The 57,671-nt window shown below is 51.3% G+C and carries 52 protein-coding genes and 2 rRNA genes (2 of these 54 only partly in view); 34 read left to right on the top strand and 20 right to left on the bottom strand.

Translation table 11 applies throughout. From position 1 onward, the window contains the following. The 11 genes from J9253_RS17520 to J9253_RS17470 all read left to right on the top strand — a co-directional run. On the top strand, positions 1 to 483 hold the 3' end of the coding sequence (locus J9253_RS17520) for a SulP family inorganic anion transporter (protein ID WP_210222157.1). It extends 1,293 nt beyond the left edge of the window; the window shows 483 of its 1,776 coding nt (coding positions 1,294-1,776); the start codon falls outside the window, past its left edge; its stop codon occupies positions 481 to 483. Beyond that, positions 476 to 2,155 carry a proton-conducting transporter transmembrane domain-containing protein gene (locus J9253_RS17515; RefSeq protein ID WP_210222156.1) on the top strand — a complete coding sequence of 560 codons (1,680 nt, stop codon included), beginning with the start codon at positions 476 to 478 and terminating at the stop codon, positions 2,153 to 2,155. The genes J9253_RS17520 and J9253_RS17515 overlap by 8 nt, the downstream gene beginning before the upstream one ends. A gap of 1 nt (position 2,156) precedes the next feature. Then, positions 2,157 to 2,912: a hypothetical protein gene (locus tag J9253_RS17510; protein WP_210222155.1), complete on the top strand. Its 756-nt coding sequence runs from the start codon at positions 2,157 to 2,159 to the stop codon at positions 2,910 to 2,912. Beyond that, positions 2,909 to 6,043 (top strand): DUF2309 domain-containing protein, encoded by a 3,135-nt coding sequence (locus J9253_RS17505; protein WP_210222154.1) that lies wholly within the window; start codon positions 2,909 to 2,911, stop codon positions 6,041 to 6,043. The genes J9253_RS17510 and J9253_RS17505 overlap by 4 nt, the downstream gene beginning before the upstream one ends. Next, positions 6,040 to 6,372: a P-II family nitrogen regulator gene (locus J9253_RS17500; protein WP_210222153.1), complete on the top strand. Its 333-nt coding sequence runs from the start codon at positions 6,040 to 6,042 to the stop codon at positions 6,370 to 6,372. Before J9253_RS17505 ends, J9253_RS17500 begins: the two co-directional genes overlap by 4 nt. Positions 6,373 to 6,485: 113 nt before the next feature. After that, a complete protein-coding gene (locus tag J9253_RS17495) occupies positions 6,486 to 7,568 on the top strand; it encodes a 4Fe-4S dicluster domain-containing protein (RefSeq protein WP_228291418.1) in 1,083 nt (360 codons plus the stop codon). Next, positions 7,565 to 8,398 carry an FAD/NAD(P)-binding protein gene (locus J9253_RS17490; RefSeq protein ID WP_210222152.1) on the top strand — a complete coding sequence of 278 codons (834 nt, stop codon included), beginning with the start codon at positions 7,565 to 7,567 and terminating at the stop codon, positions 8,396 to 8,398. Before J9253_RS17495 ends, J9253_RS17490 begins: the two co-directional genes overlap by 4 nt. Before the next feature lies 1 nt (position 8,399). Then, complete coding sequence (locus tag J9253_RS17485) at positions 8,400 to 9,071, top strand: NADH-quinone oxidoreductase subunit B family protein (protein ID WP_210222151.1); 672 nt, start codon at positions 8,400 to 8,402, stop codon at positions 9,069 to 9,071. Beyond that, on the top strand, positions 9,055 to 10,350 hold the full coding sequence (locus J9253_RS17480; RefSeq protein ID WP_210222150.1) for a Ni/Fe hydrogenase subunit alpha: 1,296 nt from the start codon (positions 9,055 to 9,057) through the stop codon (positions 10,348 to 10,350). Before J9253_RS17485 ends, J9253_RS17480 begins: the two co-directional genes overlap by 17 nt. After that, positions 10,347 to 10,727: a hydrogenase maturation protease gene (locus J9253_RS17475; protein ID WP_210222149.1), complete on the top strand. Its 381-nt coding sequence runs from the start codon at positions 10,347 to 10,349 to the stop codon at positions 10,725 to 10,727. The genes J9253_RS17480 and J9253_RS17475 overlap by 4 nt, the downstream gene beginning before the upstream one ends. A gap of 77 nt (positions 10,728 to 10,804) precedes the next feature. Further along, positions 10,805 to 11,650 (top strand): ATP-binding protein, encoded by an 846-nt coding sequence (locus J9253_RS17470; protein WP_407701798.1) that lies wholly within the window; start codon positions 10,805 to 10,807, stop codon positions 11,648 to 11,650. 24 nt (positions 11,651 to 11,674) lie between these two features. On the opposite strand, the gene J9253_RS17465 is transcribed toward J9253_RS17470, so the two are convergent. Next, positions 11,675 to 12,748: a Fic family protein gene (locus J9253_RS17465; RefSeq protein WP_210222148.1), complete on the bottom strand. Its 1,074-nt coding sequence runs from the start codon at positions 12,746 to 12,748 to the stop codon at positions 11,675 to 11,677. A 272-nt stretch (positions 12,749 to 13,020) separates the two neighbouring features. Between J9253_RS17465 and J9253_RS17460 the strand changes: the two genes are divergently transcribed. Genes J9253_RS17460 through J9253_RS17425 form a run of 8 tightly spaced genes read left to right on the top strand, consistent with a single transcriptional unit; the run spans position 13,021 to position 24,934 of the window. Next, entirely contained in the window at positions 13,021 to 13,236 is a 216-nt protein-coding gene (locus J9253_RS17460) for a hypothetical protein (protein WP_210222147.1), read from the top strand. Beyond that, positions 13,233 to 14,165: a DUF4007 family protein gene (locus J9253_RS17455; RefSeq protein WP_210222146.1), complete on the top strand. Its 933-nt coding sequence runs from the start codon at positions 13,233 to 13,235 to the stop codon at positions 14,163 to 14,165. Before J9253_RS17460 ends, J9253_RS17455 begins: the two co-directional genes overlap by 4 nt. Further along, the gene (locus J9253_RS17450; RefSeq protein WP_210222145.1) at positions 14,162 to 17,638 is read left to right on the top strand and encodes a hypothetical protein; all 3,477 of its coding nucleotides are present in this window, start codon (positions 14,162 to 14,164) and stop codon (positions 17,636 to 17,638) included. Before J9253_RS17455 ends, J9253_RS17450 begins: the two co-directional genes overlap by 4 nt. Then, positions 17,631 to 18,458, top strand: coding sequence for a phosphoadenosine phosphosulfate reductase family protein (locus J9253_RS17445; RefSeq protein ID WP_210222144.1), 828 nt, complete (start codon positions 17,631 to 17,633; stop codon positions 18,456 to 18,458). Before J9253_RS17450 ends, J9253_RS17445 begins: the two co-directional genes overlap by 8 nt. Positions 18,459 to 18,481: 23 nt before the next feature. Continuing rightward, positions 18,482 to 20,818 (top strand): DUF262 domain-containing protein, encoded by a 2,337-nt coding sequence (locus tag J9253_RS17440; protein WP_210222143.1) that lies wholly within the window; start codon positions 18,482 to 18,484, stop codon positions 20,816 to 20,818. Between the two features lie 25 nt (positions 20,819 to 20,843). After that, entirely contained in the window at positions 20,844 to 22,457 is a 1,614-nt protein-coding gene (locus J9253_RS17435) for a DEAD/DEAH box helicase (protein WP_210222142.1), read from the top strand. Positions 22,458 to 22,459: 2 nt separating this feature from the next. Beyond that, the gene (locus J9253_RS17430; protein WP_210222141.1) at positions 22,460 to 24,262 is read left to right on the top strand and encodes an ATP-binding protein; all 1,803 of its coding nucleotides are present in this window, start codon (positions 22,460 to 22,462) and stop codon (positions 24,260 to 24,262) included. Positions 24,263 to 24,277: 15 nt separating this feature from the next. Further along, positions 24,278 to 24,934 (top strand): hypothetical protein, encoded by a 657-nt coding sequence (locus J9253_RS17425; RefSeq protein ID WP_210222140.1) that lies wholly within the window; start codon positions 24,278 to 24,280, stop codon positions 24,932 to 24,934. Positions 24,935 to 25,160: 226 nt separating this feature from the next. Here the strand turns inward: J9253_RS17425 and J9253_RS21025 are convergent, their stop codons facing one another. After that, positions 25,161 to 25,403: a hypothetical protein gene (locus J9253_RS21025; protein WP_228291604.1), complete on the bottom strand. Its 243-nt coding sequence runs from the start codon at positions 25,401 to 25,403 to the stop codon at positions 25,161 to 25,163. On the opposite strand from J9253_RS21025, the gene J9253_RS17420 reads away from it, so the two are divergent. Further along, positions 25,341 to 27,503: a DNA phosphorothioation-associated putative methyltransferase gene (locus tag J9253_RS17420; RefSeq protein ID WP_228291593.1), complete on the top strand. Its 2,163-nt coding sequence runs from the start codon at positions 25,341 to 25,343 to the stop codon at positions 27,501 to 27,503. The two genes, J9253_RS21025 and J9253_RS17420, sit on opposite strands and share 63 nt — an antisense overlap. A 98-nt stretch (positions 27,504 to 27,601) precedes the next feature. Here J9253_RS17420 and J9253_RS17415 read toward each other — a convergent pair whose 3' ends face one another. After that, positions 27,602 to 29,692: an AsmA family protein gene (locus J9253_RS17415; protein ID WP_210222138.1), complete on the bottom strand. Its 2,091-nt coding sequence runs from the start codon at positions 29,690 to 29,692 to the stop codon at positions 27,602 to 27,604. Positions 29,693 to 29,738: 46 nt separating this feature from the next. Continuing rightward, entirely contained in the window at positions 29,739 to 30,233 is a 495-nt protein-coding gene (locus tag J9253_RS17410; RefSeq protein WP_210222137.1) for a hypothetical protein, read from the bottom strand. 125 nt (positions 30,234 to 30,358) lie between these two features. Between J9253_RS17410 and J9253_RS17405 the strand changes: the two genes are divergently transcribed. After that, on the top strand, positions 30,359 to 30,838 hold the full coding sequence (locus tag J9253_RS17405; protein WP_210222136.1) for a c-type cytochrome: 480 nt from the start codon (positions 30,359 to 30,361) through the stop codon (positions 30,836 to 30,838). A gap of 36 nt (positions 30,839 to 30,874) precedes the next feature. On the opposite strand, the gene J9253_RS17400 is transcribed toward J9253_RS17405, so the two are convergent. The 3 genes from J9253_RS17400 to J9253_RS17390 are packed head-to-tail and all read right to left on the bottom strand — an operon-like array spanning position 30,875 to position 32,371. Beyond that, entirely contained in the window at positions 30,875 to 31,267 is a 393-nt protein-coding gene (locus tag J9253_RS17400) for an RNA-binding S4 domain-containing protein (protein WP_210222135.1), read from the bottom strand. Further along, positions 31,243 to 31,710, bottom strand: a complete 468-nt coding sequence (locus J9253_RS17395) for a YcgN family cysteine cluster protein (protein WP_210222134.1) — start codon at positions 31,708 to 31,710, stop codon at positions 31,243 to 31,245. Before J9253_RS17395 ends, J9253_RS17400 begins: the two co-directional genes overlap by 25 nt. Next, complete coding sequence (locus tag J9253_RS17390; protein WP_156946905.1) at positions 31,700 to 32,371, bottom strand: hypothetical protein; 672 nt, start codon at positions 32,369 to 32,371, stop codon at positions 31,700 to 31,702. Before J9253_RS17390 ends, J9253_RS17395 begins: the two co-directional genes overlap by 11 nt. A 121-nt stretch (positions 32,372 to 32,492) precedes the next feature. Between J9253_RS17390 and J9253_RS17385 the strand changes: the two genes are divergently transcribed. Both J9253_RS17385 and J9253_RS17380 read left to right on the top strand, forming a co-directional pair. After that, the gene (locus J9253_RS17385) at positions 32,493 to 33,788 is read left to right on the top strand and encodes a type II toxin-antitoxin system HipA family toxin (RefSeq protein WP_210222133.1); all 1,296 of its coding nucleotides are present in this window, start codon (positions 32,493 to 32,495) and stop codon (positions 33,786 to 33,788) included. Next, positions 33,788 to 34,111 (top strand): helix-turn-helix transcriptional regulator, encoded by a 324-nt coding sequence (locus J9253_RS17380; protein WP_051543502.1) that lies wholly within the window; start codon positions 33,788 to 33,790, stop codon positions 34,109 to 34,111. Before J9253_RS17385 ends, J9253_RS17380 begins: the two co-directional genes overlap by 1 nt. Here the strand turns inward: J9253_RS17380 and J9253_RS17375 are convergent. Continuing rightward, entirely contained in the window at positions 34,053 to 34,958 is a 906-nt protein-coding gene (locus J9253_RS17375; RefSeq protein WP_210222132.1) for a LysR substrate-binding domain-containing protein, read from the bottom strand. The genes J9253_RS17380 and J9253_RS17375 overlap by 59 nt on opposite strands. A gap of 104 nt (positions 34,959 to 35,062) precedes the next feature. On the opposite strand from J9253_RS17375, the gene J9253_RS17370 reads away from it, so the two are divergent. Next, a complete protein-coding gene (locus J9253_RS17370; protein ID WP_028490062.1) occupies positions 35,063 to 35,947 on the top strand; it encodes a bifunctional sulfate adenylyltransferase/adenylylsulfate kinase in 885 nt (294 codons plus the stop codon). A gap of 69 nt (positions 35,948 to 36,016) precedes the next feature. Here J9253_RS17370 and J9253_RS17365 read toward each other — a convergent pair whose 3' ends face one another. The 3 genes from J9253_RS17365 to exbB are packed head-to-tail and all read right to left on the bottom strand — an operon-like array spanning position 36,017 to position 37,625. Continuing rightward, entirely contained in the window at positions 36,017 to 36,817 is an 801-nt protein-coding gene (locus J9253_RS17365) for an energy transducer TonB (RefSeq protein WP_210222131.1), read from the bottom strand. Further along, complete coding sequence (gene exbD, locus J9253_RS17360) at positions 36,814 to 37,194, bottom strand: TonB system transport protein ExbD (RefSeq protein ID WP_210222130.1); 381 nt, start codon at positions 37,192 to 37,194, stop codon at positions 36,814 to 36,816. The genes J9253_RS17365 and exbD overlap by 4 nt, the downstream gene beginning before the upstream one ends. Continuing rightward, positions 37,191 to 37,625: a TonB-system energizer ExbB gene (exbB, locus tag J9253_RS17355; protein WP_028490059.1), complete on the bottom strand. Its 435-nt coding sequence runs from the start codon at positions 37,623 to 37,625 to the stop codon at positions 37,191 to 37,193. Before exbB ends, exbD begins: the two co-directional genes overlap by 4 nt. Before the next feature lie 170 nt (positions 37,626 to 37,795). On the opposite strand from exbB, the gene J9253_RS17350 reads away from it, so the two are divergent. After that, entirely contained in the window at positions 37,796 to 39,499 is a 1,704-nt protein-coding gene (locus tag J9253_RS17350; protein WP_210222129.1) for an AAA family ATPase, read from the top strand. A gap of 14 nt (positions 39,500 to 39,513) precedes the next feature. On the opposite strand, the gene J9253_RS17345 is transcribed toward J9253_RS17350, so the two are convergent. Beyond that, positions 39,514 to 39,975: a rhodanese-like domain-containing protein gene (locus J9253_RS17345; protein ID WP_210222128.1), complete on the bottom strand. Its 462-nt coding sequence runs from the start codon at positions 39,973 to 39,975 to the stop codon at positions 39,514 to 39,516. 38 nt (positions 39,976 to 40,013) lie between these two features. Beyond that, positions 40,014 to 40,388, bottom strand: a complete 375-nt coding sequence (locus J9253_RS17340) for a hypothetical protein (protein WP_210222127.1) — start codon at positions 40,386 to 40,388, stop codon at positions 40,014 to 40,016. Positions 40,389 to 40,547: 159 nt separating this feature from the next. Between J9253_RS17340 and J9253_RS17335 the strand changes: the two genes are divergently transcribed. Continuing rightward, complete coding sequence (locus J9253_RS17335; RefSeq protein ID WP_210222126.1) at positions 40,548 to 40,742, top strand: YgaP family membrane protein; 195 nt, start codon at positions 40,548 to 40,550, stop codon at positions 40,740 to 40,742. Between the two features lies 1 nt (position 40,743). Here the strand turns inward: J9253_RS17335 and J9253_RS17330 are convergent, their stop codons facing one another. Further along, positions 40,744 to 42,306 (bottom strand): sensor histidine kinase, encoded by a 1,563-nt coding sequence (locus J9253_RS17330; protein ID WP_210222125.1) that lies wholly within the window; start codon positions 42,304 to 42,306, stop codon positions 40,744 to 40,746. Between the two features lie 139 nt (positions 42,307 to 42,445). Between J9253_RS17330 and J9253_RS17325 the strand changes: the two genes are divergently transcribed. Continuing rightward, positions 42,446 to 44,623, top strand: coding sequence for a malate synthase G (locus J9253_RS17325; protein ID WP_210222124.1), 2,178 nt, complete (start codon positions 42,446 to 42,448; stop codon positions 44,621 to 44,623). A gap of 78 nt (positions 44,624 to 44,701) precedes the next feature. Here J9253_RS17325 and recQ read toward each other — a convergent pair whose 3' ends face one another. Beyond that, the gene (recQ, locus tag J9253_RS17320; protein ID WP_210222123.1) at positions 44,702 to 46,528 is read right to left on the bottom strand and encodes a DNA helicase RecQ; all 1,827 of its coding nucleotides are present in this window, start codon (positions 46,526 to 46,528) and stop codon (positions 44,702 to 44,704) included. Between the two features lie 100 nt (positions 46,529 to 46,628). On the opposite strand from recQ, the gene hemW reads away from it, so the two are divergent. Together hemW and J9253_RS17310 are read left to right on the top strand one after the other, a co-directional pair. Then, a complete protein-coding gene (gene hemW / locus J9253_RS17315; protein WP_228291416.1) occupies positions 46,629 to 47,777 on the top strand; it encodes a radical SAM family heme chaperone HemW in 1,149 nt (382 codons plus the stop codon). A gap of 2 nt (positions 47,778 to 47,779) precedes the next feature. Beyond that, the gene (locus J9253_RS17310; protein WP_210222121.1) at positions 47,780 to 47,977 is read left to right on the top strand and encodes a CPXCG motif-containing cysteine-rich protein; all 198 of its coding nucleotides are present in this window, start codon (positions 47,780 to 47,782) and stop codon (positions 47,975 to 47,977) included. Here J9253_RS17310 and J9253_RS17305 read toward each other — a convergent pair. The 3 genes from J9253_RS17305 to J9253_RS17295 are packed head-to-tail and all read right to left on the bottom strand — an operon-like array spanning position 47,974 to position 51,022. Continuing rightward, the gene (locus J9253_RS17305; protein ID WP_210222120.1) at positions 47,974 to 48,666 is read right to left on the bottom strand and encodes a phosphatase PAP2 family protein; all 693 of its coding nucleotides are present in this window, start codon (positions 48,664 to 48,666) and stop codon (positions 47,974 to 47,976) included. The two genes, J9253_RS17310 and J9253_RS17305, sit on opposite strands and share 4 nt — an antisense overlap. Then, positions 48,663 to 50,090 (bottom strand): ArnT family glycosyltransferase, encoded by a 1,428-nt coding sequence (locus tag J9253_RS17300; RefSeq protein WP_210222119.1) that lies wholly within the window; start codon positions 50,088 to 50,090, stop codon positions 48,663 to 48,665. Before J9253_RS17300 ends, J9253_RS17305 begins: the two co-directional genes overlap by 4 nt. A 2-nt stretch (positions 50,091 to 50,092) precedes the next feature. Then, the gene (locus tag J9253_RS17295; RefSeq protein ID WP_210222118.1) at positions 50,093 to 51,022 is read right to left on the bottom strand and encodes a lysylphosphatidylglycerol synthase transmembrane domain-containing protein; all 930 of its coding nucleotides are present in this window, start codon (positions 51,020 to 51,022) and stop codon (positions 50,093 to 50,095) included. A gap of 58 nt (positions 51,023 to 51,080) precedes the next feature. Between J9253_RS17295 and J9253_RS17290 the strand changes: the two genes are divergently transcribed. From J9253_RS17290 to lptG, 5 genes are read left to right on the top strand one after another with little or no spacing between them, the layout of a single operon-like run. Further along, positions 51,081 to 52,079 (top strand): glycosyltransferase family 2 protein, encoded by a 999-nt coding sequence (locus J9253_RS17290; protein WP_210222117.1) that lies wholly within the window; start codon positions 51,081 to 51,083, stop codon positions 52,077 to 52,079. Continuing rightward, complete coding sequence (locus J9253_RS17285; protein WP_210222116.1) at positions 52,079 to 53,635, top strand: ArnT family glycosyltransferase; 1,557 nt, start codon at positions 52,079 to 52,081, stop codon at positions 53,633 to 53,635. Before J9253_RS17290 ends, J9253_RS17285 begins: the two co-directional genes overlap by 1 nt. Then, positions 53,632 to 54,387 (top strand): phosphatase PAP2 family protein, encoded by a 756-nt coding sequence (locus J9253_RS17280; RefSeq protein ID WP_210222115.1) that lies wholly within the window; start codon positions 53,632 to 53,634, stop codon positions 54,385 to 54,387. Before J9253_RS17285 ends, J9253_RS17280 begins: the two co-directional genes overlap by 4 nt. 6 nt (positions 54,388 to 54,393) lie before the next feature. Further along, the gene (gene lptF, locus J9253_RS17275; RefSeq protein WP_210222114.1) at positions 54,394 to 55,461 is read left to right on the top strand and encodes an LPS export ABC transporter permease LptF; all 1,068 of its coding nucleotides are present in this window, start codon (positions 54,394 to 54,396) and stop codon (positions 55,459 to 55,461) included. Then, on the top strand, positions 55,458 to 56,525 hold the full coding sequence (lptG, locus tag J9253_RS17270) for an LPS export ABC transporter permease LptG (protein WP_210222113.1): 1,068 nt from the start codon (positions 55,458 to 55,460) through the stop codon (positions 56,523 to 56,525). The genes lptF and lptG overlap by 4 nt, the downstream gene beginning before the upstream one ends. Positions 56,526 to 56,745: 220 nt before the next feature. Here lptG and rrf read toward each other — a convergent pair. Both rrf and J9253_RS17260 read right to left on the bottom strand, forming a co-directional pair. Continuing rightward, a 5S ribosomal RNA gene (gene rrf, locus J9253_RS17265) occupies positions 56,746 to 56,861 on the bottom strand. Positions 56,862 to 56,987: 126 nt separating this feature from the next. Further along, positions 56,988 to 57,671: ribosomal RNA gene (locus J9253_RS17260) — 23S ribosomal RNA — on the bottom strand (it continues 2,144 nt past the right edge of the window).

Raw genomic sequence — 57,671 nt, 5'->3', positions numbered from 1 at the left:
CGCCCGAATTTCGTCGAACTGGCACGCGATCAGGCCGATGGCATTTTACGCGATGCCGAGTTGCACAAGCTTCCAACCAGTGAAACCGTCGCCATTTACGGCTTTGACGGCGACCTGTACTTCGCCAATGCCGGTTATCTTGAAGGCAAGCTGTTGAATAGCATTGCACGTAAACCTGCGCTCAAAGTGGTGATTCTCGATCTGGAAGGGGTCGGGCAAATCGATGCCAGCGGCGAGAGTATGCTGGAAAAGCTGGTCGACGGCTTACAAGCCAACGGCGTGGAAATGTACATCGCCAGAAGCAAAGCGCAAGTTTATAACGCCTTTGAACGCTCCGGTCTGGTGCAACATATCGGTACACAACACTTTTTCAAGGAACGCAAAGATGCCTTGCAGTACGCCAAGCAGGTCTTTGCCGATGCGGTGGACATCGCTCCCTTGCAACTTCCCGCATTAAACAGGGCTGGGGGTATTGATGGATAAGCTTGTTTTACTGCTACCCGCACTGCCGTTACTGGCGGCGCTGCTGACCCGTTTGTTGTCGGGGGTATTGGGGCGCAGCGTGGTACGAATCGGTCTGGCGGGCAGTGTACTGACGCTGCTGCTGGCTGCTTTCCTGCTGTGGCTGAAACTGGACGGTCAAGCGCCCGCCCTGCATTCGCTGGGTACTGGCTGGGGCAGTTTGCTGTTCGACCCGCTGAGCCTGTTGATGGCGTTTGTGATTGCGGTGATCAGCCTGATTGTGCGGGTGTATTCGGTGCGTTACATGGTGGAAGAAGCCGGTTATGTGCGCTTTTTCATCCTGCTGGATTTAATGGTCGCAGCCTTGCTAATGATGGTGGCAGCGGGCGACCTGATTACCCTGCTGGTGGCTTGGCAGTTGATCGGGGTATTGCTGTATTTTCTGCTGGGGCAGGACATGCGCAGCGTTGCGGCGCACCGCTACGGGTTCTGGACGCTGATCACCTACCGCTTCGGGGATTTGCCCCTGCTGATGGCGGCAGTGCTGCTGTTCCATACCTTCGGCACTTGGTCGTTGCCGGAGATTTTCGCGCAGGTGAAAGCACACCCGGATGCGACGACCTTCATGGGTTTACCACTGGTTGAAGTGGTCGCGGCACTGATTGCGCTGGCAGCGTTTGCGCGTTCCGCCCAGTTCCTGCTGCATACTTGGCTGCCGTATACGATGGAAGGGCCAACCCCGGTGTCGGCGCTGATGCACGCGGGGATCGTGAATGCTGGGGGCTTCCTGATTAACCGTTTTGCGCCGGTGTTTGTGCATACCAGCGAGGTGTTGCACTGGGTTTTCTTGGTGGGTCTGCTGACCTCGCTGATGGGTTCGGTGCTGATGCTGACCCAGAACGACATCAAGAAATCGCTGGGCTATTCGACCATGGGGCAAATGGGTTTCATGATCATGGAATGCGGGGTGGGCGCGTTTTCGCTGGCGATTTTCCACTTGATCGCGCACGGGCTGTTCAAGGGCACGCTGTTCCTGAATGCGGGCGGTGTCATCGGCGAAGCGCGTAAGCACGATGGCGTACCCAAGGATGATCTGTACACCTTCATCATCGAAAAACAGCCGCAGGGCAACCGTTACCCGTGGGTGCTGATGGCGGCGCTCACCCTGCTAGTGCCACTCGGGGTGCTCGGCTTGTCGCATCTGGTGGTAGACCCGGATGTGTTCCACAAGCAGGGCGCGGTGGTGTTGCTGTTCTTTGGCTGGGTCACGGGGGTGCAGTTGCTGTTTGCCACTTACAATATGCGTTCGGAAAACCCGTGGCGGCTGGTGACGCTGATTGTGTTCTCGTTTACCGTGGTGGTGATTGGTTACACCTTAATCAGCCATGCGTTTACCCAGTTCCTTTACCCGGAAGCCGGTTTCATCGGCAAGCTGTATGACGCAGCGCATATCGACCTGACTTGGTTTAACGCGCTGATTGTGCTGGTGGCGCTGGTGATTGTGCTCGGTTGGCTCAGTGCCTATTACGCCGATCGCCATGCGGCGCAGGGGAAAAGCTTTGGCACGCGCCTGTGGATGAGTTTTTACGCCCTGCTGATGCGGGAGTTTTATGTAGCGGACTTGTATGCAGCCCTGACACGCGGGTTACTGGCGGGTTCAGCTCGCGTCAATAGCTGGTTGCGATGGGGGTAACATGTCTGTATTCACGCTCTTACTGATCGGTCTATTCCTGCCGCTGTTTCCCTTCAGCATCGTGTTCAACCACCTGCTGGAACGGCTCCGTCACCCGTTGTTGAGGGTCGGCTTATTGTTGTTGTGGCCGCAATTGGGGGTGGCGCTGTTCTTGTGGGCGGGTGATGAGGCTGTACCGTCATGGGTGCTGGCGTGGGCGGCGTTAACTGCCCTGCTGTACGCTTTCCGTTTGCTGACCCAGCGGGATGTGAATGGCTGGGTCGGGTTTCTGGCTACTTCGGCGTGGAGTTTGCTGTGGTTTGCCTTGCCGGGCGCTGGTCAGCACGCGGCGCTGGTAATGGATGCGTTGGGTTTCAGTATTCCGCTGGCCTTGCTGGCACTGCTGGCGGTGGCGTTGGAACAGCGTTTCGGCGCGGCCTATACCCATTTGTACGGCGGGCTGGCGGGCATTATGCCACGTTTTGCCGGGCTGCTGGTCTTCAGTACGCTGGCGGCGACCGCTACCCCGATTTTCCCGGCATTTTTCATCATGCTGAAAACGCTGACCCTGAGTAGCCCGCTGAGCGCTGTCGTTGTGCTGCTGACTTGGCTGATCTGGAGCTGGGCGGGGGTGCGGCTGTTACAAGGTTTACTGGTTGGCGCTGCGCCGCAGAACCAGCAGGTCAGTGATTTGCCGCGTGGCCTCAGTTGGGCGTTTGCCCTGACCCTGACGGTGTTGGTGGTCGCGGGTCTGTTTTTGACGGGAGACATCGCATGAGCAACTTTCTGGGAATGAGCCTGAAAATCCGTTCCATGATTCACATGGCGGCGGAACCGATACCGTTTTTCTGGCCGATGCGCACCTTCATTCACCACAACCCGCTGCACGGGCTGGAGCATCTGCCGTTCCCGGAAGCGCTGGAACAAGGCAGCAAGCTGTTTCACGGGCGCAGTTATTTGCCGCGCAGCACCTATCAGGGCTACCTGCGGGAGGGCAAGATCGACCGGGGTGTGCTGGCGGCGGAAATCGGGGCATTTCTGGCCGGGCGCGAAAATACCACCGGGCTGGCGCTCCAGCACTGGTTGATGGCTTTGCTGACGGAAACACGCCAGCCGCTTAGCCCCGCCGTAACCCTCGCGGATGCTACTGACATCCATGCCCTGCTCAGGAACGGTGAAGAGGGCGGATGTGATACGCCCCTACAAAACGATCACTCTCTTCACGAACTGACGGAACAACTACGCCAGCGGCTGCTGGTCGACTGCCCGGTCTATGAAGCCGTCGACGCCCTGTACGGCACGCAACTCGGCGAGGAACTGGATACCTTGCTGATCAAAAGCTGCCTCGACTTTTTTGACGAAGGCCAGTCCGCTTGGGGAATGCCGGGGCGCGAACAGGGCTTTTTCCACGCTTGGCGGGAACTGGCGCTGCACAATATTCCGCTGTTGCAACGCACCCGGCAGATACGGCGCATTCTGGGCGAAGCCGATACGGTGGAAGGCATCATCGCCTACGCGCTGGGGCAACTGGGCATTCCCGAAGACGACTGGATGGGGTATTTCACCCGCGAGCTGGCGCGTCTGCACGGCTGGGTCGGTTTCATCCGCTGGCGTTCCAGCGCCAAACGTTATCACTGGAACCAGAAATACCCCGGCGACCTGATCGACTTCATGGCAATTCGCCTGACGCTGGCGCTGGCCTTGCTGAATTCGGGCAAGCTGCAACGCCGCCTGAATACCCGCCAAGCCCTAAGCGAGATGATTGCGGAGCGCCCACAGGAAACTTGGCTGCGTCTGGAACTGTACAGCGGGCAGATTATGCCAGCACTGGCGAACACCGTGGAACGCGCCCTGTTACGCAGCCATCCGGGCGAAATTGCCGGGGTTTTCGCCGCTTACGTCCGTCAAAAACGCCAGCACGATGCCCGCCAGCAAGCCACCCGTTTGCAAGAATTGGCGCAACTGGCCGGTGATGACGGCAAACTGCCCGCGCTGACGCTGGAAGCCGTGCAAGCCTTGCTGGATACCTTGTCAGCCTGCGAACAGCTCGAAGGCATGATGTGGCTGCGGGCGATGGAAGCCCAAGCCATCCACCGCCTGCTCGATGGCATTAGCCTGCGCCCGCCTGCCGATGCCAGCAAACGCCCTTTCGCACAGGCGCTGTTCTGCATCGACACCCGTTCCGAACGTATCCGCCGCCATCTGGAAAGCGTGGGCGATTACCAGACCTTCGGGATTGCCGGATTCTTCGGCGTGCCGGTCAGTTTCATGGAGCTGGGCAAAGGCAGCGAATTGCACCTGTGCCCGGTGATCCTCACCCCGCAGAATTTGGTGCTGGAAATTTCCGCCGCCGGGGTGCAGGACGACCCCGCCATGACCGCGCTGGAACATGCCGTGCATGAGCTGAAGGAATCCGTGCTTACCCCGTTTGTGACGGTGGAAGCCATCGGCCTGCTGTTCGGCTTCGACATGATTGGCAAAACCCTCGCCCCCAGAAGCTACCACAACTGGCGCAAGCACCTGCACGCCGAACACCCGCAGACCCATTTGCTGCTGGACAAACTCAGCCGCACCCAAGCCGATTCCATCATGCGGGCGGCGCAGCGGGCAGTCATCGTCAAAGCAATTGAGCTGGAACTCGGGCTGCCCCCGGAAAAAGCCACCGATGCGGTCATTCGTGAATTGCGCGAAGCCGCCCTCGGCAACCAGTCCGAACTGAGCGAATGCTTGCAACATCTGGCGCTGGGGGAAGGCAAGCTGCGCACTTTCATCAAGCGCCTGCAAACTGATTACCGCATTAATACCTCCTCCGCCCAGTGGCAACTGGAACGGCTGGGGCGCATCGGTTTCACCCTTGACGAGCAAACCAATTATGTCGGCACGGCACTGCGGGCGATTGGCCTGACGCAGAATTTCTCGCGCTTTGTGCTGCTGGTTGGGCATGGCAGCACCTCTGCCAACAACCCCTATGAATCGGCGCTGGATTGTGGTGCGTGTGGCGGTAATCACGGGCTGATCAGTGGTCGGGTGCTGGCGCAAATGGCCAACAAGCCACAGGTACGCCGCCGTTTGCAGGAACAGGGCATCGACATCCCTGACGATAGCTGGTTCGTGCCTGCCCTGCACAATACCACCACCGATGACGTGCAACTCATCGACCTGGAACTGGTACCTTCCGCGCACCTGATGTATCTGGATCGTTTGCGTAAAGGGCTGAGCGCCGCTTCCCGCCTGTGTATTCAGGAACGCATCCCCACGCTGGGGCTGGAATTTTACACCGGCTGCAAACCGGCCTCAGCGTTTTCCTGCGCCCAGCGCAATGCGGTGGACTGGTCGCAGGTACGCCCGGAATGGGGCTTGTCACGTAACGCCTATTTCATTATTGGGCAGCGTCAACTGACCGATGCCTTCCCGCTGGATGGGCGGGCTTTCCTGCATTCCTATGATTACCGCGTTGACCCCAAACGGCGCTTGCTGGAAAACATCCTCACCGGCCCTTTAGTGGTCGGGCAATGGATCAATATGGAGCACTACTTCTCCACCGTCGATAACGACCGCTTCGGCAGCGGCAGCAAGGTTAATCACAATGTGGCAGGCCGCTTTGGGGTCATGACCGGCAATATCAGCGACCTGCGTACCGGCTTGCCCGCGCAGACGGTGCTGAAAGACGGCAAGCCCTATCACGAACCGCTGCGCCTGATTACCCTGATTGAAGCACCGTTTGACCATGCGAAACAGGCCGTTGAACGGGTCATTTCGGTCAAACGTCTGGTGAAAAACGCTTGGATCAGGCTGCTGGTCATCGACCCTGAAACCCACACCGTACACCTGTTTGAGGAGGGCGGCTGGCAAACCCTGCAACCACTTGCCGCCCCCGCCCCCGCCCTGTTAGAGGAAGCCCTGGCATGAACGACATCACACTAAGCCCGCTGAAAAAGCTCGAAATCATCCTGGAAGGCGAATATCAGGAATTTGCCACCGACCTGCTCGACCACGCCGGGGTGAAGGGTTACACCATCATCAACAACCTGTCCGGCAAGGGGCGGCAGGGTTTCCACGAAGGCCACCTAATGTTTAACGAGGAAGACCTGTTGATCATGATCGTCGCGGCGGTACCGCCGGAGCTGGTGGAGCCGATACTGGGCGGGTTTACCCCGTTTTTCAGCAGGCATTCCGGGGTGGTGTTTGTATCCGATATTCAGGTGATGCGCATGGTGAAATTCAAGGGCGCTGAATAACCGGCGAGGCGCTTTGCTTACGTTAACCCTTGGGACAACTTGACCTGTGACAATGACAAAAGACCTCGATAGCGACTAAACTAAGTCTGTTATAAGCGAGGAGCAACGTTACTATGGTCATGCATCATTTCCTTGCGCGGACAGACTTCCACGCTTTGCTGGACATGCTGGTGGTAGAAGGCTATGCCTGCATCGGCCCACAAGTACGGCAGGGTTCCATCGTCTTCGATCGTCTGCATGATGTTTCACAGCTTCCCACAGGCTGGCAAGATACCCAGCAACCCGGTCATTACCGCCTGCACCAAACTGGCTCACCTTACTGGTTCGACTGGGCGAACGGCGCTGCCGCCATCAAGCCGCACACTTTCGCGCCGCAGGAAAACCTGTGGAAAGTGGTGCGCGACGAATCCGGCAGGCTGCATTTCAAGACCATTCTGCCCAAGCCGCAGAAAATCGCCATCCTTGGCGTGCGTGCCTGTGACTTGGCGGCACTGGCCTTGCAAGATCAGCATTTCCTGCACGGTGAATACCCCGACCCGTATTACCAGCAACGCCGTGACAACCTGCTGCTGATCGGGGTGAATTGCACCCATGCCGCCGCCACCTGTTTCTGTGTATCCACTGGCGATGGCCCGGCCATCCGCAGCGGTTACGACCTGCTCCTCAGCGAAATCGACGACGGCTTTGTGCTGGAAATCGGCTCGGCACGCGGCGAACACCTCGCCAAACAACTCCCCCTGCACGCAGCCAGCGCCACACAGCAAGCCACCGCCCAACAACGGATGCAAGCCGCCACCCAACAATCCCGCACCTTGCCGGAAAAGCCACCGCTGTACGACCTGCTCCAGCACCCGCACTGGGAAGACGTTGGCGCACGCTGTATCGCTTGCGGCAACTGCACCAGCGTTTGCCCCACCTGTTTCTGCCATCAGGAAGTGGAACACCCAGCGCTGGATGGCAATAGCAGCACCCACCAACGCTTGTGGAATTCCTGCTTTGACCCCAGCCACAGCCATATTCACGGCGGGGCGGTACGGCGTACCCCCAAGGATTACTACCGCCAATGGCTGACGCACAAACTGGCAGGCTGGCATGAACAGTTCGGACGCAGCGGCTGCACGGGTTGCGGGCGCTGCATTAGCTGGTGTCCGGTCGGGATTGATTTGACAGCAGAAGTGGGGAGTTTAACCGCATGAATAACGCTTACTTGCCACACGAGGCTGAAATCGTCGCACGCATTCAGGAAGCGCCGGATATTTTCACCCTGCGCTTGCAATTTACCGACCCGGAGCTGCAAGCTAATTACAGCTTTGCGCCGGGGCAATTCAATATGCTTTACCTGCATGGCGTGGGTGAAGTGCCGATCTCGATCGTGTCCGACCCGGAAAATGCCAACCTGTACGACCACACCATCCGCGTGGTCGGGCGCGTTACCCAAGCGATGGCGGCACTGCAACAGGGTGATTACATTGGTGTGCGTGGCTCCTACGGGCGAGGCTGGCCAATGGCGGAAGCCGAAGGCCGCGACGTGGTGCTGATCACGGGTGGACTAGGCTGTGCACCCGTAGTATCGGTGATCAATTACGTGTTGCAACGCCGTGAACGTTTTGGGCGACTGGTCATTATGCAAGGCGTGAAACATTCCAACGACCTGATCTGGCGCGAACAATACGCCGCGTGGAGCAAGCTGCCCGACACCCAAATCCTGCTGGCGGCGAATGAAACCACCCCGCACTGGGCATTCGACAGCGGTTTCGTCACCGACTTGCTGGATAAGGCCAACTTCGAGGCCGACAATGCCAGCGCCATGCTGTGCGGCCCTGAAATCATGATGCAAGTCGCCAGCCAGCGCCTGTTGGAGAAGCACGTGGCGGCAGACGACATCTGGCTGAGCATGGAACGCAATATGCACTGCGCCGTCGGGCATTGCGGGCATTGCCAGTTCGGCGGGCAATTCATCTGCAAAGATGGCCCAGTCTTTCCACTGCCCGCCATCAGCCACCTGTTAGGGGTGAAGGGGTTTTAACATGAGCCAAGCAAACACCCGACCCACGGTCGCGGTACACAAGTTTTCCTCTTGCGACGGCTGCCAATTGGCCTTCCTCAATGCCGGGGAAGCGCTGTTGACGCTGGCAGAACGGGTCGACATCGTTCATTTCGCCGAAGCAGGCATGATGGCGGAAGAGGCACCCGTCGACATTGCTTTCGTGGAAGGCAGCCTCAATACCGCGCACGATTTGCAACGCATCCGTCAGGTTCGCACCCACAGCCGTTACCTGATTACCATTGGCGCGTGTGCCACGGCGGGTGGGGTGCAAGCTTTGCGCAATTTGCACGACGGCAAGGGCTGGCATCAGGCCATTTACGCCCACCCCGAATACCTCGACAGCCTCGCCACCGCCAAACCGATTGCTTCACAAGTGAAAGTCGACCTGGAATTGTGGGGCTGCCCGGTCAATACCCAACAGGTCATGCAGGCCATCAGCACCTTGTTGCATGGCGCAACGCCAGCTTTGCCGCAGGAAAAAGTCTGTGCCGAATGCAAACGCCGGGGCAATGTGTGTGTGGTGGTGGCGCAAGGCCAAGCCTGCCTCGGCCCATCCACCCATGCCGGATGTGGCGCGATTTGCCCAGCCTTCGGGCGTGGTTGTTACGGCTGTTACGGCCCCCAAGGAGTGATTTATGCAGGAGCAGCGTAAAGTCAGCGTGCGCGTCCCCGTCCTCACCCGCGTGGAGGGCGAAGGTGCGTTGGAACTCGACATCGACAATGGTGTGATTACCAACCTCAAGTTCAGCATTTTCGAGCCGCCGCGCCTGTTCGAGAAGCTGTTGGAAGGTCGCGATTTTCAAGAAGTGCCCGACATTACCGCCCGCATTTGCGGCATTTGCCCGGTGGCTTATCAGATGAGCGCAGTACACGCGGCGGAAATGGCCTTCGGGGTGCAAATCAGCCCGTGGACGCGGGCATTGCGCCGCTTGTTGTATTGCGGGGAATGGATTCAAAGCCATGCGTTGCATATTCATTTGCTGGCTGCGCCGGATTTTCTGGGGTTTGAAGATGCGCTGACCATGGCGAAAAAATTCCCGCGTGTCGTCAAACGTGGCCTGAAACTGCAAAGCATTGGCAACCGCATTATGCGCGTACTGGGCGGGCGTTCGGTGCATCCGGTGAATGCGTGCGCGGGTGGTTTCTATGCCGCGCCACCGTTGGATGACATGCGGGCATTGCAAGCGGAACTGGTCACGGCTCAGGAAGATGCCTACGAGTTGGTGCGTTGGGTTGCCAGCTTGCCGATGCCGGATGATGAACAGGATTTCGTCTCGGTGGCCTTGCACCACCCCGACGAATACCCGTTCAATGAAGGCCGCCTCATCTCCGATGACGGGCTGGATATTGGCATTGCGGAATACGAGGCGCATTTCGACGAGTTCCAGATGGCGCATTCCACCGCGCTGCACGCGCACTTGCACGGCAAACCTTATCTGGTGGGGCCGTTGGCGCGGGTGAATTTGCTGCACGAACAATTACCGGCGCATTTGCTGGCCTTGCTGGAAGGTAGTGATGTGCAATTCCCCAGCCGTAATATGTTCCACAGCATGGCGGCGCGGGCGTTGGAAATTGCTTACTGCATCGACGAGGCTATCCGTATTCTGGAAGGTTATGCGCCAACCGATCAGCCTCATGTAGCGGTGACGCCGCGAGCCGGGACGGGGTTTGGTTGCACCGAAGCACCGCGCGGGATGTTGTGGCATCGCTATGATTTCAACGCCGATGGCACGGTGAAAACCGCGCGGATTGTGCCACCGACCAGCCAGAATCAGGCGCGGATGGAGCTGGACTTGCACCAATCACTGCACGCTTTCGGGCTGGAGCATGACGACGATGCGCTGCGGTTGCGGGCGGAACAGGTGATCCGCAATTACGACCCGTGTATTTCGTGTGCGACGCATTTTTTGCGGTTGAAAGTGAATCGGTGACAACGGCGATTATGGGCATTGGTTCGCCGTTTGGGAAAGATCAGGCGGGTTGGGATGCTGTCGATCAGCTTGCGCAACAGGCTTGGGCACAAGCGGCGATTGAGCACGGAACGCTGGTGTTACATAAACTCGACCGCCCCGGCATGGGGTTGCTGGAACATTTGCAGAGGTATGCGCATGTGATTCTGGTGGATGCGGTGATTGCACCCCACTATGCGCCCGGTATGATTATCCCGTTGCAGCGGGAAGAGCTGGCGTTGTGGGAAGCGCCTGCTTCTTCGCACGGTTTCGGGGTGGCGGAGGCGTTGGCAATGGGGGATGCGTTGGGGATGTTGCCGGAGAGGTTGGAAATTTGGGGGGTTGTGGTGGCGGATTGACAGTCGTCTCATTCCTGATTTAACGGGCTTTGATTCCCGATCCTACGTTATACTAATCCTGATCACACGCAACAGGTATCAGGCATGGAAAACGCGACACTTTACCCTCGGCTGGGCGTTTCCTGCTCACGGGTTCTGCTAACCTGATGACTTTGCCACTGGTGGCTGATTCGTTGGCGGGGCGCATGGAAACACTGGCGTTGTACCCGTTTTCCCAAAGTGAAATTCACCACCAAACCACCTGCTGGCTGGATGCGGTTTTCGCGGGCAACATTCCCGTTGCCGCTGAACCACTGCTGGGTGAGGCATTGACGGAAGCCGTTTTATGCGGGGGATACCCCGAAGCCCTTACCCGTACCAACCCGCGCCGCCGTCAGACATGGCATCAGCAATACCTTGATGCCCTGATCCAGCGTGATGTACAGGAAATCGCTAATATCGACAAACTGGGGCAACTTCCCTTGATCTGGGCAAGCAATCGGCTGAAGCGCGTCCTCAAATCCCCCAAGCTGCAATTTGTGGATTCTGGCTTGCTGGCTTCGCTGCGCGGCCTGACAAGCGACACCCTCAAGCGCGACCGCAGCCTGTTTGGTGGCTTGCTGGAAACCTTTGTGTATGCCGAACTGCTCAAACACACTACTTGGGCAGAGGCTGATTACCAAATCCTGTATTACCGGGATGCCGACCAGTACGAGGTGGATTTTGTGGTCGAAAACAGGGCGGGCGAATTGATCGGCGTTGAGGTTAAAGCCTCGGCCACCCTGACTGAAAAAGACCTGCGCGGGCTGAAACGGCTGGCTGTGCTCGCGGGCGAATCCCTGCAAATGGGCATTATCTTGTATGACGGCACAGAAGCTATGCCGTTGGGGGAAAAGCTGTGGGCAGTGCCGCTATCGAGTGTGTGGGGGACATATCCAACATGACGACACTCCCTAGCTCTACCCAGTTTACTCGGTTGTCATTTTGGGAATATTGAACAGTAAATCAACTAACGCCTTGTTCAAGTAATAATTCTCGCGCCCCAGTTTGTGCTTTTCCAGCACACCATCCAGCGCCAACGCATCCAGATAGCGGGTCGCCGTGGCACGGGATACGTTAAGGTCGTCTTCCAGAAACTGTACTTTGGTGTATGGGTGACGAAAAATATTGTTGATCAAATCCTGACTGTAAAAACGGTGGTGGCTGCGGATATGGTGCTTTTGTTGTTGCAGCAACGCGCTGATGCCCTCAACCAGCGTAATCGTGTGTTTTGCTGTTGAAGCAATGCCGCGCAGCATATAAATCACCCATTCCTGCCATTCCCCGGTATCACGCACTTGTTGCAGCAAACGATAGTAGTCCGCTTTGGTATGATTGATATAACGGCTCAGGTACAACACCGGCGAGTCTAACAAGCCCTCCTTGACCAGATACAGGATGTTGATAATGCGTCCTGTCCTGCCATTGCCATCGTAAAACGGGTGAATGGTTTCAAACTGATGGTGGATGATCGCCATTTTAATCAATGGGTCAAGTGCCACCTGCTCATCATGCAGCAGGTACTCCAAGCCGCTCATCAGTGCTGGCAGGGTTTCGGGAGAGGGTGGGGCAAACACGACTTCGCCCGTGCGCTCATTGCGCAGCACTGTTCCCGGCACTTTACGCAAGCCTGCCCGACTCTGTTCCAAGGTTTCCTGAATGGCGAGGATGGTATTCAAGGTCAGCAAACCGTGTTCACGCACCCGCTGGTATCCAACGCTTAAGCCATCGGCATAGGCTGAAACTTCTTTGGCTGCCACATCCACGACATCGACCTGTAAGCGGTATTTGAAAAGCGCATCTTGGGTGGTGATAATATTTTCAATCGCAGAACTGTCTTGTGCTTCCTGCAACCCAAGAGTGGAAAGCAGAATCGCCTGATTGGGGATGGTTTTCGCAACGCCCTTGAGTTCCGCAAGGTAGCGATGTGCAGTCACCAACGCCTTCAGGATAGCGGGTGTTTCCATCTGCGGCAGTAACGCTGTTAACGAAGCAAGTTGCATAATTTTTTCTCATCTTCTCAAAAACACGCGATTTTGGTGTATATCGTTTGGCATCTTCTCAAAAAACGCGATTTTTGAGAAGATCAATGATCGGTCTTTGGCTCTAGTATTCTATCTAAACAGCATATCGCGTGGCTGTTTGCACTGATGGCTGACGCTTCTTGATCTCTTTATTTTTTGCCAAAAAAACAGCTAATTTGCACATGACCTACCATCTATGTAATGTTACACTTAGTATGTTATGTGACATAGTACTATCGGAGTAAAGTGATATGGCAAGAGGTGTAAGTGGCAGGATTGTCATTGAAATAAGTCCAGACATAAAACAAGAATTATATGAACAACTTAATAGTGAAAATATCAGCTTGAAAAGTTGGTTTTTAGAGCATGTTGAGTTTTTTCTTAAAGGCAAGCAACAGCTTTCATTATCACTTTCCACACAACCTCATCCTGAAAAAAAAGCTGATGAAAAACGAGCGATAGCATGAAATTCAATCCAAAAAAAGTTGCTTTCGGTAGGCATGAAACATTTTCACTTCGCTATAGCTGGCTGACAAAAGCCTATCAAGAAGTTGTGAAAGATACGGGTGTTTTTGATGCGGATGATGCAACGGTCAGGCTTGGTGTTGGTAAAAACATGGTTAACGCCATTCGTTATTGGGCGCAAGCAACACAAATTATTGAAAAAGTAGAAGATGGCTACAAGCCGACTTCGTTAGGTCACTTCATTTTTGATGAGAAAGAAGGGCATGACCCATATCTTGAGGATGAGGCCACGATTTGGCTACTTCATTGGCAGATGGCAAGCAATCCTGAGGTGGCGACATGTTCTTATTGGCTGTTCAACCGTTACCATAAACCTGAATTTACTACGGCGGAAGCGACAGAAGCCTTGGCAGATTTTCTGAAGCAACAGGCAGGGGCAAAATACTCTAAAAATACGCTGAAGAACGATACGGTTGTTACATTACGCATGTATTCGGATGTTCGCCCCAAGGCAAAACAAGTGTCTGATGAGTTTTTGGATGCGCCCTTTACTGCACTCAAGCTGCTTTCCATGCTGCCGGATGGCAAAACTCACAAAGTACAGATTGGCGAACAAGAGCATCTTCCCGTTGAGATCGTGGCTTATGCCGTTGCCTCCCTGTTCAATGCAACGCAACAAAAATCTTTGGCAATTGAAGACCTTATGTATGGCAAGAGTGACTACCCTGCTCCGGGTGCAGTGTTTTGCCTGACAGAGAGTGCTTTTCTATACAAGCTAGAGCAGTTGAAGCAACGCAAAAACAATGCATTTGACTTCAGGGAAACCGCCGGGGTGAATCAGCTCTACAAAGTACAAGACACCACTCTTGATCCGATGATCTATTTGCAAGATTACTACGCACAGCGCAATTTTTATGGGGTAGCAGCATGAGTTTGCTAGGACAAATACAAGTAAATACCAACTATACACGCTCAATCAACCTTGAACGTGATGCCGATTCTGTTGCTGTCGTAAAGGCTTATATCCCGACCACTCGTGCATTGGATACATTGGCTCGTATAGGCGAAACAATCACGACAGTACAAAGTATGCCGCGTGCTTGGACGCTAATGGGGCCGTATGGCTCTGGAAAATCCTCCTTTGCTGTCTTTCTTTCCCATTTATTAGGTGCGGCTGGTGATGTCGCAACGGATACAGCACAAGATGTGTTAGCAAAGTGTGATGAGCAAGTCATTGATCAGTTTTGGGATGGGGATGGACAACCATTAGAACATTGCCGAGTCTTTTTGACAGGTAGCCCAGAACCTTTGAGTAAACGATTAGCGGCAGCATTGCTTGATGGCGCTACTGCATTTTTTTCTCGTGGGCAACGTCAGCTTCCCTTAATGCTTGAGCAACTCAGGCAACTAGCGCCACAGGACATTGTTACCACTACACAGATCATTGATGTTGTTAGTCAGTTACAAGAAGCCATTACTACCGAGCAAGGCTACGGTTTACTGATCGTCATTGATGAGCTGGGAAAATTTCTCGAATACGAAGCCCGTCACCCTGAAGCAAATGACATCTACTTGTTACAAGCGTTAGCTGAACATGCATACAAGGGTTGTGAACGGGAAGATGGCGCAATCTTGTCAGTCTTCGTACTATTGCATCAATCATTTGAGCAATACGCACGGGGGCTAGGCCGGGCGCAGCAAAACGAGTGGGCAAAGGTACAAGGACGCTTTGAAGTCGTTCCTTTTTTGGAATCGGCAGAACAAACCTTACGGATCGTTGGTAAAGCTATTGAGCACCCCAAGAAACTGCCCAAAAATACTGTGGTTCAAGCTGATCAACTAGCGACTATGCTGGCTGATATAAACGCCTTGCCAAGTGTGTTGGATCAACGTTCTGCCAGCCAATTATTCCAGCAATGCTACCCGTTACATCCTATTAGCTCCTTACTGTTACCCTTGCTTTGCCAAAAAATAGCCCAGAATGAGCGCACACTGTTTAACTATTTAGGTAGCCAAGAAGCATTTGGTTTCCAAGACAGTCTAAAACGTTTGGAAAAGTTAGGTGACTGGATTTACCCGTGGGAAATTTACGATTACTTCATTAGTAACCAACCTGCGGCAGTTGTTGATCACTTGACCCATCGACGTTGGGCAGAGGTCGTAACGGCCTTAGAACGTTTGGGTGATGATCACACGGATGCGGTACGGGTGCTGAAAACGGTAGGTTTGCTTAATCTCATCGGCGCACAAGCAGGCTTGAAAGCATCTAAGGATATTTTAGCTTTTTGCTTACCTGATCCTAACGTGGTTGCGGATGCACTGGAGGTTTTGCAAAAACGTGCCGTGTTGCAGCTTCGCAAATACAATAATGAATATCGTGTTTGGCAAGGCAGCGACTTTGATCTTGAAGCAAGGCTACAAGAAGAACGTAGCAAACTCGGCATTTTCAGTTTGGCGGAACGCCTAAGTAAGCAACATGGCGATGTGCCGATTGTGGCACGTAAGTTCTCCATTCAAAAAGGCTCAATGCAATATTTCACTACGGCCTTTATTGATGCGAGTTCATTGGGAAAATTAGACGAAGGTATCAGCACTCCAAGAATTGTGTTCTACCTTGCTGAGGATAGGCAAGATGAGGATGTCTTTACTAAACAAGTAGTCGCTAACGCCTCACCGTTGGATGTATTGGTTAACTATCCTCATGCTGCAACTTTACGCGATGCAGTTGCTGATGTGTTGGCATTGGAAGCCGTTCAGAACAAATCCCAAGAGTTACATTCTGATCCGGTGGCACAACGAGAATTCCGTGACTATTACCAACTAGCATTGAAGGCAGAAGAAGCTCAGGTCTATTTGTTGCTGGAACAGCCACAACGTAGTCATTGGTTTTGGCAGCAAAAACCGTTGCCCATTGCCAGCAAACAAGCTTTTCAAAGTACTCTGTCGAATGTTTTAGGCAAACTCTATTGCTACATGCCTGAAATCAAGAATGAGCTGATCAACCGTGATAAACCATCTAGCCAAGCCGCCGCAGGGCGTAACCGCCTGCTTGAAATGATGTTGTTTAACTCGAATCAGGAACATTTAGGGATTGAGAAATTCCCACCTGAAAAAGCCATCTACCTCGCCTTACTTCATGCAACAGGTCTTCATCGACAAGATCAGCAAGGAAAATGGGCTTTTCGCGCACCACCTAGCAGCAGTAGCTTGCATAGAACATGGCTTGCAATTGAGGAGTTCTTAGAGTCTACGGATCAGCAAGCCAGAGCTTTTAGTGATCTCAACAACGAGCTGACCAGAACACCTTACGGCTTGAAACAAGGGGTTTTACCCGTATTGTACTTAGCGGCATATCTTGTCCATCAGGATGAGCTAGCCCTGTATGAAGAAGGGAGATATGTGCCAACACTTTCAAAAGAAGTGCTGGAGCGCTTCGTTAAAACGCCTGAATTATTCAAAGTGCAGTTATTCAGGGTTGAAGGTATTCGTGCTTCGATCTTTAAACAATATGTCACCGCATTGTTCAGTGATGGCAAAGAGCGAACAGTCGTACAGGCAATCAAGCCACTTGCTACTTTTGTAGGTGGACTCAATGAGTACACACAAAAAACCAGCGACCTACCTGAGCAGGCACGAGCATTCCGCAATGCATTCCACCTTGCAAAATCGCCCGAACAACTTTTGTTTGAGGGAATCCCACAAGCCTTAGGGTTCGATACTCGCCCTGATCAACAGAACAAATTTGATGGTTACGTTGATACGCTAAAAGATACGCTGAGTGCTTTGAAACATGCCTACTCCAAAATGTTGGAGCAGCAACAAGGTTTCTTGGCACAAGCCCTACGACTTAAACCTGATGCAACGATCACAGAGATGCGGCGTGTCACGGGGCGTTACTTAGGACTCGATGCGTACACAGTTGATACGGATGGATTGAAAGCATTCATCAACCGCCTGACGAATACAGAAAAAGATGATAATGATTGGTTTATCAGTATCTTGATGTTCATTGGCAAAAAATCACCGGAAAAGTGGCTGGATGGTGATAAGGCGCAAGCAGACATGCGCTTGAGTGAATACTCTCGTCGTATGCTTGATCTTGAGGCTTTACGTATTCATGACCAAACAAGGCAAAACACCCAAGACGAATTTGATGTTATCTTATTGAAATCAATAAAAAAAGGCAAAAAAGAACGTCAACAGCCTGTTGCGATCAGTAAAATGCAGCGCGAAGCCACAGACGAGCTAAAAGGCAGATTAAATCGTCAATTATCTGGTGCTGATAAAGAATTACAACTTGCAGTATTAGCTGAATTAGTGGATGATTTCTTGCGTGATTATCAGACAACAGAACACCCTAAAGTAGCCCACCCCAAGCCACTAAGAAAGGTTAAACATGACTAAGCATTTGACGTTACAAGACGCTTCAGAACTTGACGGATCACGACACGTTCTTGGATTGTCTGGCGGTAAGGACAGTGCTGCCCTCGCTATTTATCTTCGAGATAACTACCCCGAAATTCACAATCGGGTGGAATATTTCTTTACTGATACAGGTGCTGAACTTCAAGAAGTTTATGATTTTCTTGATAAGCTTGAAGCTTACTTAGGCAAGGAAATTAAAAAGCTGAGTCCTGAGCGAGACTTTGAGCATTGGTTGAAAATACATAACAACTATCTACCATCACCACGGCAGCGTTGGTGTACATCAATGATGAAGATCAAGCCCTTTGAGAAGTTCGTTGGCAATGATCCGGTTGTTACCTATATCGGCATTAGAGCGGATGAAAATAGAGAAGGCTATGTTAGTCAGAAAGAGAATATTCAAGCAGTTTTTCCTTTTATGGAAGATGGATTAATTCGAGCAGATATTTTCCGTATTTTAGAAAACACCGTTGGTATTCCAGAATATTATCGGTGGCGTAGCCGTTCAGGTTGCTACTTCTGCTTCTTCCAACGACAAGATGAATGGTTAGGATTAAAACGCGAACATCCTGATTTGTTTGCTGAGGCTGTTCGTATCGAAAAGGAATCAGGGCAAGGTTATACTTGGGTGCAAGGCAAGACGCTTGAAGAAGTGGTTGCCCATGCTGAAAAAACAGAAGGAACACGCAACGCCAATCGTAATGCAAAGAGTGTTCACACAATAAAATGGCAAGATGCTTTGAGAGATCAAGAAGATGATGATCCTGAAGATCAGGCTTGTATGATTTGCTCTCTTTGAGCACATTTTAAGAGATATATATTATGTCAAAAGTATCTGATACTTTTACTTCTCAAGCATTATCTATTCAAGATACTTTTTTGCTTCACAATAGCAATGTTGGCTATAGAGTTCCAATTTATCAACGTGGTTATCGCTGGAATGAAGAAAATATTTTCAGGCTCTTTGAGTCAATTCTTCATGGCATTGTTCTGCTTGAAGAAGATAGCTCAATAAGATTCATAGGAACGATAATATTATCTAGCGATAAGGAAAAGAAAGAAAAAGAATTTGGTGGAATTTCTTTATCAATAGTAGATGGACAACAAAGATTAAGCACAATCTCATTAATTATCTGCCGATTAATGAATCAAATAATGCTTAATTTGAAAAAAGTTGATAACTTGAGCGATGAGTTATCTGTACTCTTAAACTCTTTACGTAGTTGCATAGTTGGAAGAAAAAACAGTACTATAATCAGAAACTATTTATCAGAGTTTTATCCGAGATTAGTTCGAGAATCCATTGATGCAAGAGGACACACTCCTTTATTGAAGAAGTATGACTCATTCATAGCAGAGTATTTATTCAGTTTTGGTAGCCATTATTATGATTTTATTTCTGGTGATTTAGATTATAATGACTTTGACTTTATTATATCCAACTCAATAAATGGCATCGAAGATCAGGAGTTTTTTAAAAAAGCAATCAGCCATATTGATATTTACATAGCTCGCATTGCAAGTGGAAAAAGTTTAACTGATGACTTCGATAACGAAGTATTTCCTTCAACAAGTAAACTTCTCAATGACGATAATTATACTAAAGTACTTGAAAGTTGTGGTTTTAGCATCGATACTCATAACTTAGATAGCGTGAGTGACCCATTATTAAGAATAATTTTTTTCTCGGGCTACCTATTAAATAATGTATCACTTACCTGTGTTCAAGTAGAAGATGACAAGTATGTTTTTGACATATTTGATGCACTTAACACTACAGGTGAACCATTAACAGCAATAGAAACATTTAAGCCTGAGGTAATAAAGTTTATAGAAGACAGAAAAGATGTAACGGGAGATTTTTCAAGCTCAAACAGTAGATTTTTTTTTGATGAAATAGATAAATATTTATCTATGAAAACCGATAACTCAAAAAGGCAAAAAGAGACTAAGGAAATAATAACATCCTTTGCCTTATATATAAATGGAGACACCCAAAACTACGATTTAAGTGGTCAGCGATTATATCTTAGAAATAAGTATGCTTTAATTCCCTTGAATCATAAATCATATGAAAAGAAAGAGCGCTTCGTAAAAGCCTTAAGAGATATAGCCATTTATCGAGAAAAATTCTGGGAGGAATCATTTCTTACAAATTCATTGATGGAAATAAAAAATCACCAAGAAAGACAAAAAATATTATTATGTCTAGATTTTATTAGAAGCATGGATACGACCTTAGCGATACCTATTCTCGCAAGATACTATTTTGATGCAGAAAAAACAAAATCATGGGATATTTTCATCCAAGTAGTAAAATCGGTAACTGCATTCTTAGCCATTAGACGGGCAGCAACAGGAACAACGGCTGGAATTGACTCTGATTTCAGAAATCTAATGAAAAAAGGACATAAGAAACTAGAATCAAAATATCTAAAGTTAGGTTTATTAGATGATAATGAACTAGCCTCACCCGAAGATCTAAATATTTATCTGTTATCTTATTTAGACTCACCTAAATTAGGCACTAATAAAAACAAGGTTATTGATGAAGAAAGCTGGACAAACAAAGTAATTAAGCAACCTCTTTATGATAAATCCAAAGCTTTATGTAAATTTTTATTATTACTTGCCTCACACAATTCTATAGAAGGTACGGAAAAAAAATACATCCTATCAAAAGAAGGACGAGACAACTGTAATTTTCTAGAATTGACTAAGTGGCGTGACCATCTTTATCAAACAGTTGAGCATATTGCACCGCAGAATGCAAGAGATCAAAACACTAAAGGATTATGGAAAGATGAGCTATATAATGATATTGATACCATACACACTATTGGGAATCTAATTCTTCTTCCAAAATTAGAAAATACCATTATTGGAAATAAACCCTGGTCTCAAAAGAAAATGTTTTTCAAAGCGTTTGCTCAAGAAGATCAAAAAGAAATACCTAAAATTATTGAAGAAGCGAAAGAAAAGGCAATTCCATTCTCTGTGGCAGCAATAAAGGTGATCAATGATGGAAAATATATGCCACTAATATCTTCAATTACAGACATAAATGACTGGAATATTGAAGTAGTAACAGAAAGAGGAAAAAATATTTGCCATTTAGCTTGGCACGAACTCTCTCATTGGTTAGGTATATACAAATAAAATTTCTCATATAGAGGCATTCAGATTGAATTTTGACAATCTTTTATCAAGAGCTGATGACTCAGCACTGCAAGATTTGCTAGGTGCTGATTTGATGCGTTTAATTCTTCTGCTTGACCCAAAGCTTGCAACACCACAACACCTACGAAAATTAATAATAAGTTATCGCACTCCATACTCTCTACTGTCATCGAAAGATACAAGAAAAGTATTGTTTGACTTACTTCCAACTAATCAGGCAAAGCTTCTGGCTCAGGTGCTAGGTGTAGATTACAGCCAAAATAATCTATATTTTTCACTAAAAAATGTAAATATCAGAAAAGAATCTGAGAGAGAAAGAGCTATATTTGACTTTTTTGAAATATCTTTGCCTACTAATTTTATAGAAGAGGAAAAGCCCTCAGTGTTTCAGAAGGAGGGAGAGTACTCTTTATTTCCACATCAGCGTTCCGCATCTCGAAAAGTAAATAACTTACTTGAAAGTAATACAAAAAGAGTTGTATTACATATGCCTACGGGATCAGGAAAAACACGTACAGCAATGAGTATAATTGCCGATCACTTGCGAAAAACCGAACCTACATTAGTTATTTGGTTAGCTCATAGTGAAGAGCTATGTGAACAAGCTGCTTCAGAATTTGAAAAAGCATGGGGCTGTTTAGGCAATCGTTCAGTAGGTATTTTCAGATATTGGGGAGATCGGTCTCTTAATCTTAATGATGTAAAAGATGGAATTCTTATTGGTGGATTATCTAAAGTATATAGTACAACAAAAAATAGCTTAAACTTTATCATTACTTTATCTAACCGAACATCATTGGTTGTTATTGACGAAGCCCATTCAGCGATTGCAGAAACCTATAAATTAGTCCTAGATGCATTAGTTATTATGCGGCATCCTAATCCGGCGCTCTTAGGTTTGACTGCAACTCCGGGAAGAACATGGGCAGATATACATGTAGACGAACAATTATCAAACTTCTTTTCAAAGCAGAAAGTCGCCTTGGAAATCGAAGGATATATCAATCCTGTTGATTATTTGGTTGAAAAAAAATACTTAGCAAAAGCAGTTTACAAGCCTCTTTTTTATGAAGGCGGAACTAACTTTAATGATAATGATCTAAGAAAAATCCAAGAAAATTTTGATGTACCGGATAATATTTTAGATCGATTAGCTGAAGATGAAAAACGAAATTTAGCAATTGTTTCTTCAATTGAGAATTTAGCAAAAAGTCATCAACGAATTATTGTGTTTTCAACAACAGTGAAACATTCTGATCTTTTAGCTGCAATTTTACAGTTGAGAGGGCATAAGGCTTACTCAATTACTGGGAAAACAGATGCGAACTTAAGAAAAAATGTCATAAACAACTTCAAGGAAAAAACTGATGACATACAAATCATATGTAATTTTGGTGTATTAACCACTGGATTTGATGCTCCTAAAATTAGTGCTGCACTAATTGCAAGACCAACCAAATCACTTGTTTTATACAGTCAAATGGTAGGAAGAGCGATAAGAGGAAAAAAAGCAGGTGGTAATGAAACGGCTGAAATTGTAACTGTAATAGATCATAGTTTACCGGGGTTCGGCAGCGTTGCTGAAGCATTTAATAATTGGGAAGATATTTGGGCTTAAATATGGAAAATACTCACGACATAGTTCCTACACACCTTGTTGTCAATGCAATGCGCGACAACGGATACAAGAATGCGGCATATGCAATTGCAGAATTGATGGATAACTCTATTCAAGCTGGTGCAACAATCGTTGAGCTTTTATGTGGCGAACGAACAGAACAGTTAAAACAGCGTGCAAGAGCACGTATAAGCGAAATAGCAGTGTTAGACAACGGTCACGGAATGACTTCTGATGTGTTACAAATGGCTCTCCAATTTGGTAATGGAACACGTTTAAATGATTTTAGTGGCATTGGAAGATTTGGCATGGGATTACCAAACTCATCAATATCTCAAGCACGAAGAGTAGAAGTATGGAGTTGGAAAAATGGTTCTGAAAATGCCATTTATAGTTACCTCGATATAGATGAAATTGAAAAATCACAATTAAAATCTGTACCAAAACCTATTGCTAAAGAAATACCAGACATATGGAAAGAAGTCGGCTCTAATTTCGGGATGACAGGAACGCTTGTTGTTTGGAAAAACATAGATAAAATCATGTGGCGTACTGCTGGCTCAATTATTGATAATTCAGAATTAATTATTGGACGGATGTATCGTTATTTTTTAGTCGATGACTCAGTAGTAATCAAGCTTAAATCATTTGATATGAATGCGATGCCAATGCTGCGTCAAATATCATCTCGTAATGCATTACCAAATGACCCGTTATATTTATTTTCAAAAACATCATGTCCAGAACCATTTGATAATGAATCAATGTTTGAAAATGGCGAATTTAAAAACACAGAGTTTGAAATTAATTTTAATGACAAGCATCATATTGTTACAGTAAAGTTTGCTTATGCTAAAGAATTAGCACGATCAGGTCATAATCCTGGTGCACGTCCTTATGGAAAACATGCTGCAAAAAACCTAGGTGTGTCTATTGTGCGAGCAAATCGTGAACTTGATTTAGATACATCTTGGTCTGATCCATCAGATCCCCGTGATCGTTGGTGGGGAGTAGAAGTAAATTTTCCACCAGCATTAGATGATTTGTTTGGTGTAACCAATAACAAACAATCAGCTCGTAATTTTTCTGAATTAGCCAAAGTTGATTTAGAGTCTTTACTTGAAGATGGCCAAACAATTGCTTCAGCAAAAGAATACTTAGATGAAAATGAAGATCCCAGATTGCCATTAATAGAGTTAGCTCAGCATATACGGAAAAACATTAGTACAATTCGTCGATTAATTAAAGCACAAACAACGACCAACGAACCTAAAAAGCGCCATGAGTCCCCTCACTCAGAAGAAAAAGGTACTGAAGCAACCCGTAAACGCCAGAACGAAGGTTATGAAGGAAAAAGTGACACTCAAGAAAGAACATTACTTCCTGATGAGCGTGAGAAAGAAATTGCTGATGTGCTTAAAGAAGCAGGGGCAACGACAGAAGCAGCTAAAAGCTTAGCTGCCAGAACAGTTAAACAAAATTTAAAATATACTTTTGTTAAATCAAATTTAAGTACGCCTGCTTTCTTCGATGTTCAATCTCGTGGTGGTGCAATCATATTATCATTGAATGTTGATCATCCTGCATACAATCATCTTATTGAGTTGTTACAGGATGACAGTGATGAGGCTAATGAATCCGTATTGCGCACTAGGTTAATGAAAGCTCGTGAGGGGCTGGAGTTACTGTTGATGGCATGGGCACGTTATGAAGATGAACAACCTGATGGCCAACGAAGAACCAAAGCCCAAGAAGCGCGTTGGGACTGGGGACGCATGGCTCGAGAATTTCTTGTTGATGAATAACCTAGAGATAGACTGATGTACTTGAAAGAAGAGTGGCACGTAAGGAAAATTATATTGGAAGCCGCTTTAGATGTGCTTTCTGATGGGCAGAACCACACTGCTCGTCAGATTATTTCGCAGTTAGAAAAGAAAAATATTAATGCGCCTAAAAAGCTTGTGAATAGTGTATTGTTCAGTGAAGGTCGACGCTATGTAACCTACAACAAATCTTCATTTTTCTATCAGTTAAGATCAGTTGATGAGTCTGAAATAGAAAAAAATATAGATATAATCAAAAACATCCCTATTGAAACTAGAGAAAATAGTTGCAATGCGATTAAAGCCAAGTATATAGGAAAAAATGATGAGTTTATTTTTACTAGCAAAAAATCGACAAGTCCTGCTTTCTTTGATATTTTTTCTAAAGGAAGAACCATTGAAGTTTCGCTTAACGAAAACCACCCATTATTTTTTGACTTAAATGAATTATTATTTTTCTCGATGGAGAACAAAGACCATAGCAGCAATTTAATGGCACGAAAAGTCATTGATTTAATGGTGGCATCATGGGCTAAATATGAAAGTGAGCAACCAGAAGGGGCAAGAAAAAACAAAGCAGAGGAAGCGAGAATAGATTGGGGTAAACATGCTAGAGATATTCTTTTCAGTGAATTAACTCAAGATATTGAATGATGTTTTTATGACAGGAAAAATTCTAGGGAATGATATTTATATTGCTGTCACAGCTATAGATACATTGAACACACATCATAAAAAAATATTTGAACGACATTTTCATGATTTAAGCGAAAGTATTAAATTAAAAATCAACGTTCTTCGTATTAATAGCCATGATGAAGGTATTTCATTCTTGGAGTATGAGGAACTAAGTGAACAAGCATTTCCAAGACTTTTTTCATCAATACGAGCAGGTAATGGCCTCATCTGTCCGCGCAAGACTGATTATAAAATTAGTAACAACCCCCCCATTCTCCACCGCAAAGAACTCCTCCTCCCCCCCGACCACCCCGACATCCCCAAATTCGCCGCGCTTACCAAACAGCTCGAAGATGCGGGACTTTTCAAAGATTCCCGCAAAATCGGCTATAAAAAACAATGGGAAGAACGCCTCCGCAACGCAGGCTACAAAGTCGTTGATCACCAGCTAGTCCGGCTAGACGGAAGTGAAATAACGCCGCCAGAAATCATAGAAAAGACTTCCAACACCGTCGAACGCCACCGCACCGCCCTAACCCGCTATGCCCTTTCAAAACCCATGCAATTGCTGGCAAAGCATGACTTTCTGGAAGGCAAACACACCATTTTCGACTACGGCTGCGGCAAAGGCAGCGATGTAGAAATCCTCCGCCAAAACAATCTCACCGCCAACGGCTGGGACCCGCACTTCTGCCCCGAAAACCCCAAACACAGCGCCGATATAGTCAACCTCGGCTTCGTGATCAACGTCATCGAAGACAAAGACGAACGCCTCGAAGCCGTCTTGGGCGCATACCGACTCTGCACCCAATTCCTCTGCGCCGCCGTCATGTTAGGCGAACAATCACCCGAACGCGGGCGCTTATTTCGTGATGGCGTGCTCACCAGTCGCAATACTTTCCAACGCTATTATTCCCAAGAAGAATTCCGCGAATACCTGCGCCGCGTGTTGGATGAAGAACCCGTTGCCGTCGGCCCCGGCGTATTCTTCGTGTTCAAAAACAAAGATGCCGAACAAGCCTTTTTGGAACGCCGCTACCGCAATCGCAGTACTGCCAATCGCCTCATTAACCAAATTCCCAAGCAGCCCAAAGCGCCTAAGGCAACACGCCCGACTAAAACAGAAAAAGAACAGGCGTTCTACCAACAACACGCCGACTTGCTGGACGCACTATGGTTAAGTTGGCTTGAACTGGGTCGCCCACCCCAAGAAGATGAATTTCCGCAAGTTGCCGCCGTCAAAGACCTCTTCGGCACATGGCAACGCGGCTTGAACTTCCTGCAACGTTTCCACGGCACGGAAACCTTGAAATTCGCGTTCGAGAGCCGCCGCGACGACCTCACTGTGTACTTCGCCATGCGCCGTTTCGACCAGCAGCGCGTCTACCGCCATTTGCCGGAAAGCCTCAAGCGTGACGTGAAAGCCTTTTTCACCAGTTACCCCATTGCACAAACCGAAGGTGAACGCCTGTTATTTTCAGCGGGCAACGTTGCCATGATCCGCGAAATGTGCCAACAAGCCGCCATCCAAGGCTACGGTCATCTGGACGCAGAAGGCTCGTTAACCTTCCATACCTCTCAGGTAGTTACATTACCGCCGATCTTGCGCGTTTACATTGGCTGTGCCACCCAAGTTTTTGGTGATGTCACCTCGGCTGACTTACTGAAAATCCACGCCGAATCCGGCAAATTATCGCTAATGAAATACGATGACTTTGAGGATTCACCGTTACCGCGAATGCTAGAGCGCATTAAAATCAGTCTGATCAACCAGCGTTTCGAGTATTACAAATACGGCGAAGCCTACACGCCGCCTTACCTGTACTTGAAATCCCGGTTCATCACGCCAGATTACCCACATTACGCAGAACAGCTAGCATTCGACCAAACCTTGTCTACGCACGCTGAATTCAACGTCGAGGGCTATGGAATGCCACCAGAACAGTTTGAGGCCACCCTGCAACGCCTGCGCTTGGAAGTAGCGGAATTTACCCTCACAGCATCCAGCACCTTGCCTGATCTCGACACGCCTTGTGGTCAATACCACACGTTCCGCCACTTCATCGAATGCGGTGAAACCCAAGCCCAAACCAGCCTGCCCAACCTACCCAAGCACCCGGAAACCTACAATGCATTGGCAGCCTTAGCCCTGCAAGTCATTGACCCAGTGATGGATTATTTCGGCGGGATTGAATTGACCTACGGCTTTTGTTCCCCTGAACTCGCCAAACACATTCCCGGCAGGATAGACCCGAAACGCGACCAGCACGCATCCTTTGAGCGCAATACCCGTGGCAATCTCATCTGTGAACGCAAAGGTGCCGCTTGTGACTTCATCATCCCCGATGAGAACATGCTCGAAGTGGCGCAATGGATCGTCCAGAACACCCCGTTTGACCGCCTGTATTTCTACGGCAATGACAAGCCACTGCATGTCAGTTACGGGCAAGCACATAACCGGGCAGTAGTGCTGATGTTACCCGGCAAAAGCGGGCGTTTGGTTCCCAAGGTCATGGATGCGAAAGTATTTGTTAGCGTGATCTAGGCGGAATAGCCCTGAAGAGGGCGTATGCCATGCGCCCCTACAAAACCTTCGCTGTAGGGGCGACTGGCTGTCGCCCTTGTAAGAATCCACCACTGGCATTAGAACAAACTTTTCAGTTTATCCTTCAACGCATCTTCCAACTTATTCTTTTCGCCCTGCACTTCATTTTTCAGGCGAGCAGCGATTTCATCACGCTTTTGTTGGAGCGCGTCGATCTGCTTTTGTTTCTCGGCATCAAACTTGCCCTTGAGCTGGGCTTTTTGTTTCGCAATTTCCTGATCGGCCATTTCCTTGAGCAACACATCCAGTTCCAACTCGTAACTGGGTTTGTTCCACGCGCCGAAAATATGCAGCGGGGCAAACAACCCCTGCGGCTTGCCTGCTTTGGGTTTCTCACCGACACGCAGTTTGAAATCGAGTGATTCGTCAACGATATTGACATCACCGAGTCCCTTGATTTGAAAATGCGGCGCGGTCATAACGTCTTCCTCGGTATGGAATACGCCCTGTTGCACTTGCCACTGCCCTGCCAGCTTGGTGAAGGCCACTTCCTTTTCGCCCATCTCGTTGACGCTTTCTTTCTCGAACAGCTTGACGACTTCCTTGGTTTTTTGGGCAAAATTGGCGTCGCGGACGGTACCATCGTTCAATTCCAGATCAATCGTGCCATTGAGGTTTTGCTTGAAGACCTTGGCATCCCCCGCCACGGAATCCAGTTGCGCGTTCATATCCAGCGCCCCCGTCACCAAGCGGTCAGCGGTAAGGGCAAACAGCAAGTCTTCAGTGCGTAACTTTTGCACCTTGTGCTCACTGTGGATCACCACCGGGGTCAGCAAGGTATTAATGTCGAAGGTTCCCTGATACGCGCCCTTGAACAGCGTGCCACTAGGGGTTAGCTTGATTTGACCGTTTTCCATGTACACGCCGAGCTTGGCCTGTTGCAAGGCAAAAGGCGGGTAACTGAGCTGATCAGCCTTGAATTTGCCATCAATCACCCGTGCGGGTAACAGCGGGTCGCGGACTTGCAGGCTGCCAGCCAGTTGCTGATCAGCAGTCTTGAGCTGCACTTTCGACAAGTCCAGCAAGCCTTTGCCACTTTCCAGATTCAGGCTGAGCTTGCCGCTGGACTGTTGCTGCAATTGCCCGCCGGGAACTTGCTCCGCTTTCACATCCGTGCCCAGCTTTAGCCCGGCAATCTCCAGTTGTTGCTTCTTCATGTGCAGGCTCAAGTCGCCGCCAGCCGTGGCTGCAAGGCTTGTGACCGGCAATTCGCCACCTTGCAAGTCGGCTTGAAGCTGCATAGCGCCCAGCGTTAGCAATTGTTTTGCCAGATTCACCTCCAGTTTGCCGCTCAGTTTGAGCTTGCCTTGACCGGGAAGGCTAATGTCTGCCTGTAAATCGGGGATGCTGGCTTGCTCGCTGTCCAGTTTGCCTTGCAGGTTGCCGACAATATTCGCGGCCAACTTGTCGGGTAATTGTGCTTGCATGGTCAGTTTGGCGAGGGAGAAGTCGTTTTTGTTCTCATCCAGTTGCGCAGTAGTCGTCAATTGCAGGTCTACATCCAGCGCTGGCTGATTTTGCTTGAGGTGGGTATTAAGACTAATGTCGACGGGTTCGCCGGGGACGAACATGCCCGTTTTCAGATTAAGCGGGGCAAGTGTCAGGGTTTTGTCTAGTTGCTCATCGCGCCAGTTGACGGCTGAATCGGTAACACTCACCCCAGTCACCACCAAGCCACCCAATAAACTGGTCATGGCCTCACCCGCGCCCGCCGTCGCTTGGGGGGAACCTTCCGGTAACAAGTCTTGCCAGTTGGTCTTACCATTTTTGGCACGGTGCAGGTTAAGTTTCAAACCATGCAGGTGCACTTGGTTGACTTTGAGTTGCTGTTCCAATAATGGCAGGAATTGTACCGTTACCCGCGCATCGTTGGCTTCAGCGAAATTTTCGTCGGCGAAACCTTTGGCATTACCCAGCGTCACTTCACCCAGTTGCAAGGCGATGTCGGGGTAAAACGACAGGTTAATCTCCCCATTGATGGCAAGATCACGCCCGGTCTGCTCCTTGACCAAGGCGGTAATTTCAGGTTTGTAGCGGTTGGCGTCGAAGGTCAATGCAAACACAGCAATCAACGCCACAATCAGCAGTAGTAGACCCAACAGCCAAGCAAGCGGGCGCAATAGGGGCATGAGATATTCCTTTCAGTAGCCTTTTTATATTGCTTCAGACTATAACCTATCGGACAGGCGGCAGGTAGTAGGCTTGTGGATAGTACTGCTGTGGATAATAGATCTGTGGGTAAGACTGCTGCGTGTAAGGCGCATAATACGGGTAGGCGCTGTACGGGTAAGCGTAGCTATAAGGTGAGGTATTCAGCAGACTACTGGCATTGTTATAACCTGTCCCATAAGCATTGAACTGACCGTTTTGGTACTGGGCAGCATCGCCACGGCTTTGCGCCCGGCTATTGGCATCCAACAGGGTGAAGCCTTTGGCGCGGAAATTCAGGTCGAAGTCCATATTAATATCGGCTTCGCCGCGCCCGCGTGAATGACCCTGACCCTTGCTGGCTCCATTGCCATAGGTTTGCCCGTTAGCACTAGCCTGATGGGACTGTCCTTGACGGTTATTACCGAAAAAATTGCCCATATCAAAGCCATCGAAAAAATCAGCAGAAGCGTTGCCCGCGAATAGGGCAAACGTGGTAAATACAATAATGCGTGCGTTCATGGTGGTGTACCTCTTAGTGTTTCCGCCAGTTTATACCCATTCATAAGCATTTGCTAATTTTGCTGGAAGCGCACAGAATACCTGCACTTTAATCTGAATTTCTGACCAAACTTGCGAAGGGTATTATGGTTTCTTCTAAATATGACGTCTTCAAAACCTCACTGCTGGCCATTTTCTGCCTGACGTTGCTCAGTGCCTGTGGCGAAAAGGAAGACACCCATCCGGGGCAACCCGTCACTAAACGCGAAGCTATTTTCAAAGAAAATTTGCGCACCTTTGAAGCAATGGGGCTGATGGTACGCGACAGAGAGCCTTACTCCCCCAAAGAATTCCTGAAAAACGCCGAAAAGCTCAAAGACCTGAGCACGCAACCGTGGGTTTACTTCACCCCCGGCAGCGATTACGCACCTAGCCGCGCCCTGCCAACGGTCTGGCAAAAGCCGGAGGCATTCAAACAAGCGCAGGAAAAATTCATTGTTGCCGCCGCCCAACTGGCGGAGGTCGCTAAAAGTGGCCAGCTAGAGCAGATCAAACCAGCCTACACGCAAGTGAAAGAAAGTTGCGCCGCTTGTCATCATGACTTCCGCGCCGCAGACCGTCTGTAGCCAGCGGGCTAATCGAAGCAAGGCGGTGGCTAACGGTCACCAGCTTTGCTTGAATTTGTCGATCATGCGGCGTTCGCGCTTGTCAGGCTTTTTCACCGCAATATTGACGCCATGTAAACGGCGCTCTTCAATCACGGCTTCGCGCTCTTCACGGTGATGTTCCGACTCTGCGTACAGCAAACGGGCTTCGACAGCCGGGCGACGGCGTTCATTCACACCCAATACTGTCACCACCCAGGTTTCAAAACCTTTCTTGATGCGCAGCTTGTCGCCGGGGCGTATCGCGCGTGCCGGTTTTACCCGCTCATCATTGACCCGCACATGCCCACCGTCAATCGCTTCAACGGCGAGTGGGCGGGTCTTGAAAAACCGCGCTGCCCACAACCACTTATCCAGGCGTTGGCTTACATTTTCTTCTTCAGCGGCCATGTGACGACCCGTTCCTCCCAATCTTCTTCATTAACCTCGGCGGCGTAAGTGAAACGCCCGATCACCGATTGTTTCATGCGGTGAATACTTTGTCTGTCACCCGATACCAGATGGTGCCACGACGGCAGGTTTTTGCCTTCGTGCAGCAGGCGGTAGGCGCAACTCGGCGGCATCCAGTACAACTCATCCAGATTATCCGGCGTCAGGTGCAGGCAATCGGGAACCAGCGTTTCACGGTTCGCGTAATCCTTGCACTGGCAGGTCGTGCCATTCAGCAAATCGCAGGCAACGTCGGTGTAATACACGGTGCTGTCTTCCTCGTCTTCCAGCTTGATCAAGCAGCACTTGGCGCAGTTATCGCAAATGCTTTCCCATTCCGCTTCGTTCATCTCGGCGAGGGTCTTTTGTTTCCACCACGGCAGGGTGCGGGCATTACTTGTCATATTGATCCTTCGGCGATTTGGCTGCCAATAAGCCCTGTTTGAGTGCTGCAAAATGTTGCTTGGTAGCGTAATAAAATACTTCTTTGCCATCACTATTCATGAGAATAGCCAAGCCTTTTGCTGGGTAGAACCAATATTCAACCGATTCTTGCGTGGAAGGCAAACGTTCATCCGGTACGCCAAAACGCGCCATGACAATATCGGGGTCATAATCAATCACCGGCATGTAAATCAGCTTATCCATCCGCAAACTATCCGTAACCTTGATGTTACCTTCGGACAAGGTGTACTTCCATTGTCCACTTGCCATGCCCTCACGCTTGGTGTTTTCCTGTTGAAACTTGTCCAGCATCGGACTATCGGCCTGCATTTCCGCAATAATCTTCGCCTCAAACAAACCCACCCGCTGCGTACCAAAATAGGCTTCCAACGTGCGCTTACCGCTTTCGTGCGCAAATACTGCCATTTCCGGGAAACTGTGGAAACGCTCGATCACATCTTTAAGCGTCGCCGTTCCCACATCCAAATGGAACACTTGCGGGTTGCCATCCGGCGACAAGGTGACTTGCCAAGGCAGATCTTCGGGATGTTGAGGGGAGGAGTCGCAGCCGGTCATGCCGAGGGTCAGGGCAAGCAGGCTGGCGGGTAATGCGTATTTCATGCAGAAACCTTTCAAGAGACGATACCGCGCATCATAACGCAGTTTTACCTACAAGGCATTCATGCATTATAACGCGGAAATAGGCCATGTAACCCGCCTATTTCCGCGTTATAATGCAGAAATGAAAACAGATTGCACCTTTGAGCTTTTCCTCAACGGCACATGGCACAGTGTCGGCAGTATGGCATTGCTGGAATCTACCAACCAAGGTTCACAAGGTGCTGCCTATCTCGGTTATACCATCAATCATGCTATCCAGTACCCCGAATGCCGCGACGCCAACGCCCTGTCATGGACATTCCCGGTAAACCTGACACCCTTGCACACCCCCCACTGGCCGGGTTTCATCATGGACTTGTTGCCCCAAGGCTATGGGCGGCAGGAATTGCTACGACAACTGGGACTGCCCGAACGTGCCGAAACCCGCGCAGACTGGGTATTGCTCACTGCTGGTGCTGGCAACCCCATTGGTAATTGTCGGGTACGCGAAGCTCATGACTGGCTTCAGGTACGCAACCACAATCTCACCCCGCAAGGCTTTGCCCCCACAGATATTGCCCAACGCGGCGAAGGCTTTGCCGAACATTTGGCAACACACGGCCTATTTGTGGCAGGCTCTTCCGGGGTGCAGGGTGAATGGCCAAAACTGTTACTGACTGAAAACCATTCCGGGCAATTTTTCCTCGACCATACCTTGCCTGATAACGCAGCCAAACAGCATTGGCTGGTCAAGTTTGCACGCGGGCAAGATCCGTATCTGAATGAGATCCTGACGCTGGAAGCAGTGTGGATGGAACTCGCCCGTTTTCTGGGTTTGCGGGTACATGGCAAGCTTCAGCTACAGGAACGCGCCCTGTTCATCCCGCGCTTTGACCGCGAACGAACGCCGACAGGATTACAGCGCCATGCACAGGAAAGCCTGTACGCACTGTGCCAATGCAGCGGTTTTGGCGCACGCCTGACCCACAATACCGCCTGCGCCACATTGGCCAGTGCTGCAACCAATCCAATGGCAGAAATCGTCGAATACCTGAAGCGCGACATCGCCAATGTTGTGCTGGGTAACAAGGACAATCACGGGCGCAACACCGCTATTCAGCGCCGGGAAAATGGCTGGGTGGGTCTTACCCCACTGTTTGATTTCGCACCGATGGTGCTACACCCGGATGGCATTGCCCGTGCGATGCGCTGGGAAACCGCTGACCACGGCTCCCCCGACTGGTATTCCGCCATACGCCAAGCGGCTGAAGCCACCCAATTGCCGCTGGTTCCGTTACAGCAAGCTGTCACAGCATTCGCGCCGCTACTGCTGGCCTTACCTGATTTCATGCGTCATTTGGCCATTCCACCCCAAACGGTAGAACGCTTTGCCCCCGCCTGCCGTGATGCCGCTCAACAACTGGAGCAGTGCCACTAATGGACAAACGCTACACGCCCCTTTCCCCGATCGAGCAGCTTCAGCAACGCATTGCCCTGCTGGATACCGTCAAACAGCAGCCGGATATGCCACTGGCACAAGCCATCCGCCTGTTACGCACCGGATTGCGTCTGACCGTGCCGGAATATTCGCGCTTGACCGGGGTTGCGCCGCGAACCATCCATGCCATTGAAGCGGGTAATGCCAACCCCTCCGTCAACACCGCCAACAAACTGTTACAACCGTTTGGCTTAACCTTGGGTATTACGCATACCACTCCTCGCTCTCCCCCTGCTCCACCAGCAAGTCCACCATTTCCGTGATGTATTGCTTGAGGTACTTGTTTTTCAGCCACGCCACGCGGGTGGTGGAAACCGGGAACAGGTGCGACAAATCGCGCAACACCAGATCGTCGTCGTGGATATGCGAATACGCCATCTTGGCAATAATGCCTGCGCCGAACCCCAGCCGCACATAACTGACAATCACATCCGTATCCGTTGCGGCAAACGTGACATCCAAATGCAGCCCAGCATTGCGGAAAGTATCATGAATTTTGGAGCGCCCGGTAAACCCGAAAATGTAGGTCAGCACCGGGTATTTCGCAATCCGCTGCAAACTCAGCTTGCCCTCACTTAAGGGATGACCATCCGGCAACACCAGCCCGTGGTTCCAGTCGTAACATTTGCGGCTATCCAGCGCGGCATCGTTGCCCAGCTCCTCGGTGCAAACCGCAATATCGGCCTTGCCGTCGTGCAGCATCCGCACCAGTTCCACCGGCGTGCCTTGCAGGAAATGAATAGCGACATCGGGGTAACGCTGGCGGAATTCCAGCATGACTTCGGGCAGGAAATACTTGGCTTGGGTGTGGGTGGTGGCGATGCGGATTTCACCACGGGTTTGCAGGCGGAAATCGTCAGCGACCGCACGGATGTTTTCCAGCGACTGCTCGATACGGTCGAGTTCCTGCACGATGGCTTTGCACACTGGGGTTGGTTCCACCAGCCGCTTACCCTTGCGCTCGAAAAGCTGCATCCCCAATTCTTCTTCCAGCAGCCCCAACTGGCGGCTGACAGCGGATTGCACAATGTAATGCTGATCTGCCGCCCGCGACACATTCATGCCATTGTTCAACAAGGTTTTAAGCAGACGTAATTGGAACAGCTTCATGCTTTATCGCTTTTTAAGATAATCATATCGAATTATAGCGTTTTTCATAATGAATGCATTCCCCCATAATCGTCTCCATTGAAAGATTACTGGAGGTAAACCTCATGAGCATCCTGCACAAAATTGTCGACCACAACGAAATCAGCACGCTGGAATTGCTGCTGAACGGTGCATTTTCGCCCATGCCAGGCTACCTGAATCAGGACGACCACAGCAGCGTATTGCGCCACAACCGACTGGCAAATGGCACACTCTGGCCGCTGCCACTGGCACTAGCCCTGACCCCGGCAGAAAAACGTGAAGCCCAGCTCAGCGGGCGCATCGTACTGGTGGACGGTCAGGAACGCCGCGCCATTGCTGAAGTCGCGGTGGACAGTTTCTACCGCCTGCCTGCCGAGCTTGCCACCCTGGCGCAAGCCTTTGATGCCAAGCGCACGGCGGATACTTGGTATGCCAGCGGCACGGTTACGCCGTTACAGAAAATTCTCCACCCAGCCTTCAACAGCCTGCGCTTCAGCGTCCCCGCCTTGCGCCAAAACGTGCAAGACTGGAACAGCATTATCGCCGTGCAAGCTGCGCCTACGCTGGATACTGATGACCTGCGCCGCGCTTGCGAATGGCTGAGCGACACTGAAACCGGCGGCGGTTTGCTGGTACAAATCGGCATTAACGAAGCCGCCCCTGACTTCCACAACCAAGTGCGTGAGCTGCGTAATCAGGTCAAATGCACTTCTGCGCGTCAGGTAAAGCTGTCGCTGCTGCCGTGTGTGGAAGGTCTCGGTGAAAAGCGTTGCCTGTTGCTGCAAGCCTTGGTGAGCCGCAATTATGGCGCTACCGGCTTTGTGGTGGGCAAGCACATTTCGCCCGAAGCCCGCCGCTGGTTGTTACAACATCATGATGAAATCGGTCTGGACATCATTCCGGTACGGGCGCAACGCGCCGCCGCCGTGAAACAGACCGTGCGTCATCCACTTTGTGAAGCTGCCTGAGACTTACCTACCTCTCCTCAGGTTGCGCGATCCGGTACGGGCTTCGGCCCGTATTTTTTTGCCTGCATTTTACCAATCCAGCTTGAAATTCACTTTCAGCGCAAAATCCCAGCGAGCCTTGTGGATTTGCGGGGGAAACGGCAAGGCGCCAGACGTGGCCTTGACCGCCTGCACCGCTGCTTTATCCAGCCAATCATTGCCGGAACTCTGGCTGACTCTTGCCCCGCTGATCGTGCCATTTGGCAATACCGTGAAAGACACCGTGACAGTGCCTTGCACTTCGGCTTTTTCTGCCATGCGCGGGTATTGCTTGCGGGCAGCAATCAGGCTTTGCAATTTCTGACGGTAAGCGGCTTCTGCGGCGGCATTATTTGCTGTTGGCGCAGGGGCAGCGGCTGGCTTCGGCGCGGCGGCGGCTACACGCGGGGTTGCCCGTGGCGCGGGTGCGGCCACAGGTACTGCAACCGGGGCAGCTACTCGCGGGGCTGGTGCAGGGGCGGCTTTGGGCTGAGGCTCTGACCTAGGTTTCGGCCGTTCCCGCTGCTTTTCTGGCTTGGGTTTGGGTTTTGCTTCAGGCTTTTTCACCGGCACAGGCTTGCTGACAGGCTTGGGTTTGACTACCGGCTCGGGCTTCGGCTTATCGACAGGCTTGGGTGGTGGCGGCTTTGGTGGCACAACCGGCGGTGTTGCTATCGGCTCAGGGGGTGCTGGTTCGGGTGGCGCTGGCTGAAATTGGGCAAGCGATAGTTTAATCGGCTGCTCTTCCGGCAACCCTAGCTTATCCTGCCACAGCAACACCGGCAGTGCTGCCAGCAGCAGCGCCGCGTGCAGCAAGGCGGAAAGGCCGAACCCGGTCAGATGACCTTTCACTGAGGGTGCTCGGTCTGGATGGAGACTTCCGCAAATTGCTTGGCCTTCAACACATCCACCACGTCGATGAAATGCTCAAAAGCCGCCACTTTGTCGACCCGCAATAGCACCGGAGTGGTATTAGGGTGGGCATCGAGCTTGCTGGCTAGTGCTTCCGCTGTGATCGGCGTTCCCTCGAAAAAGAGCTGATTTTGCGCATTGATGGCGATTTCCAGCACCTTTTCGTCGCCCTTGGCTTGTTCGCTGTGCTCGGCTTTGGGCAAATCCACCGGGATCATTCCTTGCGAGATGAAAGAAGCGGTGGTCAGCACGATGGCGAGCAGCACCAGCATAACGTCGATGAAGGGGATCATGTTGATCTGGTCGAAACGTTTCATGCGTTTTTCCCATCCCGCAGCGCTTGCCAGCGGGCGGTCAGCACGTCCACTTTGCGCAGCAAGCCGTTGTAGAACATGATTGCCGGAATCGCTACCAGCAGCCCCGCCGCTGTCGCTTTCAACGCCAGCGCCAAGCCCAGCATGATGGCATTGACTTCGATCTTACCGCCCTGCCCCATCGTGTAAAACGTCACCAGAATCCCCAGCACTGTTCCCAGCAAACCCACGTAAGGCGCATTCGAGCCGATGCTGGAAAGGGTGGTGAGGTTGCGCGTCAGGTCGATCTTCAGGGTTTCAATGTGGTCGAACTGCTGCAAACTGACTTTATTGAGGTACAGGTAACGCTCAATCACCAGCGCCAGCATGACGAAGCTCATCAGGCCGAGCGTACCCAGCACCAGATAATCCAGATTGGCTTGTAAAAATTCCATGCTCCACCTTTAATCACAATGACTACCGACACTTCAGCAAGCAACCATAAATGGCTTTTAGCTTCTTAGCAACAGGATAGCCTTACGGCTTCGCATACTTGAGCGGGCAAATCTGGGAACGGCGGACACGTATGCTAAACTGAAACCTTCGGAACAGTCGGCATCGCGCAATGAACCTCAAAATTCCCTACGGCGAAAGTAATTTCAAGACGGTCATCACGGGTGGCTATGTTTACGTCGATAAAACCTGTTATATCCCCACGCTGGAAGAAAGCGGCAAGTACCTGTTCCTCATGCGCCCGCGCCGTTTTGGTAAAAGCCTGTTTCTGTCAATGCTGGAATATTATTACGACATTGCTTACCGCGATGCATTTGACACCCTGTTTGGCACGCTTCATATCGGGCGACACCCTACCCCGCTGCACAACAGCTACCCCGTTCTGTTCATGGATTTTAGCGGTATCGACACCGATAGCGGGTACGATGGGATTTATGCTGCCTTTAACCGCAAAGTTGCCAATGCCTTGCTGAGCTTTCTGGAGCGTTATGACTACCCATTAGCCGCACAACAACAGATACAAACTGAAATCACCCCGCAAAGCCGCTTGGAATCCTTCCTGCGCATCCTTGACAACGCTCACCAGAAATTCCTGTTGCTGATCGACGAATACGACCACTTTGCCAACAGCGTCCTGGCTGATGATCTGCAACTGTTCCAGAAAATCATGGGCAAAGGCGGGTTTGTACGCAGTTTTTACGAAGTGCTGAAAACCGCGACCCAGCGCGGCACGCTTGACCGACTATTTGTCACCGGAGTCACCCCGGTAATGCTCGATAGCATGACCAGTGGCTTCAATATTGGTGTGAATTTGTCACTGCATGAAGATTTTAATGAAGCGGTGGGGTTTACCGAAGCAGACGTTATCACCTTATTGCAACCGCTGGCGGATACCTGCCCTGTATCGCTGGAAAAACTGCTGGGTGATGCCCGTGCTTGGTACAACGGCTATCGCTTCAATCTCAAGGCAGAGCAAAGCGTTTATAACGCCAATATGCTGCTATATTTCGTCAAAAACTTTGACCGCAAACGCTGTGAATACCCCAAGCCGATGCTGGATGAGAACATCGCTTCGGATTACGGTAAGATCATGAAACTGTTCGCCATCGGCAACCGTGATGACAATTTCACGGTGCTGGATGAATTGCTCAATGCCGGTGAAGTACAAGCCACACAGCGGCGCAAGTTTGAGTTTGACAAAGGCTTTGACCGCAATGATTTCATCAGCCTGATTGCGTACATGGGGTTTATCACGCTGGTGCGCGAATCGCTGGCGGGGCAGGTGTTTGCGATTCCCAATCACGTCATCCGCGAGCTGTATTTCCAATACTTCAAGGTCGAGATCGAGCGGCGCAACCACATCACCATTTCCGACCGGACATTGCTGCTGGCGGTGGAAAAACTGGGCTTGTATAGCGACATCCAGCCGCTGGTGGCGGAACTGGAACGGGTGCTGCAATTGCTGTCCAACCGCGATTCACTGTATCTGGATGAAGAACACATCAAGACGATTCTGCTGGCGTTATTGTACCAATCTCCGGCGTATTTTATCCTGAGCGAACGCGAAATGGATAAAAAATACCCCGATATTTTATTGCTGGAGCGTAACCCTTATCAGGTCAATTTCCAGCATTTGATTGAACTGAAATACAACAAAAAAGGCGATGGCGACAAAGGCTGGGAAGCGAAAAAACAGGAAGGCATTCAGCAAGTGCAAGGCTATTTGCAATTACCCAGCATTGCCGCGCTCAACAACTTGAGCGCGTGGCTGATCGTTACGGATACGCAACGCGTGGAAGTACTCAGGCTGGCTTAAAGACGAAGTACCCCTTATTGGCGCACCACCGCCTTGCCTTCCTGAATCCAGCCCATAATACCCTTCGTGACGTTATAAACTTGCTTGTAACCCACTTGCGTCAACATCTCCGACCCGGCGCGAGTACGGTTGCCAGTACGGCAAATCAGCACTACCGGCTTATCCAGCGGCGCGACTTTTTGAAGTTTGGCGAGGAAATCCGGGGCCACCGCACCATCCCGCCCAAACAAAGTAATCGGGTGGCTGCCTGCCACGACACCCGTTTCCTGCCATTCTTGCGGCAAACGAATATCCACCAGCGTTACTTTTTCATCCAACAACGTTTGCAACTCGGCGTTGGAAACATTGGTCACTGACCCCTGTTGCGTAGCGGAAGCCGCCTGATTTGTGCCGAGACTCTCAGCCTTGGAACAAGCCCCCAAACTGACTACCGCACTGATCGTGATTGCCAATGCGAAAAATTTAACTGCGTACATACTTACAAAGCTCCAACATTAAAACGTATTTTAATAAGTCAATCTTTACTGAAAATGCCATTATTGGTGATGATCACCCGGTTAACCCAGTTACTTGATAATTTACCCACGCAAGCCTCGGTTTTTTTGCCATCGGGTAATTGCACTTCCACGCTGTAGCCCCTGCCCGGTTCATGGTTGAGGGTGACCCAGCGGGTTTCGCCCACCTGCAACTGGGTGAGAAGGATTTTTTCCTGACTGAGATCGTTACCGTGTTCTATTTTCAGCAGAGGAAGGGTTTCCTCGCGCATATTGACGATTTCCACAAACAACGGACGTGCCGGGTACTGTTGCCCATACCACAACATCATGGCAGCCACACCAAGCACCACACCACCCATGCCCGTTAGCAGCAACTGTTTGAAATCCATCATAATGATTTATGCCTGAGATACATTAAAGGCGCATCATTCCTGACAAATGGTTACACTGCATTGAGATGGGTCAATTGTGATTATTAATAAATACTAATATACTACGGCTTCAAAAGATATATGTACATTTAAACACCTGACCCCAACAAGGAGTTCACTATGACTTTGAGTAACGCAGTACAAGTTTTCGCAGGCGCCATGATCTTGGTAGCACTATTGATCGGCTCTCTCGGCTACGGCACTTTCTCCGTGCTGTTTTTGGCCTTCATCGGCATCAACCTGATTCAATCCGCTTTCACCGGCTTTTGCCCAGCGGCAATGGTTTTGAAGAAACTGCCTTTCGTCAAAGCCTGATTTAGTTCACGGGCAGGGTAAACGAGAACGTTGCACCCTGCCCCGGTTCTGACTCTACCCACAAGCGTCCACCGTGTGCCTCGATAATCGAGCGGCACAATGACAAGCCAATCCCCATGCCGTTATTGCCCTTGGTGGTGACAAACGCATCGAAAACCTGCTGCTTGAATTCCGCCGCCATCCCCGGCCCCGTGTCGGAAATATCCACCTGCACAAAGCCTTCTTTATTCACAAAACTGCGCACCAATACCTGACGGCGCTGGCTGATAATTTCCTGCATCGCTTCAATGGCATTACGCACAATGTTCATGATCACTTGCTGGATTTGGATCACATCAATAGAAACATCCGGCACAGCATCATCCAGCTCCAGCAACAGCGGCACATTCAGCTTCTTGCCGCCGGTTTTGGTGAGATGCAAAGCTTCGTAGATGACCTGTTCCAGACACGCCTTCACCTTGTGCGGCGCTTGCTTGCGCACCAAAGTCCGCATACGCCGGATGATTTCCGAAGCACGCAAGGCTTGCTGCTGAATGGAACGCAGCGGTTCCTGCAAGCGTTGCGACTCTTCCCCTGACTGGATCATGCGTAAACAGGCATTGGCGTAATTCGCCACCGCTGCTAACGGCTGATTGATCTCATGGGCAATCCCCGATGCCATTTCCCCCATCGTATTCAGATTCACCATGTGGGCAAGCTCGCTCTGGTGCTGGTTAGCCTCTTGCTGCACCTGTTCACGCAAACGCTCTTCTGTATCCAACTGGTAAGCCAGCCGGATAATAATCAGGATGATAGCCAACACCATCACCGACGCCAGCAGTGACTCGACTTGCGTATGCGTCAAACCCGACACCAACAACATGGGCAGCCAACCCAACAACGGCGGCAGCAATGCCATCAGGAACATGACCCGCTGCACCACCAAACCACCGGAGGCATCACTCGCCATGATACGGAAAAAGCCTTGCTCGACCTTCGCCAACAGAATCCCCCAACCCACCAAGGCAAACGCCGTGGCGGTAGGCAATGCCATCCCCTCCGCCCCCGTCAGGACTTCAAACATGTCTTCCTGATGGGCGAAACCGAAAAACACCGTTACCAGCAACATCAAACTGATAAACGCCGCCCATTGCGCCACACTGATCAGGATTGGGCGCTCAAGGCCAAGGAAAAACAAACCGATACAGGTCAGGATAAATGCCACGCCCGTTTGCGGCGAATCCCTGAAAGAGGCCAAATCCAGCAACCACAAACCGTCAACCAGATGCCAATAACTCAGCAGCATCACCACACCTAGCACAATTCCGCCCAGTGCCAAGCCTTGCCCACTCCAGCGGCGCAAGCGCGACGAATGTTCCGGCTGCAACAAAAACAGCGCCGCCCCGGTAAACAGGAAAGAAACCGCCGCCCCCGGCGTCATGATCGGCAAGCCTGCTGACACCTGATACAAGGCTGTCAGGCCATTAGCCCAGCCAAACAACACCACACTGCCCAGCAACATCACGCTGAAAGCCGCCAAACCAGACAGCCGGTGTAAAAAAGCAAGGTGGTGGTTATTCTGCATAATCGAAGGCATTTAAATGACGGATGCTAAACATTTTAATCTTCATTATTGAGAATTCCAATTTTTGCCGCTGCCCATATTGGGTTATAACCGGACAATGTCGACAATTTTGTTTGTATTTCTGAGAGGATCGTGACGAATGGGCAACAGGATTACCGTTGGTAGTTTACAAGTGTCAACACTACTGCATGACTTTGTAACACAACAAGCCTTACCGGGTACTGGTTTGGACGCAGCAGCTTTCTGGGCAGGTTTGGAGGCCATTGTAACACGCCTAGCGCCTCGCAACCGCGAACTGCTGGCTAAACGCGACCAGATGCAGGCGCAAATTGACGCTTGGCACATTGCTAATAAAAGCACATTTGATTTCGCCACTTACAAAGCGTTTCTGCAAGACATCGGCTATCTGTTGCCGGAAGGTGAAGCCTTCAACGTCACCACCGCCAATGTGGATGTGGAAATCACCCAAACCGCCGGGGCGCAATTGGTCGTTCCCGTCATGAATGCACGTTTCGCCCTGAATGCCGCCAATGCGCGTTGGGGTAGCCTGTATGACGCGCTGTATGGCACGGATGCGATTCCTGACACCGACGGCGCAGCCGCAGGCAAAGCCTACAACCCGGTACGTGGCAAGAAAGTTATCGACTTTGCCCGCAACTTCCTCGACGAAGCCGCACCACTCTCCTTCCTGTCGCACCACAATGCCAATGGCTATCGCGTCGATGAAAGCGGCTCGCTGGTTGTGGACATGATCGGCGGTTCCGTGGTCGGGCTGCGTGATGGCAACCAATTTGTCGGCTACCGTGGCACGGCGGATGCACCTTCCGCCATCCTGTTGCGCAACAATGGCTTACACTTTGAAATCCAGATCGACCGCGACGGCATGATCGGCAAAGAAGATGCGGCTGGCGTGAACGACATCCTCATGGAAGCCGCCCTCACCACCATTATGGACTGCGAAGATTCCGTGGCAGCGGTGGATGATGTCGACAAAACCCTGATCTACACCAACTGGCTCGGCCTGATGAAAGGCGACCTCAGCGAACAGGTCAGCAAAGGCGGCAAAAGCTTTACCCGTGCGCTCAACCCTGACCGCGACTACACCGCACCGGATGGTTCCACCGTCACTCTACCGGGTCGCAGCCTGCTGTTCATCCGTAACGTCGGTCACTTGATGACCAACCCGGCGATTCTCGACAAAGATGGCAACGAAATCCCTGAAGGCATCATGGACGGTTACATGACCGGGATGCTGTCCATCCACAACCTCAACGGTAGTGCTAAATACAGCAACTCGCGCACAGGTTCGGTTTACATCGTTAAACCCAAAATGCACGGCCCCGAAGAAGTCGCCTTCACCAACGAACTGTTTGGCAGCATCGAAGACGCGCTGGGCTTGCCACGCAATACCCTGAAAGTCGGCATCATGGATGAAGAGCGCCGCACCACCGTCAACCTGAAAGAGTGCATCCGTGCTGCCAAGGAACGGGTCGTGTTCATCAACACCGGCTTCCTCGACCGTACCGGCGACGAAATGCACACTTCGATGGAAGCAGGCCCGATGCTCCGCAAAGGCGACATGAAATCCGCCGCTTGGATCAAGGCTTACGAAGACTGGAACGTCGACATCGGCCTAGAATGCGGCCTGCCCGGTCACGCACAAATCGGCAAAGGCATGTGGGCAATGCCGGATCGCATGGCAGAAATGCTGGCAACCAAAATCGCCCACCCGCTGTCCGGCGCGAACACTGCTTGGGTTCCCTCGCCGACCGCCGCAGCCTTACACGCAATGCATTACCACAAGGTCAACGTGTTTGCGCGTCAGGAAGAGCTGAAAAGCCGTCCGCGTGCCAATATCGACGACATCCTCAGCATTCCGGTTGCGACCAACCCGAACTGGAGCGCGGCAGACATCCAGCAAGAACTGGACAATAACGCGCAAGGCATCCTCGGTTACGTGGTGCGCTGGGTCAATCAGGGCGTCGGCTGTTCCAAAGTGCCAGACGTGAATGACGTAGGCTTGATGGAAGACCGCGCTACCTTGCGTATTTCCAGCCAGCACATGGCGAACTGGTTGCATCACGGCATTTGCACCGACGCGCAAATCATGGAAGCGTTCAAGCGCATGGCCACCAAGGTTGATGCGCAGAACGAAGGCGACCCGACTTACACCAAAATGAGCGGCAACTTTGACAAGAGCGTAGCGTTCAAAGCCGCTTGCGATCTGGTGTTCAAAGGGCGTGAACAGCCGAACGGGTATACCGAGCCGTTGCTGCATAAGTATCGTCAGGAAGCGAAGGTCGCGTTGTTCTTCTAAACGCTAATTTATACGATTATGCGAAAAAGCCGCCCATTGAGGCGGCTTTTTGTGCATCATGTTGGATTGCTCAAAGGATTAACGCCCCAACACCACCGCCAAAAACGCCAGCCCATACTGTTCCAGCTTGCGCTCACCGATACCCGTAATACCCCGCATCGCCTCCAGCGTTTGCGGGCATTCATTCGCCATGTGCAACAAGGTCGCATCGTGGAAAATGACATAAGGCGGCACACCCTGCTCCTGCGCCAGCCGCAGCCGCAGGTTACGCAGTTCCTCGAACAAGGTTTTAGCGGCAGCAGACATTGCCTCAAATTCCGGCCGTGGCGCACGTTCGGCACGATTGCGTTCCCGACGCACCCGTTCGCGCTTCTGCTCCTTGCGCAAATGCAGCTCGATTTCACCGCGCAACAAGGGGCGGGAATTGTCCGTCAGGCGCAAACCGCCATGCCCGTCCACATCCACACTCAAATACCCCAGCGCAATCAATTGGCGGAAAATATTGCGCCATTCCTCTGGGGAATGCTCCGTGCCAATCCCGTAAGTCGAAAGCTGCTCGTGGCGAAACTGGCGGATGCGTTCATCATCCTTACCCAATAACACGTCGATGAGGTAATTCACCCCGAAACGCTGCCCGGTACGGTACACGCACGACAACGCCTTTTGTGCCGCCACCGCTGCTTCCCACACCTCCGGCGGATTCACGCAGTTATCGCAATTGCCGCACGGTTGCGGTGTTGGCTCACCAAAATAGCTCAACAACGCTTGGCGGCGGCAAGTGGTCATTTCGCACAAGCCCAACATGGCTTGCAGCTTGTGGTGTTCGATGCGTTTTTGCTGCTCGCTGGCGGTGGATTCCAGCATCATCTGCCGTAAGGTGATGACATCTTGCAAGCCGTAAGACATCCACGCATTCGCGGGCATACCGTCACGCCCGGCACGCCCGGTTTCCTGATAATAGGCTTCGATGCTTTTTGGCAGGCTCAAATGCGCCACAAAACGCACATCCGGCTTGTCGATGCCCATGCCGAAGGCGATGGTGGCAACGATAATCACACCCTCTTCGCGCAGGAAACGTTGCTGGTGATTGCGGCGCGTGTCTGCATCCATCCCCGCATGATACGGCAACGCGTTGCGCCCCTGCTTGGCTAGCCACGCGGCCGTGTCTTCGACCTTTTTGCGCGACAGGCAATACACGATCCCCGCGTCTTGCGGGTGATTGGCTTCGATAAACTGCCACAATTGTTGCCGCGCTTGCTGCCCTTGCTGGATGGTGTAGTGGATATTGGGGCGGTCAAAACTATTGACGTAAATATCAGCCTGTTGCAGGCGCAACTGCTCAATGATTTCCTGACGGGTACGCTGGTCAGCGGTAGCAGTCAACGCAATGCGTGGCACACCGGGGAAACGTTCCGCCAACACCGACAACTGCTGGTATTCCGGGCGGAAATCATGCCCCCATTGCGACACACAATGCGCTTCGTCGATAGCGAACAGGCCAATGCCCAGTGTGGAATGCAAACGTTCCAGCAACGGCAACATTTTCTCACTGAGCAAACGTTCCGGCGCGACGTACAACAGGTCAATCTCACCCGCCAGCAAATCACGCTCGACTTGCTGCACCGCGCCGTAATTCAGCGTGGAATTGAGATAAGCCGCCCGAATACCCAGTTGCAGCAAGGCATCCACCTGATCCTGCATCAAAGCAATCAGCGGGGAAACGATAATCCCCACGCCATCGCGCACCAAAGCCGGAATCTGGTAACACAACGATTTCCCGCCGCCGGTAGGCATCAGCGCGAGTACGTCATGGCCTTGCAGCAAGGAACCGATGATGTCCTTCTGGTTGAGGCGGAAATCGGCATAGCCGTAGGTATTGTTGAGAATGTGGTAGGCTTGTTGCATGGGGCTACTTTACTTCATTATTTCCCAGTCAGTTTAATCAATTCTGGAGGAAGTCGGAAACAATCCGCTACAATCGGTCGCTCCGCCCCCAGAGATGAGCATGACCCACATCCCCCTATCCCTCTACATCCACATTCCGTGGTGCATCCGCAAGTGCCCTTACTGCGACTTCAACTCGCACGCAGCGCCCAGCGGCTTACCCGAAAAACAATACGTGCAAGCCCTGCTCACCAACTTAGCTCAGGAATTGCCGCACATTTGGGGACGCAAGCTCGAATCCATTTTCATCGGTGGCGGCACGCCCAGCCTGTTTTCGGCGGAAAGTATCGACGAATTGCTGTGCGGTATCCGCGCCCTACTGCCGTTCCGCCCCAATATCGAAGTGACGCTGGAAGCCAACCCCGGCACGTTTGAGCAGGAAAAATTCAAAGGCTTTCGAGAAGCGGGTATCAACCGCCTTTCCGTCGGTATCCAGAGCTTCAACGCCGAGCATTTGCAGATTTTGGGCAGGGTGCACAACAATACCGAAGCCTTACGCGCCGCCGACATTGCCCGCAGCGCAGGCTTTGACAATTTCAATCTGGATCTGATGTTCGGCTTACCCAAGCAAACCCAAGAACAAGCACTGCAAGACTTGCAACAAGCCATCGACCTGAACCCCACACATTTGTCGTGGTATCAACTCACCCTCGAACCCAACACGCTTTTTTATAAACAACCACCCCCCATGCCCGACGATGATTTAGTTGCCGAAATGCAATTCGCAGGTCAACATTTAATCAATTTGTCATGTTATACTCAATACGAAGTTTCCGCCTATGCCAGACCGGGTTTTGAATGTCGGCATAACCGGAACTACTGGGAATTCGGTGATTACGTGGCTATCGGTGCAGGCGCACACGGGAAAATAACCAACCCCGCGCAAGGCAGCATCACCCGTTACCACAACCACCGCCAACCCGCCGAGTACATGCAACAAGCCAGCATCGGCGCAGCCCGCAGCGGTGAGCAAATCCTCACCCCTGCTGACCTGAGCTTTGAGTTCATGCTGAATGCATTGCGCTTGCGGGACGGTTTTCCCATAACATTGTTGACGGAACGTACCGGTCTGGCATTCCATCACCTCAAGGCGGGGCTGGATCAGGCATTGCAACGCGGGTTACTGGATGTTGAGGAGGGGCATATCCGCCCTACAGCAATCGGCTGGCAATTCCTGAATGAGGTTATTCAACTGTTTTTGGAGGATTAATCATGTCGCAGGTTCTAACCCACAGTAACATCACCTGCCCTTACTGCTATTCGGCCTTTAGTACCGAAATCGACATTACCGCAGGCAGTCAGGACTACTACGAAGACTGCCAGATCTGCTGCAACCCGATTCAACTCTTCATCCACATCGACGCTGACGGTGAAATCACCAGCATCAACGTAGAACCCGGAAATAGTTAAAGGCGGTAAGCCATTTCGCGGCGCGGGATGCGCATCACCGGGTAATACAACACCCACGCCGCGAACAACACCACCCAAGCTGACCACATTACGTCAGACAAGAAATGCCCTCCCGCCGCCATACGGGTCAGGCCAATCGCACAACCCAGCGACACACTCGCCACCAGCGCCAACCGTGCCCACTGCGGTTTACGTTCCCGCCATACAAACCAGAACGCCACAAACGCAAACCCAATCGAGCTATGCCCGCTGGGAAACGAGCGACCGTGACCGTTTGCCACCCAATACCCCGGCGGCGCATAAGCCTCCTGCCCACCGAGTTGAGCCACCTGCACCGGGCGCGGCCTGCCCCAGTTATCCTTGAACAGGCTATTGACGAGCAAGCCCGGCCCTACCAAAAACACCAGCAACACATAAGCCGCATACAAGCGCAACCGATACCAGCGGCGCAATACCGTGCTCGCCAACATGATCAGTAAACTGCCGCCCAACACGCTGCCTGCAATATACGGCACACCGTCGTAAAACACCGTTTTCCACACTGGGAAATCATCCAGCAACCAATGACCCGTTTGCTGGAACAGCCCCGCCACCGTCAAATCCCAGTTGGAAAACCAGAACACCAACGTCGATGCCGCCACCAGATTGAGCCACAGCCACAGTTGCGGGTATTTTTTCCAGAATTTCATGGCGACACCAGACCTTTGAAGTGTTTCAGCAGGAACACATGGTAATCCAGTGTATAGGTAGGATGAACATCGACATGTAACGGCTCCAGTGCCTGACTGGACTCGAAATAACCTGCTACATCAGCCGCTAATGGATTTTTTGTCACCAACAAGAAATCATCCCCAACCTTGCCATCCAACGTCGTCACCAGATCGTAATGGTGGCGTAACTGGTGTTGCGGGTTCCAGCTTACCCCGCGCAAACCTTGCGGGCGGGCGTAATACACCAGTTCGCTCAACACTTCGCGGCTATCCGACAACAAAATGGCCTGCGGGTATTGCTGCTGAAGTGCGAGGTATTGCTCCCCGATCGCATCCCATCCCTTCAAACGCTTATGCAAATCGGACTTGAGCAGGTAGTTCAGCGGCGCGGGGTGATAGGCCAATAAGCCCAACGAAATATTCAACAGCAAAGCCAAGGTCAGTAATTTCCAGTGCCCTTGCAACCACGCTGCGACCAGCAAGGTAGCGGCAACATACGTCGGTGCAGCCCAGTTGGCATTCGCCCGCCCAAACAATGCCTGTAAGGTAATGATCAGCAAAAACGGTAAGGCAAAACTTAGCAACAAGGCTTTGTGTGCCACCTTGCCCTTCATGATTACCCACGCCAACAAGGGGAACAACAAAATGCCAAACACCCCAAATTGCCCACCGATGAATTCGCTGAACTCATCCCAATGCAATGCCCCCTGCGTGCTTGCCGCAGCAATATCGGCCGTGTGCTTAAAAGTTGGAAAATCATGCTGCCAGTTCCACCACAGGTTCGGGGCAAACATCAGCGCCATCACCAGCACCGCGAACCATGCCCGCAGATTCAGCAACACATCAAAACGCCTCGCCACAACGACATACAACAGGGCGGAAACCAGAAAGATTCCCATGGTGTACTTGCTCAACATCCCTAAGCCCAGTGCCACACCCAGCAACAGCCAATCACCCCACGCATTGCTATCCAGCGCTGTCACGAAGGCATACAGCGCCAAGGTCCAGCAAAAGAACAGCGCCACATCGGTCGAAATTAGGGTAGAAGACAGGCTAACCGCAGGCAGGGTAATGAACAACACCGCCGCCAATAATGCCACTTTGGCATCAAACAAACGCTTGGCCAGCAAAAACAGTAACCCGGTACTCAGCGGATACAGCAACAAACTGCCCGCCCGTACACACACTTCGCTATCGCCGCACACCGAAGTGGTGGCAGCAATAATCGCCGCAATCACCGGCGGTTTGGAGTAATAGCCCCATTCGAGGTGTTGCGCCCAATACCAGTATTGCGCCTCATCCACGTACAGGTTCAGGCCACTGCTGGCCACCACCCATACCCGATACGCTGTTATGCCCAATAGCAATAACAGCAGAAACAGCCCAGCCCTACGTTCAATCATTATTACTTAGCTTTTAAGGGAATCAACCAGCCCACCAGTGCACCCACCAGTGAAGACCCCAATACGAACAAATGCACATTCACCGCGCCAATCGTCGCCGCATGGGCGCTGGTAACGGGCAACAAAGCCGCAATTACCCCGCCCTCATACGTTCCAAAACCACCGGGGGCATGAATCGGCAATACACTGGTCAATTCGCCACCGACCACGCCAGCCTGCAACATATTCCAGCTTACATCGGGCACGAACTGCCCCAGCAACCACGCCAGCGTTACCAGTTTTACAATCCAGTTTGCCCAGGTCATGCCCCAGCTACGCCAGAATTCGCTCCAGTTGTCCGGCAAACCGTACATGGCCTGCTGTGCCAACTCGCTTAGCTTGCCATCCTTGCCCGCAAACGCCACTTCAATACGGTTGCGCAACAGGTATACCACGATAGGCAACAGCATCCACAATACTACCAGCGGCACGGCTATCCGTTTCAGCGGCGTCACCACCAACAGCGGGTAAATCGCAAACGCCAAAATGGTATGCAAATCCAGAAAGCGAAACCACACCAAAGCCGACACCGAATACGCATAGCCTACATCAAAGTAACGCTTCATCATCACCGGAAAACTGATTTCCCCGGTACGCGCAGGCAGCAAATTATTCAGTGCGTTATGGATCAACATCAACCGCCACGTCTGCATCCACTGACCGCCCAACTGTTGCGGGAAGTAGTCATACATACGCCACGCCCGCAACGCATAACTCAGCACCAACAACGCCAAGGCAATCAAACCCTGCCCCCATCCAAACGTTGCCCACGGAGCCAGCACGGTTTTCCAGCCTATCCAGTACTCGACACCTGCAACAAACAGGATCAACACTAGCCAAGAAATCACCAATTTCCAGCGTGAAGTGGATGTATTGCGCTGTTCTGTCATCATTCACTCGCTTTAACGTATAATCCAATGCAGCATTGTAACCGAACCGGACATTGATTTAATGACAAATTCTCCTGATACCATCAGCATCATAGTACCTTTCTATAATGAGGAAGGTAATGTTCTGCCACTGGTCGAGCGCGTCACCGAAGCGCTTACTAACTTTGAATGTCTCTGGGAGCTGGTGCTGGTCGATGACGGCAGTTCCGACCAGACCCTGAAACGCCTGCGCGAAGCGGCAGATCAATTCGGCAGCCACATCCACGTTGTTGAGCTGCAACGCAACTTTGGGCAAACCGCCGCGATGCAGGCCGGTATCGACCAATCACGCGGCAGCCTGCTGGTAACGCTGGATGGCGACCTGCAAAACGACCCCGCTGACATCCCCGCGATGGTCAAAGAATTGCAGGAACGTGACCTCGACCTGTTGGTCGGCTGGCGCAAAAACCGCAAGGATACGCTGGTCTTACGCAAAATCCCTTCACGCATTGCCAACCGCCTCATCCGCAAAGTCACCGGGGTTTACCTGCACGACTACGGCTGTAGCCTCAAGGTTTACCGCGCTTCCGTGATGGAACGGGTACGCTTGTATGGCGAAATGCATCGCTTCATTCCTGCATGGGTTGCCACGACTGTACCGCCTTCACGCATCGGCGAGCGGGTGGTTAACCACAACGAACGCCTCAGCGGGGAATCCAAATACGGCATTTCGCGCACGTTCCGGGTGGTGATCGACTTGCTGTTCATGTGGTTTTTCATGCGATTCCGGGCGCGTCCGGGGCATTTGTTCGGCACGATTGGCTTGGCGTTTGGGATGCTGGGGATGCTGATCCTTACATGGCTGGGCGTCGACAAATTCATTCTGGGGAATCCCATTGGAGGCCGTCCACTGCTGCTGGCGGGGGTAATGCTGGTGATAACCTCCATCCAGTTCCTCACCACCGGCATTATTGCTGAAATGTTGGCGCGGGTTTACTTTGAATCCTCCAGTCGCGATGCTTACGTGATCCGCCCCAGCCGTGAGGAAGTGGTGGAACATGACTGGCACAAACCTAGCTGATGCGCGTTGCATCTGGCCTGCGGCATTGGTTGCTGCACAGCGGGGATGGCTTCCTGCTGCCGTTGGTGATTCTCGCGTTTTTCTGGCAACTCGGCACGCCAGCGCTGTTTGACCTGGATGAAGGGGCTTTCAGTGCGGCGACGTGGGAAATGCTCCAGCGCGGCGATTTCATCACGACTTTCCTGAATGGTGAACCGCGTTTCGACAAGCCTATCCTGATTTACTGGCTGCAAGCCATCAGTGTTTCAGCGTTTGGCTTGCACGAATGGAGTGTGCGCTTACCTTCAGCATTGGCAGCCAGCGCGTGGGTCACGGCGACGTATTATTTCGCTAAACCCCGGATGCCGCGTCGCAATGCGATACTGGCAGCGGTCATGGTGGCAACGTCCGCGATGATCGTCATCATCGGGCGGGCGGCAATTGCCGATGCGGTGCTGAACCTGCTGATTGCCCTTACCCTGTTCGATGTCTGGCGTTACTGGGAACAACCAACGCGCATGGTGTTGTTTCGGGTCTTTTTGTGGCTGGGGCTAGGCTTCTTGTGCAAAGGGCCGGTAGCCGTCGCGATTCCACTGGTAGTGAGCGCCTTTCTGTATATCAGCCACGGGCAGTGGAGAATCTGGCTAAAAACCGTGTTCAGCCCCTACGGTCTAGCGGTCTTTCTGGCGGTCGCGGCACCTTGGTATCTCCTCGAATACCAAGCGCAGGGACAGGCGTTTATCGACGGTTTTTTCTTCAAACACAATGTCAGCCGCTTCTCGGACACGATGGAAGGGCATGGCGGGGAAGTTTGGTATTACCTCGTGGCATTGCCGTTGATCATCATGCCGTTTGGCGGGTTGCTGGTGCAGTTGTTGAAGAACATCAGTGGGCAAGGCATCGAGCGCTTTCTTTGGTTCTGGTTTGCCTTCGTCTTTGTGTTCTTTTCGTTTTCCAACACGCAATTACCACATTACTTACTGTATGGGATCACGCCGTTGTTGCTGCTGCTCGCGATGCATTGCGGGGAAAATCCTAACCGTTGGCTGGCGGTTGTTCCCGCCGCACTGGTTGCGCTGGTCTTGCTGTTTTTGCCGGAAGTGCTGACGAGTGCCGTTGCGAAAAATCCGACACCCTATTTTCAGGGTTTGCTGGAGCAGTCACAACAAGTCACTGGGCTTTATTACCGGGTGGCAACAGGTATTTATTTACTGGCGTTACTGGCCTTGCTGTTGTGGCCTCAGGTGCAAAACCACCTGCGCTTGTTGGGGGTAGCGGTATTGCAGACTTTATTCCTTGGCAGCGTGCTGCTCCCGGTGGTCGCTTATACCCAGCAGAGTGCGGTGAAAGAAGCCGCGCGATTTGCCCGCCACTATCTCGTGGATTCGGTGATTGTGATGGATGGGGTAAACATGCCCAGTTTCACCACGTATCGGGAAACGGTTACGCCACGCCGAGCGCCGGTCGTGGGTGAATACGTGTTTACCAAGGCAGACTATTTGCAACCAGTAGAAAACTATCTGGTCGTATTCAAGCAGGGTGGTTTGGTGTTGGCAAAAAAGGTAAACGCACCGTGAGAGATGAAGCTGAAACCATCGGTGTGCCCGTCATTTTAATGCTATTGCTGGTCGCAACCCTTGAATTAAGCGGGCTGAATACCCCGTTGTTTTTGGCTGCCAAGCAACTCGCAGAGCTGTTTCCCGATGCGCTGTGGGCAAACCTGACGATTTTGGGGGATGCGCTGGTGGCAATGGTGCTCCTCAGCCTATTGGCCGGGCGCTATCCGGCCTTGCTGCCCGCTGGCATACTCGCGGGGCTAATCGCCACCTTGTGGAGCCGTAGCTTGAAAAATTTGCTGGAAGTCGAGCGCCCCTTGACGGTGTTGGGTTCACAGGTACACGTCATTGGTTCGGATTTGTTCAATTTCAGCTTCCCTTCCGGGCATACGACTGCGGCTTTCGTGGTTGCCGGGGTTTATGCCTTGGTATTACAACGTGACCGCGTAACCGCCGCGCTGTTTTGTGTGGCACTATTGGCTGGCTTCAGCCGTATCGCGGTAGGCGCACATTGGCCGATGGATGTGTGTGCTGGGGCTGCACTTGGGTGGTTTTCCGCATGGGCAGGGTGGAAACTCGCTGCTGGGTGGCACTGGAGCCGTTCACACCGAGGCCAACAAGTATTGGCGGCACTCTTCTTATTACTGGCGCTCGCGCTATTTGGGCTGAATACCGGCTACCCACAAGCCTTTTGGCTGCAAATGAGCATTGCCAGTGCCGCGACCCTCGCTAGCTTGTTGACCCTCTGGCACACTTGGCACAACACAACGTAATCCAATATGATCATTAATCGTTACCTGTTCAAGGAAATTGCCCTCAGCTTCGCTGCCACCTTGTTGGTATTGACGCTGATCATCGTCGGCAACACCTTTGTGCGCCTGCTGGCGGATGCCAGTACCGGCAACCTTCCCACCGATTTGGTCGGCAACCTGTTATGGTTCGGCTCGTTGAAACAACTGATCCGCCTGATTCCGGTCGCGCTGCTCATTGGTATGATGTTGGCTTTCAGCCGCTTGTACCGCGATTCGGAAATGGCCGCCTTACGTGCCGCCGGATTTGCACCACGCCATTTTTACCGCGCCATCTTCAGCTTTGTGTTGCCACTTACCTTGTTATTGGCGGTGTTGGTTATTTTCGTATCGCCGTGGCTGGAAACCAATAATGCTGAGTTACGCCGCGAAATCAATGAACGCCCGGAAGCAGCAGGCATCCCTTCAGGTGAATTCGTCAGCTCTGGCACGGCTGAGCGTAATTACACTGCCTTGGCCGAGGCTATCGACACTAGCCATACGGTGATGGAACGTTTTTTCATCCGCGTGAAAGACGGTAGTAATGAAGTGTTGATCTGGGCAAGATCCGCCGTGCTGTTCATTGACTCTGGTAGCGGTGAACGGGTTTTGCAAATCAGTGATGGCTACCGTTACGAATCCGACCCGGAACACGGGGGCATGACCGTCATACGTTTCGGTGAACACAGTATCCGCATTCCCCTGCGTGATTACACCTCCAGTAGCAGTCTCGCCTCGATGCCCATCGAGGAATTATGGCAACAGACCGACAACCCAGCACGGGCAGAGCTGCAATGGCGTATTGCCATCATTGTTTCTGCGCCACTGTTGGCATTGTTGGCGTTTCCACTCAGCTACACCGCGCCACGGCAAGGGCGTTACGGCAAAATTGGGGTGGCCATCCTTATCTATGCCGTCTATGCCAGTATTCTGGCAAGCGTGCGCGGCATGATGGAACGCGGGGATTTTCCCCAATTACCGGGCTTATGGTGGATACACTTGTTAGTGCTGGGCTTGGCCTTCTGGCTATTACGCAAATATTACGGGAAACCCTCATGAATTTTTTAGAGCGCTACCTGTGGAAAAGCGTCCTTACCAGTATCCTGCTTACCTGGTTCTCGCTCGCCCTGCTCGATCGGTTTTTCGCGTTCCTCGGTGAACTCGGCGATGTCAGCCCCGAAACGCAATACGGTAACTTGCAAGCCTTTTACTACATCCTGATGGGTACGCCCAAGTTGCTGTACGATTACTTTCCTACCGCAACCTTGATTGGTAGCTTGCTAGGCTTGGGTAATCTGGCGGCGAATAGCGAACTAACAGCGATGCGGGCAGCGGGTGTTTCGATCCGCCAGATTGTGATGATGACCTTGAAGCTCGGCTTGGTATTGGTCGTACTCATTTTTGTATTAGGTGAATGGGTTGCACCGCATACGGAACTCGCCGCCAGCAGTTTCAAATTACGAATGCAGCAGAAGCAACTGGCAGTCGGCAACCAGGGTATCTGGGTCAAGGATGGCAACCGCATCCTCAATATTGCCAAGCTGTGGTCAGAGCAAAAGATGGAGGGTATTTCAATCTACGAAATTAACCCGGAAGCAGGCCGCATCGACACGATTACCCACGCAGACCGGGCAGAACGGGATGCAAACGGTTGGATGCTATACGACCTTAATCGCAAGCATATTCAGGAAGATGGGGTAACACAGGAAGTATTGCCACAGGTTCATGAGGATAATCTGGTTCCTGAACAGGTACTCAGTATTGCAGCCGTTAAACCAAATCAGCTAGCGGCCAGCGAATTGGCGGACTTCATCCGTCATCAACGCGATAATGACTTAAACAGTAGCCGTTTTGAGCAAGCCTTCTGGCAGCATTTCACGACACCGCTCTCGACGCTGGTCATGCTGATCATTGCTGCACCTTTTGTATTCAGTTTCCAACGCAATGCCGGGGCGGGACAGCGGATTTTTATCGGTATCCTCATCGGCATCGTGTTCTTCCTGTTTAATCGCACGCTCGGTAGCATTGGTATTGTCTACGGAATCCCACCACTACTGTCAGCCACCTTACCATTGCTTATGTTCCTGCTTGGTGGGCTATGGATGTTGAAGCGGATACGTTGATAGCAACCTAAAGACAAAACAACATAACCAATCATAGCGCTAACAAGCAGTAGTGCTAGCCTTTGACATCCATGCAGATGTGTTAAACGCCCACGCTACCTTTCGGATTGTGCCCTTGGCATGAAGGGCTTTCACTCGCTGTTTTTACCTGACCTGATAAATGCTAGGCATAAAAAAAGCCCCGTCACGGAAAACCGTAGACGGGGCTTTTAGATTTGAAGCCTGGCATTGACCTACTCTCACATGGGGAAACCCCACACTACCATCGGCGATGCTGCGTTTCACTTCTGAGTTCGGGATGGGATCAGGTGGTTCCACAGCTCTATGGATACCAGGCAAACTGGCAAGGTTAAGAAGGGGATGCCGTAGCAGCCTTCATGACCTAAACTGGAAAAATATCAAGGGATACTTTAAATACTGGGTCAGATGTCATACATCTCTAAATAGACCATTTTGGGTTATAGAATCAAGCCTCACGGGCAATTAGTACTGGTTAGCTACATACATTACTGCACTTCCACACCCAGCCTATCAACGTCGTAGTCTCCAACGGCCCTTTAGGACCCTCAAGGGGTCAGGGAGATCTCATCTTGGGAGGGGCTTCCCGCTTAGATGCTTTCAGCGGTTATCCCGTCCGAACATAGCTACCCTGCAATGCCACTGGCGTGACAACAGGAACACCAGAGGTTCGTCCAACCCGGTCCTCTCGTACTAAGGTCAGCTTCCCTCAAATCTCCAACGCCCACGGCAGATAGGGACCGAACTGTCTCACGACGTTCTGAACCCAGCTCGCGTACCACTTTAAATGGCGAACAGCCATACCCTTGGGACCTGCTTCAGCCCCAGGATGTGATGAGCCGACATCGAGGTGCCAAACTCCCCCGTCGATATGGACTCTTGGGAGGAATCAGCCTGTTATCCCCGGAGTACCTTTTATCCGTTGAGCGATGGCCCTTCCATTCAGAGCCACCGGATCACTAAGACCTACTTTCGTACCTGCTCGACTTGTCTGTCTCGCAGTCAAGCGTGCTTATGCCTTTACACAAACCTCACGATTTCCGACCGTGATTAGCACACCTTCGCGCTCCTCCGTTACTCTTTAGGAGGAGACCGCCCCAGTCAAACTACCCACCATGTATTGTCCCC

Source organism: Thiothrix litoralis, assembly GCF_017901135.1.
GTDB classification, from domain to species: Bacteria; Pseudomonadota; Gammaproteobacteria; order Thiotrichales; family Thiotrichaceae; genus Thiothrix; species Thiothrix litoralis.
Note: the sequence above shows the minus strand (reverse complement) of the source record. Positions and strands in the feature narration are given on the sequence as shown.

What these genes read in the sequence shown, in the direction of transcription:
- J9253_RS17515 (WP_210222156.1), top strand. Translation starts at nt 476, where the DNA reads ATGGATAAGCTTGTTTTACTGCTACCCGCACTGCCGTTACTGGCGGCG.
- J9253_RS17510 (WP_210222155.1), top strand. Translation starts at nt 2,157, where the DNA reads ATGTCTGTATTCACGCTCTTACTGATCGGTCTATTCCTGCCGCTGTTT.
- J9253_RS17505 (WP_210222154.1), top strand. Translation starts at nt 2,909, where the DNA reads ATGAGCAACTTTCTGGGAATGAGCCTGAAAATCCGTTCCATGATTCAC.
- J9253_RS17500 (WP_210222153.1), top strand. Translation starts at nt 6,040, where the DNA reads ATGAACGACATCACACTAAGCCCGCTGAAAAAGCTCGAAATCATCCTG.
- J9253_RS17495 (WP_228291418.1), top strand. Translation starts at nt 6,486, where the DNA reads ATGGTCATGCATCATTTCCTTGCGCGGACAGACTTCCACGCTTTGCTG.
- J9253_RS17490 (WP_210222152.1), top strand. Translation starts at nt 7,565, where the DNA reads ATGAATAACGCTTACTTGCCACACGAGGCTGAAATCGTCGCACGCATT.
- J9253_RS17485 (WP_210222151.1), top strand. Translation starts at nt 8,400, where the DNA reads ATGAGCCAAGCAAACACCCGACCCACGGTCGCGGTACACAAGTTTTCC.
- J9253_RS17480 (WP_210222150.1), top strand. Translation starts at nt 9,055, where the DNA reads ATGCAGGAGCAGCGTAAAGTCAGCGTGCGCGTCCCCGTCCTCACCCGC.
- J9253_RS17465 (WP_210222148.1), bottom strand. Translation starts at nt 12,748, where the DNA reads ATGCAACTTGCTTCGTTAACAGCGTTACTGCCGCAGATGGAAACACCC.
- J9253_RS17460 (WP_210222147.1), top strand. Translation starts at nt 13,021, where the DNA reads ATGGCAAGAGGTGTAAGTGGCAGGATTGTCATTGAAATAAGTCCAGAC.
- J9253_RS17455 (WP_210222146.1), top strand. Translation starts at nt 13,233, where the DNA reads ATGAAATTCAATCCAAAAAAAGTTGCTTTCGGTAGGCATGAAACATTT.
- J9253_RS17450 (WP_210222145.1), top strand. Translation starts at nt 14,162, where the DNA reads ATGAGTTTGCTAGGACAAATACAAGTAAATACCAACTATACACGCTCA.
- J9253_RS17445 (WP_210222144.1), top strand. Translation starts at nt 17,631, where the DNA reads ATGACTAAGCATTTGACGTTACAAGACGCTTCAGAACTTGACGGATCA.
- J9253_RS17440 (WP_210222143.1), top strand. Translation starts at nt 18,482, where the DNA reads ATGTCAAAAGTATCTGATACTTTTACTTCTCAAGCATTATCTATTCAA.
- J9253_RS17430 (WP_210222141.1), top strand. Translation starts at nt 22,460, where the DNA reads ATGGAAAATACTCACGACATAGTTCCTACACACCTTGTTGTCAATGCA.
- J9253_RS17425 (WP_210222140.1), top strand. Translation starts at nt 24,278, where the DNA reads ATGTACTTGAAAGAAGAGTGGCACGTAAGGAAAATTATATTGGAAGCC.
- J9253_RS17415 (WP_210222138.1), bottom strand. Translation starts at nt 29,692, where the DNA reads ATGCCCCTATTGCGCCCGCTTGCTTGGCTGTTGGGTCTACTACTGCTG.
- J9253_RS17410 (WP_210222137.1), bottom strand. Translation starts at nt 30,233, where the DNA reads ATGAACGCACGCATTATTGTATTTACCACGTTTGCCCTATTCGCGGGC.
- J9253_RS17405 (WP_210222136.1), top strand. Translation starts at nt 30,359, where the DNA reads ATGGTTTCTTCTAAATATGACGTCTTCAAAACCTCACTGCTGGCCATT.
- J9253_RS17400 (WP_210222135.1), bottom strand. Translation starts at nt 31,267, where the DNA reads ATGGCCGCTGAAGAAGAAAATGTAAGCCAACGCCTGGATAAGTGGTTG.
- J9253_RS17395 (WP_210222134.1), bottom strand. Translation starts at nt 31,710, where the DNA reads ATGACAAGTAATGCCCGCACCCTGCCGTGGTGGAAACAAAAGACCCTC.
- J9253_RS17390 (WP_156946905.1), bottom strand. Translation starts at nt 32,371, where the DNA reads ATGAAATACGCATTACCCGCCAGCCTGCTTGCCCTGACCCTCGGCATG.
- J9253_RS17385 (WP_210222133.1), top strand. Translation starts at nt 32,493, where the DNA reads ATGAAAACAGATTGCACCTTTGAGCTTTTCCTCAACGGCACATGGCAC.
- J9253_RS17380 (WP_051543502.1), top strand. Translation starts at nt 33,788, where the DNA reads ATGGACAAACGCTACACGCCCCTTTCCCCGATCGAGCAGCTTCAGCAA.
- J9253_RS17375 (WP_210222132.1), bottom strand. Translation starts at nt 34,958, where the DNA reads ATGAAGCTGTTCCAATTACGTCTGCTTAAAACCTTGTTGAACAATGGC.
- J9253_RS17370 (WP_028490062.1), top strand. Translation starts at nt 35,063, where the DNA reads ATGAGCATCCTGCACAAAATTGTCGACCACAACGAAATCAGCACGCTG.
- exbD (WP_210222130.1), bottom strand. Translation starts at nt 37,194, where the DNA reads ATGAAACGTTTCGACCAGATCAACATGATCCCCTTCATCGACGTTATG.
- exbB (WP_028490059.1), bottom strand. Translation starts at nt 37,625, where the DNA reads ATGGAATTTTTACAAGCCAATCTGGATTATCTGGTGCTGGGTACGCTC.
- J9253_RS17350 (WP_210222129.1), top strand. Translation starts at nt 37,796, where the DNA reads ATGAACCTCAAAATTCCCTACGGCGAAAGTAATTTCAAGACGGTCATC.
- J9253_RS17345 (WP_210222128.1), bottom strand. Translation starts at nt 39,975, where the DNA reads ATGTACGCAGTTAAATTTTTCGCATTGGCAATCACGATCAGTGCGGTA.
- J9253_RS17340 (WP_210222127.1), bottom strand. Translation starts at nt 40,388, where the DNA reads ATGATGGATTTCAAACAGTTGCTGCTAACGGGCATGGGTGGTGTGGTG.
- J9253_RS17335 (WP_210222126.1), top strand. Translation starts at nt 40,548, where the DNA reads ATGACTTTGAGTAACGCAGTACAAGTTTTCGCAGGCGCCATGATCTTG.
- J9253_RS17330 (WP_210222125.1), bottom strand. Translation starts at nt 42,306, where the DNA reads ATGCAGAATAACCACCACCTTGCTTTTTTACACCGGCTGTCTGGTTTG.
- J9253_RS17325 (WP_210222124.1), top strand. Translation starts at nt 42,446, where the DNA reads ATGGGCAACAGGATTACCGTTGGTAGTTTACAAGTGTCAACACTACTG.
- recQ (WP_210222123.1), bottom strand. Translation starts at nt 46,528, where the DNA reads ATGCAACAAGCCTACCACATTCTCAACAATACCTACGGCTATGCCGAT.
- hemW (WP_228291416.1), top strand. Translation starts at nt 46,629, where the DNA reads ATGACCCACATCCCCCTATCCCTCTACATCCACATTCCGTGGTGCATC.
- J9253_RS17310 (WP_210222121.1), top strand. Translation starts at nt 47,780, where the DNA reads ATGTCGCAGGTTCTAACCCACAGTAACATCACCTGCCCTTACTGCTAT.
- J9253_RS17305 (WP_210222120.1), bottom strand. Translation starts at nt 48,666, where the DNA reads ATGAAATTCTGGAAAAAATACCCGCAACTGTGGCTGTGGCTCAATCTG.
- J9253_RS17300 (WP_210222119.1), bottom strand. Translation starts at nt 50,090, where the DNA reads ATGATTGAACGTAGGGCTGGGCTGTTTCTGCTGTTATTGCTATTGGGC.
- J9253_RS17295 (WP_210222118.1), bottom strand. Translation starts at nt 51,022, where the DNA reads ATGATGACAGAACAGCGCAATACATCCACTTCACGCTGGAAATTGGTG.
- J9253_RS17290 (WP_210222117.1), top strand. Translation starts at nt 51,081, where the DNA reads ATGACAAATTCTCCTGATACCATCAGCATCATAGTACCTTTCTATAAT.
- J9253_RS17285 (WP_210222116.1), top strand. Translation starts at nt 52,079, where the DNA reads ATGCGCGTTGCATCTGGCCTGCGGCATTGGTTGCTGCACAGCGGGGAT.
- lptF (WP_210222114.1), top strand. Translation starts at nt 54,394, where the DNA reads ATGATCATTAATCGTTACCTGTTCAAGGAAATTGCCCTCAGCTTCGCT.
- lptG (WP_210222113.1), top strand. Translation starts at nt 55,458, where the DNA reads ATGAATTTTTTAGAGCGCTACCTGTGGAAAAGCGTCCTTACCAGTATC.